The sequence below is a fragment of the Aquabacterium sp. genome (genome assembly GCF_036273115.1).
Classification (GTDB): Bacteria; Pseudomonadota; Gammaproteobacteria; order Burkholderiales; family Burkholderiaceae_C; genus Aquabacterium.
In genome coordinates this window covers 55,601-113,271 of record NZ_DASUIN010000026.1, presented here as the reverse complement: position 1 = coordinate 113,271, position 57,671 = coordinate 55,601, and the positions used below count along the sequence as shown (strand labels likewise).

Sequence of the window (57,671 nt, the reverse complement as noted above, 5' to 3'; positions counted from 1 at the left end):
CTGACGCTCGATGACGCCGTTGCCACGCCCGGCTTCTTGCTTTACATGCCGGGCTCGACCACCCAGCAAATGGCGGTCGCCGTGCACCGCCCGGTCTACTCTCCGCCTCACTCAAGGGGCGCCAGCATCGAGGGCTCGAATACGCAGGGGGTGGTGTTCGTGGCCTTGCGGATGGACGACGCACTGTCCACCATGCTGGGTAGCTTGCCTCCGTACCTCGGGGCGTGCTTGCTGGAGCGAAACGACAGCGGCCTGAAGGCGATCGGCGGCAACCAGGGCTGCCACCAGGGACACTGGGGCCAGCATGCTGCTTACCGCAAAGCCGTTCCACTACAGTTCGCGGGTGCCAGCTGGCAGCTGGTGGTGTGGGCTCAACAACAGGTCCCCCTGGTCGGGCGCGGCACCACGTCGTGGTGGCTGACTGCAGGCGGCGTGATCGCGATGGCCGCGCTGTGCACGTTGTTGCTGGTGATCTCTGACCACACACGCAAGCTTGAAGCCGCCATGCAGGAGGCCGAAGCGCAGCGGCAGGCCGCGGAGGCGGCCAATGAGGCCAAGAGTGAATTCCTGTCCCGCATGAGCCATGAGTTGCGCACGCCACTCAATGCGGTGCTAGGGTTTGCCCAAGTCATGGACATCGACAAGCAAGCCCCCTTGCCTCCCGCTCAGCACCAGCGCCTGCATCAGATTCAACAAGCGGGCTGGCATTTGCTGGACATGATCGACGACGTGCTGGACATCTCGCGCATTGAGACCGGCACCTTGCGCCTGAACACTCAGCCTGTGGCCATTGGCAGCGCCGTGACACAAGTGTGTGATGAGATTCGCGCCCAGGCGGCCAATGTCGGCGTGGAGTTGAACTGGCCCGGCGATACACCTGCGAATTGGGGCGTGCAGGCCGACCCCACCCGCTTGCGCCAGATTCTGTACGCCCTGATCGACAACGGCATCACCTACAACCAGCGGCCGGGGTCGGTGACTGTGTCGGTGTCGTTTGAGCCTGAGACGCGCCATGGAAGCAGCTGGGTCCGTATCGCGGTGACCGACACCGGCATGGGCCTGTCATCGGAACAACTCGGCCTGCTGTTCCAACCCTTCAACCGGCTAGGACGGGAGAAGTTGATCCCGGACGGCACGGGCGTGAGTCTGACAATCAGCCGCCATCTGGCCAAACTGATGGGCGGTCAACTCGACGCACACAGCACCGAGGGCAAGGGGTCGACTTTCACGCTGTCTCTGCCAGGTGTGGTGTTGCCCAGCACCGCGGCGCTTGAGTCACTGCCACAGCCCGTGCCGCATGCGCCGGTGGGCACGCGCCACATGCTGTACGTGGAAGACAACCTGGCCAACAGTGAGGTGGTACGCGCTGCGCTGGAGGCCCACCCGTGGATACGCCTGACCATTGCGCCGACGATCGAACAAGGGCTGGCCGTTCTGCACAACCGCTTGCAAGGCCCTCGCCCCGATCTCATCCTGCTCGACGTGCACCTGCCAGACGCCTCCGGGCTGGAGTTCCTGCGCCTGGTCAAGGCCAACCCCGAAACCAGCAGCATTCCGGTGATCATGGTGTCCGCCGATGCCATGCCAGAGCAGATTGAAACCGCCCTGGCGGCGGGCGCAGCGTGCTACCTGACCAAGCCCGTACAGATCAACAGCCTGCTGCAACAGGTCAGCCAACTGCTTCAGCCCACAAGCACCTGAGCTGGCCCTGACTCGCTGGCCCTCGCTGTGCCCCCGAGGCGCTCCCAATGAGAGCCCACACGACGCCTCAGCGCGGTGCGTACTCGGGAACCAGTTCGTGCAGACGAGCCCGCAACGCAGCAGGTGTGGTGGCGGTTTCGTCGTGAGCCAAGGCCATCAGGCGGTCAATCCAATCAGCCGGTAACTCGCCGCGCAGTTGCGCCAGGCGCAAGCGGGGGTGCGGGGTGGGCAAGGTCGTGTCCGCGTCAGCCAGCAGCTCTTCGTAGAGCTTTTCCCCAGGGCGCAGGCCACTGAACACAATCGGAATATCGGCCTCGGTATGACCACTGAGCCGAATCAGCTCGCGAGCCAGATCGGCAATGCGCACCGATTTGCCCATGTCCATCACGAAGACCTGACCGGTTTCTGCCAAGGCCGCAGCCTGCAACACCAGTTGAGCTGCCTCGGGAATGGTCATGAAGTACCGGGTGATTTCAGGGTGCGTGACCGTGACAGGGCCGCCCTTGGCAATCTGCTCCTTGAACTTCGGAATGACGCTGCCGCTGGAGCCCAACACATTGCCAAAGCGCACGGCCATGAAACGGGTGGCCGGGGCTTTTGCGGCCCAGTGCGACACGACCATTTCGGCGGCACGCTTGGTGGCGCCCATCACATTGGTGGGGTTCACGGCCTTGTCGGTGGAAATGAGCACAAAGCGCTTGACGCCGCTTTCCGCCGCCGCCTGGGCCACCAGATAGGTGCCCAGGGTGTTATTGCGCAGGGCGATCCAGGCGTTTTCGTCTTCCATCAAAGGCACGTGCTTGTAGGCGGCCGCATGGAAAACCAGATCGGGTTGGTACTGCGTCATGACGCGACGCAAGGCCGCCAGGTCTTTGACATCGCCCACCAGGCGGACCAACTGCACATGAGGGAAACGCTCGCTGAGGTCTTGTTCCACCTGGTACAAGGCAAACTCGCTCAACTCGAAGAGCACCAGACGGCTGGGACCGAAGCGCGCGATTTGCCGGCACAACTCTGAACCGATCGAGCCACCAGCCCCGGTCACCATGACAATCTGACCGCTGATCAGGGTCGAGACCGCACTCTCGTCGAGCTTGACGGGCTCACGCCCCAGGACATCTTCGGGCTCGATGTCACGCACCCGGTCTACCCGTGCACGACCGTCACGTAACTCGTCTGAGGTGGGCACGGTCAACACCGGCAATCCGGTGGCGGAGGCCAGATCCAGCGCACGCTTGCGTTGGGCACCCGATGCTGAAGGCATGGCCAGCACCAGGTGGGTCACATCGTTGAGCACCTCGGAATCAGCCAGTTTATCGAGCCCACCCCACACCGTTACGCCGGAGATGCGCGTGCCATGCTTGCGTACATCGTCATCGAGCAAGCCCACCACGCTCCAACCGCGGTGCTGAATGCCCGCAATCAGCAGTTTGGCGGCCGCCCCGGCGCCCAGCACCAAGGCACGTTGACGACTGGCATCGCTGCCACGACGCTGACGGGCATGGTCATTGAGCAGTCGAATCGACATGCGCGCCAGCGTCATGGTGATCAAGGCAAAAACCGGATGCAGCGCCAGAACCGCACGGGGCACTTCAACCAACTGAGCCATCAACACCACCACGGCACTGGCCAGGCCGGCCCCCAGGCACACCCAGGCCAGGCGCACAATTTCAGAGAAGCTGGCATAGCGCCAACTGGCTCGCGGCACCCCCAAAGACCAGGACACCGCGCTGTACACCGCGATGACCCCAGCCAATACCAGGCTGTCGTAGCTGGGCCGCTCGTACAGCCACCGCTCCACCCCCATGCGGAACAAATAGGTGGTGTGCCAGGCCAGAGCAATCAGGCACGCGTCAGCCAGGAGCACGGCCCACTGGCGCTGCGGCCGCAGCCCATCAAGAAATCGGTTGAATGCGTTCCACATGATCGATGAGGGCAAAGGTCAGGGGCACACCAGCCCATGCGAGATGAGTTGACTGCGCTCCAGCACCCACAGGGTCTTGCGCTTGACCTGCACCGCAGCAGGCTGCCAGCCCAGTTCAGGAAACTGCTTGGCCGCATCGGGCGGCCCCACCACCATCAGGCGCGGGGTACGGCACAGCCAGACCCGCCACTGCTGCGGACGCAACAGCAGGCGCTGGGCAGCATCAGGGCGGAACTCACCGGCATCAAACAACTCCTTGCGATCGTTGTCATGCAGTGGCAGTTCGGGGCTGTCCCAGTCGGTCAAGGTGGGCACGGGCTCACGCAAGGCCAGGTAAAACGGCAGGTCGTAGGTGAATTCCTCGACATAGAGCAAGGGCACCCCTTCCTTGAGCAAAGCCGACACCGTTGGTGCCATGGGACGGGTCGACTGCTTGTCGTAATGCACCACCGCACCAATCAGCGCCACACAGACCGCAGCTGAAACGATGGCCGTGCCCAGCACGGCGCGCCCTGCGCCCCACCAACGCCCCTGCGAACGCTGCAAGGCGCCGTCTGCCAGCAGGTAGGCCAGCGGCGGCAAGGCCGGCAGCACATAGCCGGCCAGCTTGGAATTGGGCATGGAGAAAAAGCCCACGATGACCACCAGCCACACCACCATGAGCAGGCGAACCCCCGGCACGACCGGCTGCTCGCCAGGGCTCGGGGCTTTGCGCCCGAACCAGGACCACACCCATACCGGCCACCAAGGCAAGGTCAAACCGATGATGAGCGGCACATAGAACCACACCGGATGGGCATTGTTGAAGCCCGTCTGGGTGAAGCGCTGGAAGTGCTGGTAAACAAAGAAGTAATGAAAGAAGTCGGGATAGAGGTGCTGCATCGCCAGGAACCATGGGGCAGCGACAGCGGCAAACAGCAGCAAGCCGGGCACCGACAGCACCCACAGAATACGCCGCCAGCGCCCTGACAGCAGCAACCAGAACACCAGGACCCCACCAGGCAAGACCAGACCAATCAAGCCCTTGGCCAACAAGCCCAGGCCCGCCATGCCATACGCCGACCACAACGCAAGGCGATAAGGCTGCCCTTGCTCAGCAGACAACACAGCATGAGCAGCCAACACGATGGTGGTGGAAATGCACCCGGCCACGAGCATATCGAGGTTGGCGTACTGCCCGCCACCAAAGAAGAAGGGCTGGGTCAGCAGGGCAATGGACACCCAGCGAGCCTGGTTGGGCCCCACCCAGCGCTTCACAAACCACCACAGCGCCACCGCTCCCATCCAGGCACCCAGGATAGACGCCGCACGGGCGGCCACCAAGTTGAGCCCAAAGACCGACAAGGACGAAGCCGTCACCCAATAGAACAAGGGGGGCTTGTGAAAAAACGGCAGACCATTGAGCGTCGGGGTCAGCCAGTCGCCCGAGCGAATCATTTCCCACGCCACCCCGGCGTAGCGACCTTCGTCAGGCACAGCCAGAGGCCGCCAACCCGCGGTCAGCAGCAGCCATCCCAGCATCAACAGCGGCCACAGCCAGTTCGAACGCAAGCGAGTCACAGACACGTCCCCATCAGCACACAAAGCCGAGCAGTTTAACGAAGGGTGCCCGACAGGGGGGCGACCCGGACAGAGGCGGACACCAAGAGCGCGCCCCAGGCTGCGCCCGTGAGCACGCGATATTCCATTTCGCGAGAGGGACCGATCACATCCAGCCCCCCATCCACCGAGACGCCGGGTTTGGCCGGGTGGCACATGATCACATCACCTCGAGGCGCCGACTGGTTCAACCACCCGCGCCAACGTTGCAGGTAGGCCGACTCGTCAGCATCAAAGGGGTAGACCCCGAGCAAATGGGCTGAGGTGGGCAAGCCCAAGCGCTGCATGTGACGCGACAGAGCCGCTGAGCCCAGGGCTCCGATCACCTCGGCCTTGACAGCATCCCCCCAAAAGCGAGGCACCGGGCAAGCTCGCCAACCGGGCGCACGACAGCGCCGCACCCAGGGTCGTGCCCCCGCGGTCAACTTGTCGGCCAGCACGGCCGTCAAAGCCTCTCGAACCTGTGGCAACTGGTGTACGTGCTGGTGGCCGTCGATGAAATCGGGCTCAGCGCCCCACACCTCGACAAATCGGTCCCACTGCCGGGAGACTTCCCGACGCAGACACGCGGGGTCCAGGCGCCGAAGGTAGGCGGCTTGAATCAAGGCCCCCAGAGGGCGGGAAGGACAGGCTGCTTGAGCCAACGGGTCCAGGCACTCGGTGAAATTCAGGTGCAAGCCCACATCGGCCTGCCGCTCACCGTGCGCACCGATCGCATAGGCCGCGGCTTTCAAAGCGGACGCATCTTGCGACCAGGTTGCCCCATCTACCAGACAGCTGACGGCCGAGATGCGTCCGAGCGCCAGCAGGTCCAGCACCGCCGCATTGACGCCCGCGTGCAGACCGAAGTCGTCCACGCACACGGCCAGCAATCGGCTGGTTGAACTCATGCTCAGGCCCCGAGACGAGGTTGTTCGCTTGCTGACGCATCAGTGTCCTGCGCCAGACCTTGACCCAATGCACGACGCACCACGTACACCGGTCGGTTTTTGACCTCTTCGAAGATGCGGGCGATGTACTCGCCCAGAATGCCCAAGGAGATCAGCTGGATGCCCACGAAGAACAACAGGCAAACGATGATGGTGGTCCAGCCCGACACGGCGTTGCCGTGGAAGATGTAGTCTTGCGTCACAAAGGCCCCGTACCCGAAAGCCAGAACGGCCAGGACCAGGCCGACGATGCTGGCAAAGCGCAAGGGCCAGGTGGTGAAGGCAGTCAGGCCATCAATCGAAAATGCCAGCAAGCGCAGGGCGCTGTAGTTGGTGACCCCACTGGCGCGTTCGGCGGGCTCATAGGGAATGGCAACCGACTTGAAGCCCACCCAGGCATACAGGCCTTTCATGAACCGGTTGCGCTCGGGCAAGGCCTGCAAGGCATTGACCACAGCACGGTCCATCAAGCGGAAGTCACCTGCGTCCGGGGGCACCTGGAAACGCGACTTCGCATTCATCAAGCGGTAAAAGGCGCGTGTGCCCAACTGCTTGAACAAGGATTCGTCGTCGCGATTGGCTCGCAGGGCGTAAACCACATCAGCCCCGCTCTGCCAGTGCTGCACCATCTCAGCAATCAGTTTCGGCGGGTGCTGCATGTCCGCATCCATCAGCACCACGGTTTCGCCCACCGCCGCATCCAATCCGGCGGTGAGCGCAGCCTCCTTGCCGAAGTTGCGCGAAAACTCGATGGCGCGAAAACCTGGCCGCTTGGACCATTCCGACAGCACTTCCGAGGTGTCATCGCGGCTGCCGTCATTCACCAGGATCACTTCCCACTGGCGCGAACACTGCGACAGCTGTTCGGCCAGCAAGGGCAACAGCAGGCGCAGGTTGGCCGCCTCGTTATAGCAAGGGATGACGCAACTCAGCGTGGGCAGGGTGTGACGCGGAACAACAGCGAAATACGGTGTGGAAGCGGGCATGGCAATCCGGCAGGCGACGAAGGGAGCGGGCAGATTATCCTCTGAGGATGAGCCAAGACCGCCCCCTCCCCCCTCTGCCCAGCCTGCCGCTGGGGCGCTACCAACACCACAAAGGCGCCCAGTACGAAGTCATCGGCGTGGTGCGACACAGTGAAACCCTGAGCCCCTTGGTGCTCTACCGCCCGCTGGACGGCGATGGCACCCTGTGGGTTCGCCCCTTCGACATGTTCACGGAATGCGTCGAACGAGATGGCCAGCAGGTGCCGCGATTCCAAATGGTGAGATAAATCCCGGGTTATTGGGGGATTGTTCACACACAAAACAGGGATAAATGGCGCAATTGGGACCAGGTTTTGTTCTGATCCCTTGTGAGTCAAATCTGACGACAAACATGTCCCTGATTCCGATACAGAACCTGGCCAGCCAGCTGGAACCCGCGTGGGCCTTTCTTAGTGGTCACGAACGCCACTTCGAGCCCACCGAGGTGCAGCCGCCGCGCGCGGGCGAACGAGAGCACCGCGTGGTGCTGCCCGTGAAGCTGCTGGATGGGCAACGCCTGATTGCAGTGGCGGTGATCCTGGATCAGGACCAAGCGGAAGCCGTGGCCCGATTCATGTTCGGGCAGCCCGAAGGCGAAATCAACGAAGCGGATTTGCAGGATGCTTGCCTGGAAACCTGCAATGTGCTGGCCAGCAGTGTGATCAAGGGCTGCGAAAACCCGAATGTGATTGACATCGGGTTGCCGCTGGAAGTGTCAGCTGAAAAGTACTTGGACCTGCAGTCGCATGCGATTGCCCGGGTCACCCTGATGAGCGAGATTGACCAGGAGCACCGCATCGTGGTCACTGTGTTCGATGTGAATGATCAAAGCGTTTTGGAGTCTTGAATCATGAGTGCAACCCCCGACAACCGGCAGGATGCATACCGCTTCTTGATCGTCGATGACAGCCGAGCCATCCAGGCCATCGTGCGGCGCGTGGTGGAAAACTGCCAGTATCCCAACGCGGAGATCCGCGTCGCGGCCAATGGCGAGGAAGCCTTGCAGATTCTCGAGACCTTCAAGCCCCAGCTGGTGATCACGGACTGGCACATGCCCAAGGTCTCGGGACTGGAGTTGCTGCAGACCATGCGTCAATCGGGCCTTACCGACATCGAGGTGGGCTTCATCACGACCGAATCTTCAGAAGCCTTGCTCAATGAGGCGCGCACCAATGGCGCAGCCTTTGTGATCAACAAGCCCTTCCGCGATGACATCCTGATCAAGCACCTGCGCGAAACGGTGCCGCACCCTGGCGACGCACCCGTCGCGCCAGCGGAGGCCCCTGAGGCTGCGCCAGCCTCGGTGGCCGCCACGGTGGTCGACAGCCTTGCCCCCGCCGAAGACGGCCCACCTGAATTTCCAACCCCGGTCAAAGCAGCAGAGCCCCCCAAGCCGGCTGCCAGCGCGCCTGTGGCCCCACCCGCCCCGCCAGCGGCTCCCCCCGCTGCGGCCCCGGCTGTGGCTTCAACCGAACCCGCAGAACCACCCGCCGCCGCCAAGCCAGTGCCCCTGGCAGCCATTCCGCCCTTGATGAAGACGGAAGACTGCCAGAAGCTGGTGCATGCCACCCTGCAGGAAATTCCATTCCGCCTGATTCGGCACGACGATCTGCAGACCAAGGATCTGACGGCGAAAAACCTGATCGGCCTGTACGCCGGACCGAACAAGCCCATTGCCGCACTGTGCGTGGTCGACACCAATGCCCTGTGCATTCTGGGTGGTGGCGCAGGCAAGATGCCGCCCCACATCGTGCGCGCCGCGATGGCCGCCGGCGCCCCCAGCGAAGCCATGGTTCAAAACGCCACGCGCTTCATGCAGATGGCGGGCTCCATCCTGAACATGGACGGGGCCGCAGGCCCAGCCCCGCTGTCGCGCACCAGCCTCGTTCCTCAGAACTTCAAGAAGCTGGAAGAGTTGTTGCAGAAAAATTCCGGGCGTGCGCACTTCCGCATCTCCGTGCCCGGCTACGGCGAAGGCCGACTCTCATTCCTGGCAGTCTGATTGAGGAGCCCCTATGCAGCTTGAACAGATTGCGGTTCTGTTTGTCTTCATTGGCAACGCCGTTTCCATCCTGATGTTGGGCTTCATGCTGTTCAAGATCTCGAAGCAGACCGAAGCCACCCACAGCCTGCTGGTCAACGGCACACGCGATCTGCTGGAAGCAGGCAAGCGCCTGCGCGACTCGACCAAATCGACAGACCGCCTGGTCGATCGACTGTCGGACCTGAACCAGCAGCCCAGCAGCGCCCCACCCCCTGCAGCATCCGAGACGGAAGAGCATTTCCGCAAGCTCGAATCCATGCTGCAGGAGCTGAGTGGAAAGAAGCTGCCCGACCATGGCAAGTTTCTGGAAGACATTCGACAGGTGCTGGACTCCATCGGCAATCAATCCGGAACCGATTCGTTTGCCCAGTGGCGTGATGCCCACCAGCACAAGCTGGAGGCCGCCCAGACTCAGCGCACCCGCATGGCCGCGGAGATGGAAGCGCTCAAAGCACGCCTGGACGAATCACAAAAGGTGATAGCGGAACTACGCCGAGCCGTTCGCGTAGCCGAAACCGCCAACCAGTCGACCGAGGCGCTGCGAGTGAGTCTCGACCAGCAACAGCAGTTGCTGGCCCGAGCCAAGGAACGCGCCCAGGCCGCCGAGTCTCGGGCCGCCACCCTGAGCCGTGAAATCGAGTTGATGCAGGCCGAAGCCGGTCGGGCCGAATCCAAAGGAGATGGCGCCTCCGCTGCAGTGCGCCGGCAACTGGACGAGGTCACCCGCGAACGCGATGGCTTGAAAGGTCAACTCGAAAAGTTGCGCGAAACCATGCAGCGCACGCTGATCGAAAAAGACTTCATCGAAGAAAAGCTGCTGGACCTGGACGCGGCAGCACATGCCTCGGTGACCGCGGCAGCCCAAGCAGCCTCGTCACCACCGCAAGCGGGCGCTTGACCGAGGCACACTGCGGTCGATCGCTTTCGGATCAGGCGGTTGGATCGATCGACAGGGGCGCCTCCTGCACTGCGGCAGGCACCTCCAGCACCACATCACACAGGGCTCTGGCCACACAGGGCAAGACCCAGCCCTCGGCTCGCTCATCCGCGCTCACCCCGGGCCACTCCACGGTGTAAGTCACCTGCCCTTGTTTCAATCGGCACAAGCAGGTCCGACAGGTGCCGTTGAGGCAACTGCTGGGCAGGCGAATCCCGGCGCGGCGAGCAGCACGCCACAGTGGCACCCTCGCCGGGACCTCACACACCCACCCCTGCGGCTCTATGCGCAGCTGAAAAACGGCATCGGCATCCATACGCCGACAGCATAACGCCGCCCTTGTCAAGCGCGTTTTCGTTGCCCACCCCTCATTTGCGCGCCAACGAGAAAAAACCCGAAGTGATACGAACATCATGTTATCGGACACTTCGGCTCGTGTTCCCTGCAGTACCCCTCATCCAACATTCATCACGGGAGAAGACATGAGATCGTTTGCATTGGCCGCCGCCGCCTTGCTTTGCACGGCCACGGCGCAAGCCGGGTACTACACCTGGGAAACCGTCACCATGCCTGCGGCCAGCGGTGCCGCCTGCGGTGATGGCTCCCCCTACCGAATCTTTGTCAACCGCGCCCTGTTCACCAAGAAAACCGTGGTCATGTTCGAAGGCGGCGGCGCCTGCTGGAGCCAGGGCGTATGCGAAGGCGACGGCGGCATCCTGGGGGCATCGAATCCCAACGGCGTCCCCACCAATTACCTGACCGGTTTGACTCGTGCCTTCCTGGGCTATGTCACGCCCTTCACCTCGCGCATCAACCCGCTGGCCAGCGTGCAAACGCAGTCCTGGAACATCGTCTACGTGCCCTACTGCACGGGCGACGTGCACGTGGGCAACAAGGTCGCGGTGTACAGCGACAAGAACGCCAGCCAACCTCGCACCGAGTACCACCGCGGCGACCGCAACATCATCGCGGCAGCCAATTGGCTGGCGGCCAACATGTATCGCCCTGACGAACTGCTGGTGACTGGCTTCTCGGCTGGCGGCACCGGTTCGACCGCCCAATACGCGACCATTCGTAACGCGATGAACCCGAAGAAGTCATCGCTGCTCAACGACAGCGGCCCCTTCTTCAACGCCCCACGCAACGGCGACCCCAGCCAGCACCCGTCATCGCCCCTGCATGACAAGATTCGTGACGCCTGGGGCCTGGAAGCGGCTACCGGCTTCGTGCCACGATTGAAGTCGCAATTGGTCAACGGCGGATTGAATGTGGACAACTTCGGCAGCCTGACCCGCGCTTTGGCCAAACAATTCCCGAACGATCGATTCGGCTACACCACCTTCCAGCGCGATGGCGTGTACTCGATGTTCTCGTATGCCTACTTCTACGACAGCATCCGCAACGCACCCAACGACAAGGCTCGCTTTGACGTGGTCAACGGCATGTGGATGAAGGACGTGAACCAGTGGGTGACCGACATGAGCGACTTGCCCAATGTGGGGTACTACGTCGCGTACTGGCGTGGCTTGGCCGCCGCCCACACCATGACCGTGATGGACTTTGCCAATACCGGCATCGAAGAAGCCGGCCTGTCGTCGGTCAAGTCATTCATCAACAACACGCTGGACCGCTCCGCGCCCCCGATCAAGGCGTTCGAGCGTGACACCGTAGGCGACTACAAGCGCGGCAAGACTGACATCATCAACATCCTGGGCGAATGGGTCCGACCCTATCTGTCATTCCTGGCCGGTGGCCTGGATGACCCTTACAAGCCCTGATCCTGAACAGGCGTGTGGGTGGCTGAGCCCCAGCCACCCAACTGCGCCACGCCCAGCGACAGCTCTCGCTGGAAAATGGCCAAGGCCTGGGCCACACCGGCTTGCCCACCGGCTGCTACGCCGTACATCATGGGCCGGCCGGCAAACACGAAGTCAGCCCCCATGGCCAAGGCCTTGATCACGTCGCTGCCTCGGCGCACTCCGCCGTCCACCAGCAGCACCGTCTGAGGGCCCACCGCCTGACGAATGGCTGGCAAACAACTCAAAGCAGACGGGGCGCTGTCGAGCACACGGCCGCCGTGGTTCGACACCCACACTGCATCGGCTCCGACCTCCACCGCTCGACGCGCATCGTCTGCATGCAAGATGCCTTTGACAATGAACTTGCCCGCCCACAGCTCGCGCAGGCGAGCCAGGTCGCGCCAGGTTTGGGTGAAGGGAATCTGTGAGGTAAACAGATCTGCAATCTGCCGCGCCGAAGCCCCCTCGCCGGCATAGGGCGCCCAGCTTTCAAAGCGTGGCAAGCCCTGCTTCGCGAATCGGGCTAACCACGCCGGATGACACAAGGCATCGGCGATCGCGGACAGCGTCGGTTTGACCGGGGGCACAAATCCGTTGCGCACATCGCGCTCGCGGTTGCTGTGCACGGGCACGTCCACCGTGACCACCAGATGCTGCACGCCCGCGGCGGCCGCGCGCCGAACCAGGTCTTCCGTGATGCGTTGTTCACGTGACACGTAGAGTTGAAACCAGGTTTGATCGGGCGCAGCCTGAGCTGCCGCCTCAATCGAGGCGGTGCCAGCCCCTGACAACACAAAGGGCACACCGAATTGTTGGGCGGCCCGCGCCAGCATCAAATCCGCTCCATGACGCGCGAAGCCGGCCAGGCCGGTCGGGGCGATGCCCAAGGGCATGGCATACGTCTGCGTCCACAAGCTGCGTGACAAGGTCAGCGACGACACATCGACCAGATACCTCGGCATCAGTGTCACGCCGTCAAAGGCCTGTCGGTTGCGCACCAGGCAGGCTTCGTCGTCTACGCCGCCTTCGATGTAGTCCCAAACCAAACGGGGCAGATAGCGCTGGGCAAGCCGGGCCAGGCTGTCGATGTTGTGACAACCTTGAAGTGATGTCATCGCAAGTTACCGGTATGCCCCAGTGAGTAGCGCCCGGGCAGCGGCCACACGACCAGGCCATGGGGCTCCATGCCCACCTTGATCTTGCGCATGTCGCCATTGGTGGTGTCAATGCGATAGACGACATCGTCAAACCGCCCCGCCAGCCACAGCCACCGGCCATCGGCGCTGATGTTGCCCATATCAGGGCTGCCGCCGCCCGGAACGGGCCACTGCGACACCACTTTCTCGGTCGCGAAGTCGATCACCGACACGCTGCCCTTGCCGCGCTTGGGCCCATGAATCTTGTGTGAGCCACGGTTGGCCACGTACAGGCTCTTGCCATCTCGACTGGGGTACAGGCCATGCGCAGCCACCCCGGTGGGAATAAAGCCGACTTCCTGGAAAGTTTCGCCGTCCACGACATGCACGCCGTCGGCTTCCATGTCGGCCACGAAGAAGCGCTTGCCGTTGGGCGAGATGCGAATGTCTTGCGGCATGCCTTTGCGCGACGTGCAGATCTCGGACACATCGGGGCCGCCAATCACCGGCACATCCTTGAACCGTGTCTTGGGCATCTGCAAAACCAGATATCCCAACACGCTGCGATTCACCAGATCGATCTTGGCCAGGCTACCCTGGAACTCGCAGGTGAAAATGGCGTAGCGACCATCGATCGAAAAGTCAGCATGATTGATGCCACCGCATTGCGGCACTTCGATCGAGTACTGCATGGCCATGGTCTTCGGATCACGAAAATCAAGGCGATGGCGAGCTTCCGCCACCACGATGGCTGACTTGCCATCGGGCGTGAAATACAGGTTGTAGGGGTCATCCACATCCACAGCCCGACCGGGCTTGCCTGTGCGCGGGTCAATCGGGGTCAGGCTGCCCGTTTTCTTGCGCTCGGCATTGTTGGCCACCCACAGGGTCCGCAGGTCCCATGCGGGCACGATGTGCTGGGGCGAATCGCCCACCTTGAAACGGTCCACCACCTTCAGGGTTTCCGGGTCAATGACCGAGACGTCGTCTGAACGCAGATTGGGTACGTAAATGCGTGCGGGATCACCCTTCAGCGCCGGAGAGACCTTGCCTGGCGCCGTTTCGCTGTACAGGTTGTGCGGATCGAGGACCGGCGGCATGCCCGGCACGGTGGCCACCGCCACATTCGCTGATGCCGACGAGGCCGGCGCCACAGGTGCTGCAGCGCGCAAACCCAAGCGCGGCCACGCCAGCGCCACCACAGCCGCCACAGCGACCCCACTCAGCAGACGAACAGTCGGTTTCATGATCAAGATATCGGTTCGGAATCAAAAAGCTTCAACGCGCCGCTTCGGCAGCACGAATGGCCTGAACGGATGATTCCACAATCCGCTGCACCCCGATCTGCCCCAGATCAGCAGAGGCCCGCGCAGGATTGCCATACACCCCATCTGACGGGGTCCACTTGCGGCTTGCGGACAACAATGACACCCGTACCAGAGCCGGATCAACTGCCAGCGTCAGCGAGGTATCGGCCAAACCGGCGTGCGTGCCGATCTCGGCCTCGGCAAATCCAGCCGATTTCAAGTTGGCCACGTAGCGAGTCTGGGTCGCCTCGTAATACTCGCGCAAGGCCACGACACGCGCGCCCTTCAAACCAGCCCCAGGCCGGTTCAATCGGGCCGCCACACGTTCCTCACACTTCTGGTAGCCGCCATGGTCACCCAGGAACACCACGGTGCGAAACCCGTGCTGCACCAGGCTACGCACAGCGCCTTCGAGCACGCCCTCAAAAACCGGCTCTGGCACGCTCAAGGTGCCCGCAAACCGCATATGGGCCTGTGGAGGCGAGGCCGCGCCTTCAGGCACGTAGCTGATCACGGGTGCGACCACCGCATGGCCTAGGCTGCGGGCAATGCGGCCCGCCAGCGCATGCACGCGCACGTTGTGCTTGCCCAGCACCATATGCGGGCCATTCTGCTCGGTGCCACCGATTGGCACCAAGGCCACCGTGGCCCCACCGGCAATGCGGTCACGCAACTCGGGCGAGGTCATTTCTTCCAGGTACACCGTGGATGAGGCTTCACTCACCACACGCGCGTGTGCCGTGGGCATGAAGCCTGGCACCCAGCCTGCCGCCAGGCCCACAACCAGTGCCCCCACCGCGAACCTCGCCAGCGGACGCCGTCCTGCATTCAGTCCAGCCACAACGGGCTCCCCCAATCGAATCGAATGGGGGCAGTGTAATCAGGCCTGCATATCGAGCAAGGAACCCATCATGCGATCCTGGGTACGAATGACCCGCAGGTTGGCCAGGTACTGATAGCTCGCAATCTTGTGCGACACCATGTCATTGGCCAAGGCATCCCCTTCGGCGGCAGACTGACTCAGGGTCACCGTGACGCCCCCTAACGCCGCTTCCGCGGCTTGTGACACCTGCTGGCGTCGGAAGTTGGCCGTCTCGGCGTTGGCGATATTGTGGGCCGCAGCCCCCATGCGCATCGAAGCCGCATTGACGCCGGACATGGCAATGGCAGAAACAGAGCCCATGATGGATGACCTCCAGACAACACTCGCCACAACAGCGCCCTCAGTCCTACAATTTCTCTAAACAAAGAGGCCCGCTATGGACAATCAGAAAATCAAGCAAACCCTGGAACAACTGCACGCTGAGCTGGAAGCTGGACAACGCCCAGACCCCGAATTGCGTGCCATTTTGCAAACCCTGGCGCAAGACATTCATCGCGCACTGGAACAGCCTGCCACAGCCCCCACCGATGAGGGAAGCCTGGAAGACCGCGCACGCGACGTCTCCGCCAAATTTGCCGCACAACATCCCTACCTGGAAGCCACGCTGCGCGACCTGATGGACGGGCTGGGCAAGATCGGCATCTGATCTCTGCCACCGGCAGGCTCTCGCACCCTGTCGTCATTTGTCAATCATCAGCCGACTGAAATCGGCAAGATGCGCGCACTGACGAACACAACGAGAGCACTGCCATCATGCGACGCTGGAACGGCTGGGGTGACACCCACAACACCGAAGCACTCAAACCGGAAGCCCTGGCTTTCTTGCAAGACGCGATCGGCGCTGCCCCGCCAGCCCAAGACGCCAGTTGGGAACAGGCCCTGGCACAGGTCAAGCACCAGCCGACACGTCTGCCCACACACCCCCTGATCGACACGACAGACGAAGCACGTCTGCGCGCCAGCTTTGGTCAATCTGCGTGGGACTGGCTGCGCCTGCGATTCGGTCAGATCGGCCGAGTCACCGACGGCGTGGCACATCCCGAAACCGAACAAGATGTGCAGGCACTCCTGGCCTGGGCCAAGCAACATGGCGTGCATGTGCTGCCCTGCGGGGGGGCCACCAGCGTGGCGGGGCACCTGACACCCGTGGGAGACAAACCGGTTCTGACAATGAACCTGACCCGCATGATGCGTCTGGTCAGCCTCGACCCGGTTTCGCAGATCGCCACGTTCGAAGCGGGTGTGGCGGGGCCTGATCTCGAAGCCCAGCTACGCGCCCATGGCTTCACGCTGGGGCACTTCCCGCAAAGCTTTGAGCTGTCCACCCTGGGCGGCTGGATCGTGACCCGCTCGTCAGGGCAGCAATCGGCCCGCTACGGTCGCATCGAGGCCATGTTTGCCGGCGGCACCCTGGTCACGCCCGACACCACGGTGGTGCTGCCCACCTTCCCCGCTTCAGCCGCCGGCCCCGACATGCGCGAATGGATCATGGGCTCGGAGGGCCGCATGGGCGTGCTGACCGAAGCCAAGGTGCGGGTCACTCGCCTGCCCGAGCAGGAAGACTTCGTGGGCGTGTTCTTTCCCTCCTGGGAAGCTGCACAGACGGCGGTACGTGAACTGGCCCAGGCCAAGCTGGGTTTGTCGATGCTACGCCTGTCGAATGCCGTCGAAACCTTCACCACCCTGCGCATGGCAGGCCATGCCCGTGCCATTGGCTGGCTCGAACGCTACCTGGCGTTGCGCGGGGTAGGCGAAGGCAAGTGCCTGATGATGATGGGCCTGACTGGCAGCCGCGCACAAGTGCGGGCCATGCGCTCGCTGGCATTTGCCATCATCGCCGCGCACGGGGGCGTCTCGACAGGCACCTTGTTGGGCAAGAAGTGGGCTGCCAAACGCTTCCAGAACGTGTACCTGCGCAACAGCCTGTGGGAAGCCGGCTATGCGGTCGACACCATGGAAACGGCTTGTGATTGGCCACGCGTTACCCCCATGATGCAGGCCATGGAAGAAGCAGGCCGCCAGGCCTTGGCTCGCCATGGGGAAAAGACACACTGCTACACCCACCTGTCGCATGTGTACCCGCAAGGCTCGAGTGTGTACAGCACCTTCGTTTACCGCATTGGCTCCGATTACGGCAGCGCCCTGGCGCGCTGGCAGTCGCTCAAGCAAGCGGTGGGCGACGCCATCGCAACCCATGGCGGCACCATCACCCACCAGCACGGCGTTGGCAAAGACCACGCCCCCTGGTTTCAGCGTGAAAAGGGCCCCGCCAACCTCGCAGCCATTGGCGCCGTGATACGCGAATGGGATCAGGAAGGGGTGATGGCTCCGGGCAATTTGCTGGGTGATCTCTGATGAACACCCCCGTCGACATCCTGGTCATCGGCGGCGGCATCACCGGTGCGGGCATCGCACTGGAGGCTGCCCGGCGCGGCGCTCGGGTCCAACTGGTCGAGCAGCGCGACTTTGCCTGGGGCACCTCGTCCCGATCATCCAAACTGGTTCATGGCGGATTGCGCTACTTGCGTGAAGGCGCCATTGGGCTGACCCGTGAATCGGTACTCGAACGCCGCCAATTGCTGCGAGACGCCCCTGGGCTGGTCGAACCCCAACGCTTTCTGATGGGGCACTACCAAGGTCGGTCGCCCGGGCAGAGGCTGATGCGTCTGGGCCTGGCGGTATACGACCTGCTCGGCGGCGAACGCCATCGTCACGCGGTGGATGCCAGTGGCTACCTGCAACTGGCTCCGCACACCGATGCCAAGGGCTTGATCAGCGGCTCCGGCTACCTGGACGCCAAGACCGACGACGCCCGGCTGGTCTGGCGTGTGCTGCAAGAGGCCCGAGGCCATGGCGCCCAGGTCAGCAACTACACCCAGGTCGACAGCCTGATGGTGGAAAACGGTCGCGTCTGCGGCGCACACCTGCGGACGGAATCGGGCAACACATTCAGCCAAGCCGCCACCTGCGTCATCAACGCCACCGGGGCCTGGGCCGACGGACTGCGCCAACGACTCGGGCAGCCCCCCAAGTTGCGCCCGTTGCGCGGCAGCCACCTGCTGTTGCCGCTGTGGCGTCTGCCGGTGGCCCAGTCGATCAGCCTGTTTCACCCGCGAGACGGGCGACCTGTGTTTGCCTACCCCTGGGAAGGCATGGCCCTGGTGGGCACCACCGACATCGATCACCCCCACGACCTGAACCAGGAACCAGCCATCACCGAAGACGAGGTGATGTACCTGTTAGAGGCCGTACGACACACCTTCCCTCACCTCGATATTCAAGCCGAAGACATCGTGTCGACCTACGCGGGTGTGAGACCAGTGGTGTCCAGTGGTGCCGCGGACCCATCGAAGGAAACACGCGACCACATCGTGCTCAACGAGCAAGGCCTGATCACCGTGACGGGAGGCAAGCTCACCACCTTCCGCACCATCGCACTCGACACCTTGCGGCAGGCTGCACGAGCCCATCCGGCGTTGAAGCTGAACTGGCAAAACGAGCGCATCTTGTCCACCCCGACGGCGGGCCCCACTCTGTTGAAACTCGATGCCACAGAACAAGCCCGGCTCATCGGTCGCTATGGCGATCAAGCCAATGCCCTGTTGACCTCGGCTGCCCCTGATGAATGCAGGCCCATTGCGGGCACCCGCATCTGGTGGGCCGAACTGCGCTGGATTGCACAACATGAAGCGGTTCATCACCTGGACGACCTGCTGTTGCGTCGCACCCGACTGGGTCTGGTTCTGCCCCGCGGTGGTCAAGCCCTGCTCGGCCAGATGCGTGCCCTGATTCAACCCACACTGGGCTGGACCGATGTGCAATGGGAACAGGAATGCCTGCGCTATCAGGCTCTGATCGACCGCTGCTACAGCCTGCCAGCCTCCATGAAGAAGGGCACGCCATGAACCGGCAACCTGACGACCTGCTGCTGTCGATCGACTGTGGCACCCAGAGTGTGCGCGCGATCCTGTTTGACCTTCACGGCAATGTGGTGGCCAAGTCGCAAGTTCGGTTCGACGACTATCAGGTGCCGCAGCCGGGTTGGCTCGAACACGATGTCGACGGGTTCTGGCAAGCCACCGCCCAGGCCTGCCAGGGCTTGTGGCAAACCCACAGCGCCCTCAAGCCCGCACTGCGCGGGGTGTCGGTCACCACCCAACGCGGCACCATCATGCCGGTTGACGCCAACGGCCAGGCGCTCTACCCCGCCATCATCTGGCTGGATCAGCGTAATGCCACCCGCCTCCCCAAGATCAGCGCGCCTTGGCGAGCCGCATTTCGGGCCGTGGGGGCCAGTGACACCATTCGCTACTTCCAGCGTGAAGCCGATGCCAATTGGCTGGCCGAGTTTCGCCCTGACGTCTGGCAGAAAACACACAAATTCCTGCTGCTGTCAGGCTTGCTGAACCATCGGCTCACAGGCCGCTTTGTGGACTCGATTGGCTCGCAGGTGGGCTACATCCCCTTCGATTTCAAACGCCAGAGGTGGGCCGCGGGTTGGGACTGGAAATGGCAGGCCATGGCCATGGAGCCACGCCACCTGCCTGAGCTCTATCCGGTGGGCAGCCAACTGGGCCAGATCACGCGCCAAGCGGCCCAGGCCACAGGCATTCCCGAAGGCTTGCCCGTGATGGCCGCAGCAGCGGACAAAGCCTGCGAGGTGCTGGGTTCAGGCTGCCTGGGCCCGGAGATGGGGGGGCTGTCTTACGGCACCACGGCCACCATCAACATCAACTCCAGCCAGTACCTGGAGGCGCTGCCCCTGGTCCCGCCCTACCCCGCGGCCCTGCCCCATCACTTCAGCTGCGAGGTGCAGATCTTCCGCGGCTACTGGATGGTGCGCTGGTTCAAGGAACAGTTCGGCCACAACGAAATGCTGGCGGCCGAGCAAACCGGCATCCTGCCTGAGGCCTTATTCGACGAGATGGTGGCCACGGTACCTCCGGGCTCCATGGGGCTGATGCTGCAGCCATACTGGTCCCCCGGCATTCGCCACCCCGGGCCCGATGCCAAGGGGGCCATCGTCGGCTTTGGCGACATCCACACGCGGGCGCACCTCTACCGCGCCATTCTGGAAGGCCTGGCTTATGCCCTGCGCGATGGGCGCGAGCGCATCGAGAAAAAGACCCGCACGCCGATGAAGGAGTTGCGCGTATCCGGTGGTGGATCGCAATCGGATGCGGCCATGCAGCTGACCGCCGACATTTTCAACCTGCCCGCCTGCCGTCCGCACACTTACGAGACATCGGGTCTGGGTGCCGCCATCGACAGCGCTGTCGGCCTGGGCCTGTATGGCGATTTCGATGCCGCCATCCGCGCCATGACCCGTGTCGAGCGGGTGTTCGAGCCCATCGCCGCCCACGCAGGTTTGTATGACCAGCTCTACAACCGGGTCTACAAGCACATGTACGAACGCCTGGCGCCCCTGTACAGCGAAATCCAGTCGATCACCGGCTACCCCAAGCGCGACTAAGATGGGCCCATGGCCCGCTCGCACCGTCACCCGCTGCATGCCTTTTTTGCGCGCTTCCTGCGAAGCCGCGCCATCCATCGGCATTACCACCGCCGGTCGATGCTGGAAACGCTGGGCGGCACGCCCCACGAGCGTGCTGTCCCGGCCGATCAGGCTCAGGCATTGCGCCAGGCCGCGACCAGCTCGTCCGCTGCACTGCTGAGCCGACTGCACAGCAGCGAGCAAGGCCTGCCCGCCGAAATGGCTCGCCGCATCCTCAAGCGGGTCGGCCCCAATGAGATCGAACAGGAAGGCCCGCTGCCTTGGTGGCAACTGCTGTGGCACTGCTACCGCACCCCCTTTGATCTGCTGCTCAGTCTGCTGGCGCTGATTTCCTGGCTCACAGGCGATCTGCGCGCCACTGTGGTCATTGGCAGCATGGTGGCGCTGTCCGTGTCGCTGCGCTTTGTGCAGGAGCGCAAATCACACCGGGCGGCCGATCAACTCAAAGCACTGGTCAGCAACCGGGCCACGGTGCTGCGCCCGGGTCAGCCCGCACGCGAAACAGCGGTGCGCGAACTGGTGCCGGGAGATGTCGTTGCCCTGTCGGCAGGCGACATGATCCCGGCCGACTGCCGCATCTTGCAAGCCAAGGACCTGTTCGTAGCCCAGTCGGCCATGACGGGCGAGTCCCTGCCGGTTGAGAAATTCGCGCACGATGCCGATGCCCAGCTGCGCAATCCACTGGACCTCGACAACATCGTCTTCATGGGCACCAATGTGGTCTCGGGCACCGCCACCGCAGTGGTGGTGGCCACAGGGGCGCGCAGCTATTTCGGGGCCCTGGCTGAACGGCTCAACAGTGCGCAGCGCCCCCTCACCCAGTTTCAAGCCGGCGTGAATCAGGTAGCCTGGCTGCTGATTCGCTTCATGTTCGTGATGGTGCCATTGGTCTTCCTGCTCAATGGCGTCACCAAGGGCAATTGGCTGGAAGCCGGCTTGTTTGCCCTGTCGATTGCAGTGGGGCTGACGCCTGAAATGCTGCCCATGATCGTGACCTCGACCCTGGCCAAAGGCGCGGTGAAACTGGCCAGCCAGAAAGTGGTGGTCAAGCAGCTGGACGCCATTCAGAACTTCGGGGCCATGAATGTGCTGTGCACCGACAAGACCGGCACCCTCACCCAGGACAAGATAGCGCTGGCACGCCACACCGATGCCTGGGGCCAGACCTCGCGCGATGTGTTGGAGCTGGCCTACCTCAACAGCTACTACCAGACGGGCCTGAAGAACATGCTCGATGTGGCCGTGCTGGAACAGGTGCAACTGCACCACGACCTGGAAGTGGCCACCGCCTACGCCAAAGTCGACGAAGTGCCATTTGATTTTCAGCGGCGCCGCATGTCGGTCATCGTGATCGAGCACGACCGCCGCCACATGCTGATCTGCAAGGGCGCATTAGAAGAGGTCATGCGCGTGTGCACCCACGTGCGCCGAGACGGCACAGACCTGCCCTTGACCCCCGATCGCCTGGCCGAAATTCAGCGCATCACCCAGGACCTGAACCAGGAAGGGTTACGCGTGGTGGCGGTGGCCATCAAAGAGCAAAGCACCGAGCAGCAACGCTACAGCGTGGCCGATGAAAGCGACCTGACGCTGATGGGCTACGTGGCCTTTCTCGACCCACCCAAGGAAACCACCGCCACTGCCCTCCAGTCGCTGCATCAGCAAGGGGTGCAAGTCATGGTGCTGACAGGGGACAACGAATGGGTGACCCGCAAGGTGTGCCATGACGTCGGACTGCCCATCCACGGCCTGCTGCTGGGCGATGCACTGGAAGACCTGAGCGACGCAGCCCTCGGCGAAGCGCTGCAAACCCACAATGTGTTTGCCAAACTCACCCCCCAGCACAAGGAACGCCTGGTGCGGCAGTTGCGTGCCAGCGGCCATGTGGTGGGTTTCATGGGCGATGGCATCAACGATGCGCCCGCACTGCGGGCCGCCGACATCGGTATTTCAGTGGACACCGCGGTGGACATCGCCAAGGAAGCCGCCGACATCATCTTGCTGGAAAAGAGCCTGACCGTGTTGAGCACCGGCGTGGAGCAAGGGCGACGCACTTTTGCCAACATGCTCAAGTACATCAAGCTCACCGCCAGCTCGAATTTCGGCAACGTGCTGTCTGTGCTGGTGGCCAGTGTGGCGCTGCCCTTCCTGCCCATGCTGCCCATGCACCTGCTGATTCAGAATCTGCTGTACGACATCGCCCAGATCGGCATCCCCTTTGACCACGTCGACCCCGAACAACTCGCCCAGCCGCAGCGCTGGAACCCGCAAGACCTCAGCCGCTTCATGCTGCACTTTGGCCCCATCAGCTCGGTGTTTGACCTCAGCACCTTCGCCTTCCTTTGGTGGGGGCTGCAGGCCAATCGACCCGAGCAACAAACCTTGTTTCAATCAGGCTGGTTTCTCGTCGGCTTGTTGACCCAGATGCTGGTGGTGCATGTGGTGCGCACCCGGCGTCTGCCCTTTGTGCAAAGCCATGCTTCGACCATGCTGCTGACCATGACCGGACTCATGTCATGCATTGGCCTGGTCTTGACACAAGGCCCTTGGGCCAGCGCCTTCAAGCTCACGTCACTGCCGGCCGCGTACTTCCCGTTTCTGGGTGCCGTACTGCTGGCCTACCTGCTGCTGGCACAGGCCATGAAGACCTTCTACATTCGCCGCTACGGCTGGCAGTGAGGCCGGCGCCACGAGGCCGTCAAGCCGGGCGGGCTTGCGTGGCCATCAGCCCAGCCAGGAACAGATCCAGCCCAATGTCGATGATGGCTTCGGGCTTGCGCCCGCCCAGCAGTTCAGCCCGGTCCAGTTCAACCAGGCCATGCAGGTAGGCCCACAGATTCATCGCCAGGTCTTCAGCTTGCCAGGGGCCCTGCAAGCCATCGACCAGCGCCAGCATGGCCGCCCACAGTTGCTTGTGGCTGTCAGGCTCTTCGTTTTCGTCCTTGCAGTAGCGCATTTTCAAGGCGTACAAGGCAGGCTGCTGGCGCGCGAACTTCAGGTAGGTGCGCGCCACCGCACGAATCGCATCCAGGCCCACCTTCTGGCCCACGGCTTTTTGCATGGCCGTCAGCAGCACACGCCCAGCCTCGTCGGCCACAGCCACCTCCAGCTCGCCCTTGCTGGCGAAATAGCGGTACAGCGCATTGGGCGTGACGCCCAACTGGGCCGCCAGCGTGCGCATGGACAGCTGATCCAGCCCCTGCGCCTCGATCAGGCCGATCGCGGCTTCCAGAATGGTCTCTCGGCTGGTCTTCTTGGGGTAGGACATGCTGCGATGTTACCCGCTTGACGGACACAAAACAAAAGGTGTACGCTGTACACCATGCATACCTTCACCGTCAACGGCAAAGCCGTCCAACTTGATGTCGAAGACGACATGCCCCTGCTTTGGGCACTGCGCGACGAACTCGGCATGACTGGCACCAAATTCGGTTGCGGCATTGCCGCCTGCGGCGCCTGCACCGTCCACATTGATGGCGTGGCCACGCGTTCGTGCGTGATGCCCGTGGTGGCTGTAGCCGGTCGCAGCGTGCAAACCATCGAGTCGAAAGACGACCCGATTTTGCAACGCTTGCAAGCAGCGTGGGTCGCGCACCAGGTGCCGCAATGTGGTTATTGCCAGTCGGGCATGCTGATGGCCGCCACCGACCTGCTGCGTCGCAACCCCAAGCCGTCTGACGCCGACATCGACGACGCCATGACCAACATCTGCCGCTGTGGCACCTACCAGCGTGTGCGTGCGGCCATTCATGAAGCGGCCGGACAAGGCTCCACCCAAGGAGGCCGAGCATGAGTGACCTCATCAAACCGGTTCTGTCGCGCCGCCAGTTCCTCATTGCCGGCACCGCCGTAGGCGGTGGCTTGCTGGTGGGATGTGCCTCGCCCACGCCCGCCAATCGCCTGGGCTCTCCCACCGACTTCCCCGCAGCCCAAGGCGAAGTGGCGCTGAACGGTTGGGTGAAGATCGGCCCCGATGGCCGCATCACCGTGGCTGTGCCTCGTTCGGAAATGGGCCAAGGGGTGATGACCTCGCTGCCCATGCTGCTCGTGGAAGAACTCGATGCCCGCTGGGAGGACGTCAGCGTCGAACAGGCGCCGGTGGCCCGCATTTATGCCAACACCGCGCTGCTGCTCAACGTCATTCCCTTCGGCGTGGACGACGACAGCTGGGTGGCCCGAGTGGCCCGCTCGACCGTGCAGCGGCTGGGCTATGCCCTGTCGCTGCAGGTCACTGGCGGCTCCAGCAGCATTCGCGACGCTTGGGAGCCTTTGCGCCTGGCCGGAGCCACCGCACGCGCCATGCTCATTCAAGCCGCCGCCAAGCAGTGGCAGGTCAAGCCCCAGACCTGCGACGCCGACAATGGCCGGGTCATCCACACGGCCACCGGCCGCTCCTTGCGCTACGCCGAGCTGGCTGAAGCAGCTGCCAAGCTGGCCGTGCCGGACGACGTGCCCTTCAAAGACCCGGCGCGCTACAAACTCATCGGCAAACCCGTACGCCGGCTCGACATCCCAGCCAAGACCAATGGGCAGGCTCAGTTTGGCATCGATGTCAAGGTCGACGGCATGGCCTATGCCGCGCTGGCCCAACCCCCGGTTTTCGGTTCGCAAGTCAAGTCCTTTGACGACAGTGCCGCCCGCAGCATGCGGGGCGTGCTCAAGGTCGTTCAGATTCGCGACGGCGTGGCCGTGGTGGCCAACAGCTGGTGGCGTGCCAAGCAAGCCCTGGCGCAAGTCAAGATCGAATACACCCGCACCGAGCACGACCAGCTCAGCTCTGCCGACATTCGCAAGCAGTTCGAACGCGAGTTGCAGGAGCGCTCGGGCTTTGGCTTTGTCAGCAAAGGCAACGCAAGCCGCACCATCGAAGCCGCCCCCAAGCGGCTCGAAGCCACTTACTGGGCCCCCTATCTGGCGCACGCCGCCATGGAGCCGATCAACTGCGTGGCGCGCGTGAAAGACAAGAAGGTGGAAGTGTGGGTGTCCACCCAATCGCCCTCGCTGGCCAAATGGAAAGCGGCCCAGATTGCCGGGGTCGACATGGACGATGTGACCCTGCACGTGCCCTTGCTCGGGGGAGGCTTTGGACGCCGGCTGGAAATTGACATGGTCGAGCAAGCGGTTGAAATCGCCAAAGCTCTGGATGGCCAGGCGGTCAAGCTGGTGTGGACACGCGAAGACGACACCCAGCACGACATGTACCGCCCGGCTGCGCTGTCGCGATTCGAAGCCGCCCTCGACAAGGAAGGCCGCGTGACCGCGTGGTCGAACAAATTGGTCGCGCAGTCGATTGGTTACGACTCGGTCAAGCGCCTGTTGCCCTGGGCCGCAGCCGATACTCCTGACAAGAACCAGATCGAAGGCGCGTTTGACATCCCCTACGACTTCGAGCACATCTCGGTCCGCCAGGTACGCCCACAAACCCCCGTGCCCGTGGGCTCGTGGCGCAGCGTGGGTCACTCCTACAACGCGTTCTTCACCGAGAGCTTCGTCGACGAACTGGCCCACGCGGTGGGACAAGATCCATACCAATACCGCCGACAGTTGATCGCGCAGCACCCGCGGCATCGCATCGTGCTCGACCTGGCTGCGCAAAAGGCGGGCTGGGATCAACCCCTGCCCAAGGGCATGGCCCGCGGCATCGCCCTGCATGAGTCCTTCGGATCGATCTGTGCCCAGGTGGCCGAAGTCTCCATCGACAACGGTCAGGTCAAAGTGCACCGGGTGGTGTGCGCCATCGACTGCGGCATCGTGGTCAACCCGGACACGGTCGAAGCGCAGATGCAAAGCTCCATCGTGTTCGGGCTCAGCGCGGCCTTGTTCGGCGAAATCACCCTGTCGCAAGGCCGTGTCGAGCAAAGCAGCTTCCCCAGTTATGACATGGTTCGACTGGCACAGATGCCCAAGATCGAAACCCACATCGTTCGCAACACCCATGCCCCCGGTGGTGTGGGCGAGCCGGGCACCCCGCCCATCGCGCCGGCCGTGGCCAATGCCTTGTATGTGCTGACCCGTCAGCGCATTCGCAGCCTGCCGATTCGCCTGGGTTGAGCCATGCGCAGCAACGATCAGGAAGTCCTCCAGCAAGCCCTGCAGTGGCAGCGGCAAGGGCTGCGCTGTGTGCTGGTCACCGTGCTCAGCACCTACGGGGCCAGCCCGCGCCCACCGGGTGCGATGGCCGTCATCAGCGAAACGGGCCTGGTCGTGGGCTCCGTGTCGGGCGGCTGCGTGGAAGACGACTTGGTACACGAGGTGAGGCAAGGCATGTTCTGGGCCCCCCAAGCCCCTGCCGTGTCCTTGCGCACCTACGGCCGCGATGCTGCCGAACGCGAGCGCTATCGCCTGCCCTGCGGCAACGCCCTGAGACTGGCCATCGAAGCGAACTGGTCAGCCCGCGATCTGCAACAGGCGCTCGATGGCATGCAACAAGGGCTGTGCGTGCACAAGCAGCTCGCCTACGCCACGGGGCAAGCGCATTGGCACGCCCTCACGCCAGGTCAGGCCTCACCGCTTGACTTCGCCGACAGCCCTCAAGGGTTTGCGGTGGTTTTGGGCCCGCGCCATCGTTTGCTCATCATTGGCGCCACCGAGGTCAGCCGTTATCTGTGCCCCATTGCCCAATCGCTTGGCTATGCCATCACCGTGTGCGACCCGCGAGAGGAATACACCGGCAGCTGGTCTGATATGCATGTGACCCTGGTTCGCGACATGCCAGACGATGCCGTTCTGGCCTTCGCCTGCGACGAGCGCACCGCCGTCATCACGGTCACGCACGACCCCAAGCTCGATGACCTCGCGCTGATGGAAGCACTCAAGTCGCCCGCTTTCTATGTGGGCGCACTGGGCTCGACCTTGACCACCCGCAAACGCCAGGCTCGTTTGCTGGAGTTTGACGTCACCCCCGAGCAAGTGGCTCGACTGAAAGGCCCGGTGGGCCTGCCGATCGGCTCGCGCACCCCCGCAGAGATTGCTGTGTCCATTGCCGCCGAGCTGATTCAGGTCCGCAGCCTGATCGGCACCCCCGATTGGCGCCAGTCACGCCCCGACTGGATGCCGGCTTCGCAACCCAGCGCCTCGACCACGCCATGCTCGCTGGCCTGATTCTGGCCGCCGGTCAGGCGCGCCGCTTCGGTCAGGACAAGCGTGCCGCCTTGCTGCCCAATGGCCAGCCCATGTTGGCCCACGTATTGAGCCAGTACCGAGCCGCATGCCCGGCTCTGTGGGTGGTCACCCCCCCGGACGATGTTTTGGGCACGGCCCTGTGCGCCGCAGTCGGTGCCCTGCAGGTCGTCAACCCCGAGGCCACGCAGGGCCTGGGCTCCTCGCTGGCATGCGGCATTCGCGCCATTCAGGCCAGCCCTAAGGCCAGCCGATTCAAGGGCGTCATCATTGGTTTGGCCGACATGCCAGCAGTGGACACCGTCCTCATCGAACGCCTGACGCAAGCCATGCTGACAGACGGTGCCCGACGGCCCGTGGTGCCCGTGGTCTTCAGCGCCATGGGCCAGCCCCCACAGATGGGCCACCCTCGGCTGCTGCCTGCGCATGACTTCCCGAAACTGGCCACCCTATCGGGCGACAAAGGGGCCCAGGCCGTGGTGGACTGGTCCCAGGCCTTGCAGATCGAAGCCGATCCGACCGCGGTCTTGCAAGACATCGACACCCCCGATGACCTGGAACGCCTGAGGCACCGGTGACGGGAATGGCCTGAAAAGATCAATGAGCCAGGGTGAAGTCCACCCGCTGAGTCGCGCCCTTGTCGGCAATGCCTTCGGGGCTGAGCCTGGAGGCCACCAGGAACAGTCGGTCCACCGGCACATGGCCCTGCTCATCCAGGTATTTCTTCACCGCTAGCGCACGCGCATCGGCAATCGACTTGAACCACATTTCGTCAACCAAAGCGTGTCGCAGCATGAGCTGCTCCATCTCAGGCACGGGCAGTGACTTCGTCATGCCCAAAGCATTGCGGGGCTTGTCAAACGGCTCAGCCAGGTAGGCTCGCTCCAGATACTTTGGGTACTCGGCCGCCGACACGGTGATCTGCTCACTGTTGGCCGCCTGCCCTTGCTTGACCAGATCCGCCACCTTCTGGGCCTTGATGCGACTGGCCACATAGGCACGGCGTGCGCCGTCCTGCTCGGTGGCCGGGTCCACTCGACCCGAGATTTCGAGTTTCAAGGCTGGACGATCCAGCAAGACCTTCACCAAGGTGTCGAGCTTGGACTTGGCTTCAGGGGCCAGTTCCGTGCTGCCTGGAGCAAAGGCGACATAGCCCAGCTCGGCAGCATCACCACCAAAGGCCGAGGCCAGCAGGCTGAACGGTGCCGTCACGGCTTTTTCAACCAGATTCACCACCACGCGCCAGACAATGCCGCCAATGCTGAAATCGGGATCGGACAAGGTGCCCGAAATGGGCAGGTTCACATCCATCTCGCCCCTGCTGTTGGTCAGCAGGCCGATGGCAAACAGAATGGGCAACTTCACGGCATCGGGGCTGTCCACCTTGCCACCAAAGGTCAGCTGGTTCACATAGACCTGGTTCTGGGCATCGAGCTTGCCGTTGTCGATCAGGTACTTCAAGTCCACCGACAACTTGCCCTTGGTGATGGGGTAGCCGGCGTACTTGGCCGAGTAGGGCGTCAGGCGGGTCAGCTCGATGTCGGTGGCCCGGGCAGCCAGTTGCAGATACAGCTTCGGTGCCAGCGGGTTGACCTTGCCGCTGATGGACAAGGGACTGTCATGGTCGATGCGACCACGCAAGTTCAGGTCAGCGGGCTGACTGCGATCAGAAGCCAGGGCCGACACGGTTCCATCCAGATCTGTCAAGTTGGCCGCATAGTTGGGCTTGATGAAGTTGTCGGCAAAGTCGACCCGGCCATGCTTCATGACAATGCGCCCGATGGCGATGCGAGGCGATGGCCCCGAGGCGGCGGCTTTGGCAGATGGATTGGGGGGCGCGTTGGGATGGGCTTCGGCTGCGGCCTGCGCTTCCGCCGTGCGCAAAATGTCTTGCAGGTTCAAGCGCCCGGTGGGCTTGACGATGACGCGAGCAAAGAAGTCATCCAGCGAAATTTCCCCCACGCCCAGATCCAGCGGATGCACCTTGGGGCTGCGCTCCTGCCCCCCGTATTGCACCGCCAAGGCCTTGAAGCCCAAGGTTTTCCAGCGCAAGAAATCTTCTCCACCGGTTTTGTCCACGCTACGCAAACCGCGCACAGAGGCATCGCCTTCAAAACGGATGCGAGGCAAGACACCAGCCGGCAGCGACACCTCCAGGCGACCGTCGGTGAACAACTCCCCGCGCGTCAAGGCCACGTTCAACTGGTCCGCCACATAAGGCTGGGCGGCAGTCAACTCGATCCCATGCAGCCCCACATCCAAGACCGCAGACAAGGGTTTCGCGTCGCGCGGCAGGCTCACATGGCCCGCCAGACTCAGTTGGCCGCTCTGGTTATGCCGAGCCGTTAGCGTCACAGGCACAGGCTTGTCACCAAACTGGCCCTGCGCCATGCTGATGCCCGCTACGGCAAGCTCGATGTCGGTGATGTCTTGCGCGCGGGGCGCCTGGCGTGCAGGCACGGCCGCGTCCACCCAGTGAACCTCTCCATCGTGAATCTGGAACTGCGCCAGTTGCAAACGCAACTTCGAACTGGCGGCGTCTTGCGCGGCCGCCCCCTTCACTGCACTGGCAGCCGCACTGGCGGGTAATCGGGCGGGCGAAGCAGAGGATGCTGCCCCCTGTGCGGGCTGGGCCGCCTTCGGGGTGAGCGCCTCCAGCAAAGCCAATTGGCCATCGCGCTCGCGCTCGAGCCAGACACGAGGCTGATCCCAGGTGATTTGCTCGATGCTCCAGCGATTCAGCAAAGGCTCGCTGTCACCCAGTCGCACCGACAGCGCACGCCACTGCACCAGCGGATCTTCTTCCTCGTCGTGCAAGGCCAGGTCTTTCAAGGCCGCCTGTCCCTGCAGGTGCAGGCTCGATCCCTTGGCGTCTTGCCGGAAGGTCACCGCCAGACGCGCATCCAGGTCAGCTTTGTCCAGGCGAGCCGAGACCTTGAACGGGGCCAAGGACAGAAAGGACGCCAGGGGCAGGCCCCCCACTTCCACATTCAGAATGGCATCCCGACTGGCGGCAAACGGTCGCGTCTTGCCCGTCAATTTGAAGGGGGCGCCGTCGACCCGCGCACTCAGCGACGGTGTGGTGAACTGCTCGGCCACGTAAGGCAGATTGGAAATGAAGGGCAAGGCCAAGGCCAGATCGCGCACCTCGTGGCGGCTGCCGCTGACCCGGTCGTCCCAGGTCAGCACGCCTTGCGACAGCGCAATGTTGTTGACCGAAAACCGGGCCGGCTCGCCTGAAGAAGGTTGAGCTGGCCGAGCGGCCATCCGCGCCAGAATGTCGCTGTAGTTCCAGCGTTGGGGCGCCAGCCGCGCCAGATGGACCTGCGGCGCAGTGACCGACACCGACTCCACCACGGGCGCCAGGTGCCGCAGGGATGACAGAGACAACTGCACTCTGGCCTGCCCGACCTGCACAAAGGGCTGCCGACCATCGGCCTCGTAAATGGTCAGACCATCCAGACCCACACGCAATTGCAGGGGCTTGAACTCGACTCGCTCAAGCGTGACCCGGCGCCCCAGCGCCTGGCCCAGTTGCTCAACAGCGGTCTGGCGTAGCCACTCGGGGCCCCAGATATAGGCGCAGGCCACCGCCGTCACCACCGTTCCCACGGTGGCGAGCGCCGCCACGCGGCCCTTGGTCCACTTCACTTCCATCTCGGATACCGTTCATCAGGCTGATCGGCGCCGCAGGTGCTGGACCATGGCCGACACCAGTTTGCGCAGATCGTAAGGTTTACTCACATGCGCAACCATACCAGCAGCATCGCAAGCGGCCAGTGCGTCACCGAAGGCGTGCGCCGTCAGGCCAATGATGGGCAATGTCGCATCGATGCTCAGAATGCGCCGTGCGGCCTCGTAGCCATCCATGATCGGCATCTGCACATCCATGAGCACCAGGTCAAAGAAGCCCGCGCCCTTGGCTTCGACCAGGTCCACGGCCTCGCTGCCATCATGCACCATGGTGAACTCAGCGCCTTCCATGGTCAGAAGTTCGCCCAGCACGATCTGGTTGACTTCGCTGTCTTCGGCTGCCAGAACACGCACGCCTTGCAGGCTGCTCTCGTGACTCTCGCGGTGCATCACCGGCTTCAACGATGTCGGTGGCCGCGCCACGGCGAGACCTGAACCGGCCGCGTTCAACGGCAGCTTTACGGTGAAGCAGCTGCCCACCCCGACCTGACTGCTCACCTCGATGCGCCCGCCCATCAGCTCGACCAGGCGTTTGCTGATGCTCAAGCCCAGCCCGGTGCCCCCATAGCGCCGAGTGGTCGAGGAATCGGCCTGCTTGAACGGCACGAATGCCAAAGCCTGCTCTTGCGGACTCATGCCAATGCCCGTGTCGCGCACCTGCAAGATCACCGATTCGGGCCCTGGCTGGGCCTGGAGTCGCACCTCGCCGCGCTCGGTGAACTTGATGGCGTTCGACATCAAATTCAACAACACTTGCTCAATGCGGAGGGCATCCCCCTCGATCGATGTGGGCAGATCAGGGCTCAACTCCAGAACAAGACTCAAGCCCTTGTCATCTGCGCGACTGCGCACCATGTCGATGGCCTCGTGAAGCAAGGTGCTCAGCACCAGCGGACGGGACTCGATGGCGACCTGCCCTGCTTCCAGCTTGGAAATGTCGAGGATGTCATTGAGCACACCCAGCAGCAAGCGCCCCGAATCCAGAATGGTTTCAAACGTTTTCTGGGTGGGCTGCCCCGCGCTTTCCAGGTACCCCAGTTGGGCCAAGCCCAACACCCCGTTGAGCGGCGTGCGGATTTCGTGGCTCATGTTGGCCAGGAACTCACTCTTGACTCGCGCCAGGCGTTCGGCCTCTTCACGCGCCGCTTCGCGCTCGGCGGCCAAGGCTCGCTGCTCGGTCACATCGCGAATCACGGCCATCACTTCGTCTTTCCCCAAAGGCAGCAACCGTGCCTCGTAGACCTGCTCGCGCGCCGTCGCGCCCTCACCGATCAAGGCATAGTCAATGACCATCTGGCCTTGCGCATGCACCTGGGCCAGAGCCTGCGTCAGTCGCTCCGCGCCATCGGGCGGCAGCCCCAGCTGCAGCTTCATGCCGTTGCGGATGAGGCAGCGCGTCACAGGTGCGCCAACGCCGGCACGATGGTCAATCACCGTGCCATCCAGGGCCAGACGATAGTACTGATCGGGCAAGGCCTGGAACAGGCTATTGAACTCGGCCGTTCGCAAGCTGACAGCAGACTCGAGCCTTTCGTTGTGATACGTCAGGTTCTTCGTGGCTCGTTTCTGCAGGGTGATGTCAACGAACGATTCGAGCTGGAACACATCGTCAGCGAGGTTGATTCGGGTGGCAGACCAGACCACGTCACGCACCTCGCCCTGACGCGTCACCAGGGTCGTCTCAAGACGGTCAATGTCTTCCCCCCAGCGCAGGCGTTGAATGGCCTCGAGGCGCTCGTGCACGGCTTCGCCGGTCCAGATTTTGAGATCATCCACCCCGTGCCCAACGATTGCATCGCGGTCCAGGCCGATCAGACGTTGCCACGACTCGTTGACGTCGACCACGGTCTGATCGGCCAGACGGCACAGAATCATGCCAATGGGGCTGGTCAGGAACATCTGGGAAAAGCGCGCCTCGCTCTGTGCCAGTCGGGTCTGGGCCCTGGCTTGGGCCAAGGCCGCCTCACGCGCTTCCAGCGCCATGCAAACGGTGTCGGCCAAACGAAGAACCAGTTGCTGGACCTGCTCATCGAATACTGCCTGCTTGTCCGTGTACAGGTTGCACACGGCACGCACCGCGCCGCCCACTTTCAGGGGCAAGCAGGCCAGACTCTGAAACCCCGCGGCCACCGCCTTGTCATGCCATGGGGCCATCAATGGATCCACGCTCACATCGTCGCAATATTGCGGGGTGGCCGAATGGAAAGCTCTGGCCGTTGGCCCCCACTGCGACGGGTCGCCATCCAGCGGCAGAATCAGGTCATCGACATAGCCCGACTGTTCACCCGCCCAGCACACTGGCACGAGGCGTTTGCAATCGGCATCGGGTTCGGCAGCAAAGGCCAGCATGACGCCGCCGTGTCGCACCACCACATCGCACACGGCCTGATACAGGGCATGGGGTTCCAGCTTGCGAGCAGCGACCTCATTGACCTCCATCAGCACCTGATAGAGGCGATTGAACCGCGCCAGACGTTCTTCGTTGTCGCGGTGTTGGGTGATGTCTCGCGCCAACCCCAGCACGCCGATGATGCGGCCCTTCGCATCCCGCATCGGGGTCTTGACCGACTCGACTCGGGCCACATGGCCATCGCGGGCATAGGTCACCTGCCGCTCATCGACCAGGCTCTGCCCAGTTTCCATCACACGCTGATCAACCCGACGAAAGGCGCGCGCTTGCTCGGCATCGACAAAATCTTCGTCTCGCTTGCCCACAATTTCGGCCTCAGGCAAGCCGATGTAGTCCTCATAGCGGGCATTGCACAGCCGATAGACGCCTTGCTCGTCCTTGAGCCAGACAAGATCAGGCAAGGTGTTGACAAGGATGCGCAGGAACTGGCGTTCGTCTTGCAAAGCGGCGGTGCGCTGGTGGACCAGGCGGCGCAACAGCATGCCCCAGGTCATCATGCCCAGCACCAGCACCCCGCCTCCCACGCCGAAATAGATCAGATAGCGCCCCCACGGCAACCCGCTCATGCGGGTCCCCATCCATCGGTCACGCAACTCGGTCATTTCCGCGTCGGAAATGGCGTCAAAACCCGCCTCGACTTGCTCTAGCTGAACAGGATCGTTAGACCGATAGGCGCGATGCATCTGCCCGGTATAGAGGGCAAACGACTTGCGAAACCGATCATCGAGCCCGGCACGGTAAATCAGGTAATCGCCTGCGGGCTCGTCCATGCAGAACACCCTCATGTGTCCCGCTGCCGCGGCCCCAACCATGTCCTGATAGCTGTCATAACGTCCGTCGACCAGCACGCCCTGGCCGCGCAAGACTTCGCCGCAGGCATCGCCGGCTTTGACCCCGACCAGCACCCCTTGCAGGGTGTTGACACTGCTGATCCCACCAATGTCCTGATCGGTGTAGATCTGCACCGATACGTCCTGGTAAGGCTTGGAAAAACGAAAGATCCGGTCTCGCTCAGGGGTGCGAAAGACGGTGTCGATGACATCGCCCGTCCCCGCATCAAAGAGTTGCTGCGCCTTGGCCCAGTCCGTGGCCAGGATGTGAGCACGGCGGCCCGTCTTCTTTTCCCACAATCGCCACAGGTCGACGGTCAGCCCGGTCAGCTCGCCTTTGGCGTCGCGGAAGATGAAAGGCGGGTAGTTGTCGTCGGCCACAACGGTGATGTCGTGTGGCGGCGGAGCAGCATGTGCCGTAGCCCACATCAAGGTGGCCGCCAGGCACATGCGCCAGAAACGAAGGGAGGGGCTCAACGCTGGAACTTCCTGCTGGATCGCAAACCAGCTTTCTACCCCAGACGCCCCCCTCACAAAAGAGGGAAAGCCGCTAGTTCCCTCGAGCCATTCAGGCTGGCAAGGCCGGATAGTCGGTGTAACCGTGTGGACCCACACCACCGTACAAAGGCGCATCGGCAAACAGCGGTGCCAACGGGGCGTTCTCACGGAAGCGGCGTGGCAGATCAGGGTTCGAGATCATCAAGCGCCCAAACGACACCAACTGACCACGCCCTTCCTGCAGAGCCGCCTCGGCCATTTCCTTGGTGTAGCCGTTGTTCACCATCCAGACCCCGTCGTACAGACGACGCAGGGCTTCGTAGTCGAACGGGGCGTTGTCACGCGGCCCCCCTGTGGCGCCTTCCACCACGTGGATGTACACGGGCTTGATCTTGTTGAGTTCACGCACCACGTACTCGAACAGCGGCTGCGGCTGGCTTTCGCTTGAATCGTTGACGGGCGACACAGGCGAAATGCGGATGCCGACGCGGTCTGCGCCGATCTCTTCGGTCACAGCCTGCATCACTTCCAGCAGGAAGCGGGCGCGGTTTTCAATGCTGCCGCCATACTGGTCGGTGCGGTGGTTGGAACCGTCGCGCAGGAAGGCGTCAATCAGATAACCGTGAGCGCCGTGAATTTCCACGCCATCAAAGCCCGCCTCGATGGCGTTGCGCGCCGCGGTACGGAAGTCATGGACGATGCCGGCAATTTCAGCCGTTTCCAGGGCACGCGGCACCGATGTGTCGGTGTAGCCCACGCCAGGGATGTAGGTCTTGGCTTTGGCGGCAATGGCCGAAGGAGCCACGGGTGCCTTCTCATCGGGCTGGAACGCGGTGTGCGACATGCGGCCGGTGTGCCACAACTGCACAAAGATGCGACCACCGCGTTGGTGCACGGCATCGGTTACTTTGCGCCAGCCGGCAACTTGCTCAGGGGTGTGCAAACCGGGCGTCGAGACATAGCCCTGCGCCTGTGCCGACACCTGCGTGGCTTCGGCCACGATCAGCCCCACAGAGGCGCGCTGCGCGTAGTACTCCACGGTCATGTCGCCAGGCACGTTGCCTTCGCCCGCGCGGTTGCGGGTCAACGGGGCCATGACCATGCGGTTGGCCAGTTCAATGCGGCCCAGTTTCAGGGGCTGGAACAGAGGGGAATTGGCTTCATTTGCCATGAGGGTTCTCCAGACAGTGAGCGGTTGGAAAGGATTCAGGGACGCAGAAAGTGATCCAGCATCAGCTGAACCGCGTCCTTGAGGGGTTGAGAGTTGTGTTCGATCTTCATGCGCAGCAAGGCGCCTTCCCAGACATCCCAGAAAAAGGCGGCCAGGTCGATGGCACTGCGGTCGGTTCTGATCTGCCCTTGCTGCTGCCCTAAGGCCATCAGGCCGGCCAGCAAGGTGCGCCACTCCTGCATGGCACTGCCCAGGACGGCACGGCAGGTGGGGCTGGACTCGGCCACCTCGGCCGCAAAATTGCCCACCAGACAGCCGGGTGTGGTGGCCTGCTCGTGGTGGCGAATGAAGCGCTCGAAGACATAGCGCATCACGCCCAAGGCATCGTCCTGGGCCTGACACGGGGCCTCGCTGACACAGTTGCCCCAGGCCTCATGCACCCAATCGGTGTATTGGCGGATGATGACCGCCGCAAAGGCTTCTTTGCTGTCGAAGTGGTTGTAAAACGACCCCTTGGGCACGCCGGCTTCGTCCGCAATCTGCTGAATGCCGGTGGCGTTGTAGCCCAACCGGGTGAACAGCAGGTAGCCGGCCTCGGTCAGGCGCTGGGGGATGTCGTTTTTGTCGGCGGTGCGTGGCATGCCGACATAATATGACCAGTCGTCTTAAACCATAAGACTGAAGGGGTTTTATCCCCACAGCACCCCGGCGGCGATGACCCATGGGAAGCCGACCGTCAAGGCCACGTTCACAGCCATGCCCGGCGGAACTGGCGAGGCAGGGGCTTGGGCGTGGCGCCAAAGATCGCGCCAAACGCGGCTCAGCCCCAGAAACAGGACAACCAACACGCTCCACCAGAACCCGCTCGGCCCGGGCATCTGGCCACCGACCAGCAAACCAGCCAGGACCAAACCTGCCATGCCCCACTGCAGCCCAATGACCTGCGTCGACACGCGCAAGCCCCAGACCATCGGGGCGGTTCGGCGCCCGACTTGCCGGTCCGCCTCGACATCAGGAAACTGATTGAGCAACAACAGGTTGTTCGTCAGGAAAAAGGGGATGGCGCTCAATGCGATCGCCTGCCACGACATCTGCCCCGTCAGGGCCACCAAGGTGCCCAGCACCATGACCGGGCCAAAGCCAAGCCCTGGCGCTACCAGGCACAGCGTGGGCATGCGTGTGATCCACGGCGTGTAGGACACCACCAAGGTCAGCCCCAACAAACCGATGGGCAGCAACAAAGGCAGTCGCTCAGGATGCACCCACATGAAGAGGCCGCCAATGAACACCGTCAAGGCGGCGGCAGCAGCGCCCATGAACAAGGCATATCTTGCCAATTGCGGATGGGCGGGCAAAGCGCCACTGCCCCCACTGAAGGGCGTGCGTTGCGTGAGGAGATCCAGGCCCGAGCGGAAGTCCACGTACTCGTTGAGCGCATTGACCGCCACGTGGGCGGCCACACCCCCGATCAAGGCCCCCAGGGCATCCAGCCAGAAAGTGTGGGCGGGCCCGGCCACCCGCCACGCCAGGGCCAGACCCAAGCCCACGCACGACAGGGCCAACAACAAAAAGGGCGGCCGAGCTGGAGCCAGCCGCGCTTGCAAGGAAATTGTCTGCATGCCCCGATTGTGGCGGGCGCTTACCAGTGATGCTGCAACTGCAAGGAAACCGAAATGCCGAACTCTTCGGTCTGCGGCTGCCTGACCACACCCACCAGTCGCCCAAGGCGCTTGAGTGGCACGGCTTCACTGCGATCGAAACACCGCTGTTCGACCACGCTGCTGATGCCCCACTGCCACCCAGGCAGCCCACTGGCCCCCGGGCCGCTGAGCCAGCCGGCCTGCACCTGCACGGCCCGATCCTGCACAGGCCGCAAGCGGGTCGGGGCATATCCCGGCATGTCCAGATCCAGAGCAGAACGAGCCCATGGGGCCCATGCTCCCGTCAACTGCGCCACCCCGGCGCCCATGGGCATGGCATAGCCTAGACGCCACCAGACCATGTCGCCATGCCAACGCTCGGTATACCCACTGGCACCACCGGGCACGTCAAGCAACTGGCGCTTGAGATGGCGACCTTGAGCCTCGACGCCCATCAGGAACCCAGTAGACCAGCGATACAGTCCGGCGAGCGACCATTGGCGCGAGCCCACCTGCACATCGGTTTGCGCAGCCGCGCCCGCGTTGTCCTGACCGTCGTAGTGGCGCAGCCCCGATACCCCTTGGGCGGCAACGGACCACTGCACACCCGCCCAGTGCGTTTGCAACTTCAGCTGCGCGCCCCGCAAGACGCCCTCTTCCCTCAGCAAGCGAGCGCCCTGCGCATCGAACTCGCGCCAGTGGCTGGCCTGCACCACTGGCGCAAACTCAAGAGCCCATCCAGACTGAGCCTGCACCATAGAGGGCGAAATCAGCGCCAGGGCTGCGCCAAGGCAGCCCACAGCGCTGGCTCGCCAACCAGGCAGCGACCCCAGGTTCACAAAGGCGCCGCACCGCCCAGGAACTCGTTCCAGGTCGTGGTGCTCGATTGCTCAGGCTTGCCGTCGCCATTGGCGTCGACAGCCAGAATGACCGAGGTACTGCTGGCGACCGTCACGGTCGCCGTCGAGCCGTTCGCACCACTGACGAGCATCGACCCCGCGCTCGGCGCCTCGGCTTCCCCGTCAAAGACCAGCGCCACCGGGGTGCTGATGTCAACTTGCTTGTTGCCCAGCTCACTGCTGACCAAGGAACCACCAAACGTCATGCGCGAACCCGCCGAGAAGCCACCGCTGGCAGCCTCGACCGAGAACTGGAAGTGGGTCCACGATTCGACCACGGCCGCACCAGCCGCTGAGGTCGAGAGTTTCAGCTCGGGCGCATTGATCATGAGCAGATCGGTGGTGGTGACCAACAACATGTTGCCGTCAATGGTGCCCTTGAAATCAGCCTGCTCGACCTTCAAGGAGGTGAAGGCCAGCTTCGCAGCACGTCCTTCGGCATTACCCGAAACGTTCTGAACCGTCATGACGAATTTGCCGTCGTACTTGCCCGACCCATCCACGGCCTGACAGGCTCGGAAATCGGCCTGGAACACATCGCCACCATCCACCACGTCGTTCTTGTTGGTGTCGGTGTAGACCACCGTACCCGAACCGGACGCGCAGGGAATCGACTGTTCCACGCCCAGCAACGAGCGATCCATTGCGGGAGTGGCGCGAACTTGCTCGATCACGGCCTGAACCCAGCTCATCCAGTTGCCGGTGCGCGCTTGCACACCCACCAACGAGGCGGCGCCACTGGGCTGCGTGGCCTGCATGGTGGCCGCACCAGACGTGCTGATCACGTCCTTGTAATTGCCCTCGTTGATCGCGAATCGTTGCAGGGATGAAGGCTGGGCAGGGCCACTGTTGTCGCCGCCACCACCACCGCCGCAGGCTGTCAAGGCGGCCGCCGACACGACCGTGAAGGCCAGAGCTTGAACGCGAGACGCGCGCAGGATGTGAATGGGGTTCATGTGATTTCCTCTCTGTTTGATATTGGCTTGGGTTCCGGGACGGCCCGGGGTCGGATGGTATCGTTCACATGTCAGCAAACTGTGACGCCGAGCCCCCACTGAAGGGGGAATCGGCCAAACGGTCGATCCCAAACAGACTCCCCCACCCACCATGAGTTCAAACACCACCGCCTCCTCCGCCATTCGTTTCGACAACCGTGTGGCCATCGTCACCGGAGCTGGGGCCGGTCTGGGACGCGCGCACGCGCTTGCACTGGCAGCGCGCGGCGCCAAAGTGGTGGTCAATGACATGGGCGACCCGCAAGCCGTGGTCGATGAAATCGTCGCTGCAGGGGGCCAGGCCATCGGCTTTGCCGGGTCGGTCACCGATGCAGCCGCCATGCAGCGCATGGCCGACGAAACCGTGGCGCGTTGGGGCCGCATCGACATCCTCGTCAACAACGCGGGTATCTTGCGAGACAAGAGCTTCTCGAAAATGTCGCTGGATGACTTCCGTCTGGTGGTCGATGTTCACCTGATGGGTGCGGTCAACTGCACCAAAGCCGTCTGGGACACCATGAAGACACAGCAGTTCGGGCGCATCGTCTTCACCACCTCTTCGTCGGGCCTGTTTGGCAACTTTGGTCAAGCCAACTATGGGGCGGCCAAGATGGCGCTGGTGGGCCTGATGCAAACCCTGTCACTGGAAGGCGAGAAAACCAACGTCCGGGTCAACTGTCTGGCGCCGACTGCCGCCACCCAGATGACCGAGGGCATTCTGACGCCCGAAGTGCTGGCCCAATTTCAGCCCGAACGCGTCACACCCGGCTTGCTGATGCTGGTGTGCGACGACGCACCCAGCCGCACCATTCTGTGCGCCGGCGCTGGCACATTTGCTGCCGCTCATGTGACCTTGACGGAAGGCCTGTACCTGGGCGCGCGACCGGATGCAGCCGAAGTGCTGTTGCAGGAACTCGATCAGGTCACCGACCGACACGGGGAGGTGGTGCCAGCCTACGGCATGTTGCAGTCGCAACGCGAACTGAGCAACGCCTCTCAGGGCCGCTGAGGCCTCACTCAGGCCATCTGTGAAATGACACAGTTGCGACCCGCTGCCTTGGCTTGATACAGCAAGGCATCGGCCGATGCATAGATGTCTTCGGCGCGTGCCAAGGTGGAGTCGGGCAAAACCCACAGCAAGCCAAAGCTACACGTGATGACCCCCTGGGCCGATTTGTCATGCTCGATGCCAAGCGCCTCGATGTCGGCTCGAATGCGCTCGACAAACTCCTGCGTGCGCTCCCACGGCTCGTTGACGTTCAAGATCAAGGCGAACTCTTCGCCCCCTAAGCGGAAGAACTGATCACCCGCGCGCTGCAGGTTCTGCTTGACCGTCTGAGCGACCTGCTGCAACACGCGATCGCCCGCCAGATGCCCGTAACGGTCGTTGTAGCGCTTGAACTCGTCGATGTCAGCCATGCACAGCACCAAAGGGCAATGGTGCCGCTTGTGCCGCGCCACTTCGGCCTGTAGCGCAGTATTGAAATGGCGTCGGTTGTAGGCGCCCGTCAGCTCATCGGTGATGGCCATCGCTGCCAGCCGTTGGTTGGCCGATTCAAGCGCCCGAGTGCGCCGCTGCACCAGGTTCTCCAACTCAGTGGTGAGCGCCTCCTGCGCGGCCAGAGCCTGGCGCTCGGCCGCCAGTTTCTCCGCGCGCAGGGTGTTCATGCGGTCGGCCAGACCAAAGGCGAGCAACAACACCTCCAGCGCCGAGCCGATCTGCAGGAAGTTTTCCGTCAGGATGTTCGAGGGCACCACACCCAGGACACGGGTGTAGTAAAGGACCACGCCCACGGCCAGCATGAAAAAGGCCATGATGAAGTACCGTGCCGGCCGGTACCCACCCACCGCCAGCCACGAACCGATGATCAGGGCCAGCACAATCTGAACCACGCCAAAAGGAATGCTCAAGGCAAACGACAAGGCATAGCGGTCCCACAATGCCGGTGTCACACAGATGACGCTGCCAGCAATCGATGCCAGGATGGCGCGATGCATGAACCGGGGCGCCCGCCGCGCGGTTTGCAGATACGAGACCATGAACGCACCGAACATGGCATAGCAAGCCGCCGCTGCCATGGGCAAGATCTGATTGTTGAAATCAGGTGAATCGGGCCAGAGGTATTGGAAGGCGTAGCCTCGGAAGGCAAAACTCCAGAACAGAAAGGCCGACACGTAGCCGCAATACCAGGCGAAGGAGCGCTGGCGGGTCGAGATGAACAGAAACAGGTGGTACAGCAGAACCGTGATCAGGGTGCCGTAGTACAGGCCAAATGCCAAGGTCTCTGATTGCACCGATTGCACATGGGCATCGGGCTGCCACAGCTTGAACATGGTGGCTTCTTGCAACCCATCATGGCTTCCCAGTCGCACATAGATGTCAAGCGTCTGGTTGGGCGCAAAGTCGACATGGAAGGTCGGTACGCGGCTGTGGACGGGGCGGTTTTCAAACGGACGCCGATCGCCGGTCTGGACGCTCTGCAAGACTGTGCCGTCCGACCTGACCACATAAAAGTCAATTTCATCCTGCAGGGCCGACGCCACCTCCAGAATGCGCCGCGCCGGTAAATCTCCACGGTAATGCACACGCATGCGCACCCACCATGTGGAGCGAGAAAAACCCAGGTTGTAGCTGTCGCCGTGATACGCCGACCAGTCACGGTCGCGCTGAATGACGTCGGCGAGCGTCAAGGAGCCCGTGGCGTCTTCGAGCAATTGGCTGTTCATGCCCAGATTGATCTGGCGCTCAGCCCCACCGACGGCAACCTCGATCGGCACGGCACGTGCCCCCATGGAGGCGCCGAGCAGGAAAAACAAGGCGATGGCCCACCATCGCGCCAGTCTGGGTACAAGCCTGTCCACGGAGATCATCGGCAAATCATAAGCCGACGCTCAACTCTGGCGGCGGTATTCGCCGGGAGATTTTCCCGTCCAGCGCTTGAATGCGTGATGAAAACTGGTCTGGTTGGCAAAACCGAGTCGCAAGGCAATTTCAATGAGCGGCAAACCCGAGTCACGCAGATAAGACTCGGCCTGGCTCTGGCGCACCCGATCTACCACGGTACGAAAATTCATACCCGAGGCTTCCAACCGATTCTGGAGGGTGCGGGGCGACATGTTCAGCTCGGAAGCCAGGGCCGCCAGCGTGACCTCGCCCTGCTGCAACTGCCCTTTGAGCAGACGCTCCAGGCGATGCAGGAAGCTGCCCAAGCGGCTCGACAAGCGGTCGAGCTGGGCCTGAGCCTGCTGCTGGAGGATGCGGTTGACCAGGGGCTCTTGCTGAGTGACCGTGAGTTTGAGGTAGTCACGATCTCCCCGCAAGGCGTTGCGCGGCTGGTTGAAGCGCAGTTCGCCGCCAAAGAAGGCCCAATGCTGGTCGATGGCAGGTGGCGGGGGTTGCATCAGGTCTACATGGAACCGGATGTCGTCACGCCCTGTCAACCAACGCGCATACCAGACCCAGGAGCCCAGCGTCAGAAGCGTCAAGCGATTCGAACGCGTCGGCGTCATCTGACGCACCTCGAGCACAAAGTGCGTGCCTTCCACATAGGCCTCGACGGTTTCGATGTCGTTGAGCAAGTGATGAAAGCGAGCCACCACGCCCCCCACATCGCGCAAGGTGCCACTGGTCATCGCGAGAAAGCCCATCAGGCCGGCATGCCGAGGCTTGAGCTCGGCCGAGAGGGTCAGCGCCAGAAGCGGGTCTTGCAACTGGGCTTCGGCGGCCGCCATCAGGGCCTCCCACTCACGCACCTCGCAGCGCGCACTGCTGTCCAGACTCGACAATTCACGCAGGCGATCAGCACTGGGGCAAATCGCCTCGGGGGCAATGGCCTGCTGTTGCAGGAACTCGAGCAAAGCGCGCACGTAGCCCACGCTGACGGTATAGCCGTCAGACGGATCGTGGGCAAAATCAGTGCACTGCATAGGAGTCGGTCAAGATCGCGAAATCGTATCGGGCGCAATCAGGTCTGTCTGTTCAGACAAACGATGATTCGGCTGTCAGCGCGCAGCCCTGAGCTCAGGGCAACTGAGCCAGCTGCTTCTGGTCGGCCATGCGCTCGTACGACTCAGCCCGGATCTGTTCGCCAGCGGAGAAGCTGGCTTTCATCAAGGCATGAATGCGCTCCTGCTTGATCGCGTCGGCCAGGCTGGCATCGGCCTGAATGGCTGAGCGGGCCTGGAGATAAGCCTGAATGCGGGCCTGCCAGGCCTGGTTTTCTCGGTCGAGCGCCTCCAGGCGGTCCGCCGCCTCGGGCCCAACCAGGTTTTCACGGACCGTGCGCAACTCGGCCACCGAGCCCGCACGCTGACGCCATTCCTGCGTGACCGCCTCCAGGCTTTGCGCCACTTCAGTCGCGTCGAGGCTGCTTTGCAGATCGGCTGGCAATGCCTGCCTCAAGGCCTTGAGCTTTTCCGTCTTTTGCACCGGGGTCAGCCCGCGATCGTTGAACACGGCGATCTTGTCTACCGTGTATTGGTCATACAACTGCTCCAGCCCGAAGAAGGCCTGCACCACATCGGGTGTGAAGCTGCCCGCGCGCAGTCGATTCAGCAAAGCCAATCGCTCGACGGGCTCCATGGACGCTCCCCCACGCGACTGCGAAGCCACCCCATCGAGCCGCTGCAGATAGCCCAGATAGGCATCGAGCAAAGCCAGAGCCTGCTGCGCTGCCGGCGGTCGCAGACGGTTTTTCACATAGGCTCGGATACGGGCATCGATCACCGCGTCGGCTTGTTCGCCACGGCTCGACAGAAAATAGTCGAACACATCGCGTACACCGCGCTCGATGATCAGAGCCCCCTGCGCATCCTCGCGCAGTTCACCCGCCACTTCGGTGCCGGCCAAGGAGCGCGGCAAGCCCTCCAGACCGGTTTTGAAAGTCGGAACGGGAGCCTCGGTGGCATTGACGCCCACCGAGGGTGACATCCAGCTCGACATGCCTTCGGGCTTGTCGAGCAGCTGGTTGACATCGGCGATCGGGCGATTGAGATAAGCCCAACCGAGCCACCCGGCGATCAACAACGTCGCCCCACCCAACAGCATGCGGGGCCAGCGGCTGTGCTGGGCGTTCATCATCACCCGACCGACTGCCATCTTCAGACTCCTGCCAGCTTCAGGCGGTTGGCGTGTTGACGATACAGTGGCACCGGATCGAAGAACCCACGAATGCCCAAGGCCTGATTCACGGCGTCGAAGTGGTTCATGTTGTAGTCGTCACGAATGACGGTACCCAGGTGCTGAGCGCACTTCCCCACCAAGCCGTCGTTGGCCGAACCCAGGAAGGCCACCGATGTCGCGCCCACAAACAGATCAAGCGGATCGAGCGGATTGGTCAACACCGAAGCGCCGCCCCACGAGTAGTAGCGCACACCATTGACCACGCCTGCACCCTGGCCGCAAGCCGTGCTGGGCACGCCAGCTGGGTACTTCTTGTTGTACGCATTCATGGCGGGGGTGGTCAGCGAGTTCAGCATGGCGTAGGAGTCTTGCGGCAGGCTGGGGTTGCCCGACAGATAGGCTTCGATCTTGCCCAGACCATTGACCAGCGCCGCCACCACAGCCGTACCGGATGGGCCCAGGATGTTGGTCAGGCCGGCCACCACGTCGGCCACGGGCGTGCCTGCGTTGACACCGTCGACCGTGGTTACCGAAGCCACCTTGTCGGGCATGATGGCTGCGACATAGCGAATCGAGTGTGCACCATGGCTATGCCCCATGAGGTTGTACTTGGCGGCACCAGAAATGGCCATGATTTGCTTGAAATCATTGAGGAACTGCTCGTTGCGCACATCGCTGGAGTTCATGGCCGACATGGATGTGGTGTAGACCTTGGCACCGTTGTTGCGCAGATCGGTGGTGATGCCATACCAGTAGTCGATGGGGCCGATCTTGTCGAAGCCGGCGGCGCCGTGCGCCATCACAAAGGGGTACTTGGTTGCAGCATAAGTGCCTGCAGCCTGAACCGAACCACCAGCCAGGGCCACAGCCGAAGCGATCACCAGAGTCTTGAGGGATGTCATGTCTTGTCCTGTTGCTTGTCGAATGAGAGGCTCGCTGCACCTTGAGCCTGAATCAGGTGCCTGGTCATTGTTGAAAATGCCCTTCGAAATTTCTTGCGCGAGCATGCAAACCGATTGCTTGCGCATGCAAAGCCAGGGTTAACGCGAAGCGTTTGGCGCCCCTTCGTCTACGGGGTAGTACTGATCTTCAGACGATTGACACCTGATCGCCCTACACTGCTGTCCTTTAGCTTTGAACCCACCATGGCAAACGGACTTTTCACCAGCCTGCCGGGCCTGGCCATTCGCCCGGACCCGAATGAACCCAATCCACTTGTGCTGTATCACGGCAAGTGCCCCGATGGTTTTGCGGCCGCCATGGCGGCCTGGCGCTTTTTTGGCGGCCGGGGCGAGTACCTGGGTCTGAGCCACAGCAAGGGCACCACGCTGGCCGATCTGCCTGAACTGGCTGGCCGCGCGGTCTACATCCTCGACTTTTCGTTTGACACCGAGTTGATGTCGGCCCTGGACGAGCAGGCTCGCCAATTGGTGATGCTGGACCACCACCAGAGCGCCGCCGACAAGCTCAACGGTTTCCGCTGCCGCTGTGGTGCTGTGCACTTCGACATGAGTCAGTCTGGTGCCATGCTGGCCTGGAAATTTTTCTTCCCCGAGCAGGAAGCCCCGGCCCTGGTGCGCTATGTGCAAGACCGTGATCTGTGGACCTGGGCCTACCCGGAGAGCCCGGCCTTCCTGGCCGCGCTGGACATGGAGCCCAACGAATTTCCACGCTGGTCTGAAATTGCCGATTTCACCCCGGCCCAGATTGCCGAGTTCAGCGAACGCGGCAAGGCCATGAACGAGAAGTTCCTGTCACTGGCGAAAGACATTGCGGACAGTGCCGCGCCGATCACCTTCAACGGACAGAGCGGGCTGATGGTGAACTGCCCCGGTGTGTTCACCAGTGAAGTGGGCAACATTCTGGCGGCGCAGTGCGGCAGCTTCGCTCTGCTGTGGACGGTGTCGAAAGACAACATCGTTAAGGTCAGCTTGCGCGCCGTGCGCACGTTCAATGCCATCCCTCTGGCTGAAGCCATGGGCGGCGGCGGGCACCCTCAGGCCTGCGGCTTCCGCATGGGCGTTGACCGTTTGGGTGAATTGCTCACGGGCCAGTTCAACGCGACGCCTGCTGCCTGAGCTTCTTCTGCCACTGAGCCAGCTCAGCGCTGCTGCGTTCATCTGATTGAACCGAGCGCGCCAGCTGGCTCAACCAAACGCGTTGCTCGGCCGTCCAGCGCTGCGGCGTGACAGTTTCAAAATGCACATGCAGCGGCCCAGGCCGCCCCTGCCGATTGGGATAGCCCAAGCCATCCAGGACCTGATCGAGGCCATCTGACAGACGAAGACGCACCCGATGCCCATCCAAGGTGGGCACTTCGACCGGGTCACCCAACCACAGGCTGAACACATCGATGGGCACGGTGCACGCCAGCTCCTGACGTTCGTTCCAACTGAAAATGGGGTGAGGCCGAATGTGGACCTGCACATCGATGTCGCCCGCCTCATGGCCACACCGTTGCCCCTGAGCACGTAACTTCACGATCTGTCCATCTGCCACACCGGCAGGCAACCTGACTTCGAAGTGGTAGGTCCGTACGCTCGCCTCCAGGCCTGAACCATCACATGCTGGACAGACTTTTCGAGCCTGCCCATCGCCCATGCAATGCATGCAACGCGTCCAGCGACCGGACGCAGATCGAATGCGCCCCTCACCATCACAGTGTGAGCAATGGGCATTGGGCGAAACCAGACGCCCGACACCCAGACACTCGCCACACAGATCCTGGACCACCCCCTTCAGAACATGGGTGCAACCAGCGGCTGCATCTTCCAGATCGACATGGGCCTGCGATCGAATGACCTGAGGCGAGACGACGCCATCGGCCTGCCAGCGGGGCGCGCCCCAATCGCGCTCCCACCAGGCTCGCTTGCGCCGGGCAGGCGGCTCGTCGGCGTCGGGTGGCGGCTCTGCCTGTGACTCGGGTGGGGCCTTTCGATGAGTTTCTTGCGTGCCAGACTCTCCGGTGCTGAGCCAATCGCACAGCTGCCGGTACGCCGCATTGATGCGCTGCATGCGCCACACCGCCTGCGGGTCATCGTTGCGATCAGGGTGCCAGCGCGCCGCCAGACGACGATAAGCCTTCTTGATCTCGGCCAGACTGGCCCCCACGCTGACGCCCAACTCTTCGTGTGGATCGTCGTCGAACGCGTCAGCGGTACTCATGCGCAATCAGCCCTTCAGGATGGATCAGGCGCCGAAGGCCTGCCCCACATTCAGCAAAGCCAGCACACCCATGATGGCAAAGATGATCGCGGCAACGGTGTGCACAATCTTAAGCGACACCTTGCGAACCAACCAATCGCCGACAAAAACGGCAGGCACGTCAGCGATCATCATGCCCAGCGTGGTGCCAGCGACCACATGGATCAGATCCTGATAGCGAGCCGCCAGCGCCACCGTCACCAATTGAGTCTTATCGCCCATCTCCGCCAGAAAGAAGGCAATCGCTGTGGTGCCAAACACGCCCAGCACATGCTTGCCAGTCTCGAGGTCGTCTTCGATTTCGTCAGGAATCAGGGTCCAGACTGCCATCCCGAGGAAAGACACCCCGACGATCCAGCGCAGCCAGTTCGGCCCCAAGGCGCTGGCGATCCAGTTGCCCACCGCGCCGGCGAAGGCGTGGTTAGCCAGCGTGGCCACCAAGATGCCCAGAATGATGGGCACCGGACGCTTGAACCGGGTTGCAAGCAGCAAGGCCAGCAACTGGGTCTTGTCACCCATTTCCCCCAGGGCCACCACCCCGGTCGAGATCAGAAAAGATTCCACGCTTGACTCCACAAAATACACATCAGCGGGCGCGTGCGATCAACCGCAACGACACCTCTACCCCATCGCCAAAACCAAAGCGGAGGGTTTCCTCAACAGGGCACGCGATTGTGCCTGCATACGAACCCGTGATGACCGGAACACCGGCGGCCAGCCCGATTCCGCATTGGCTCAGATGATTGACCAGCCACACCAGGGGGGCCAGTGGATCCTGATCGGGATGCACGCCATCCAGTTGCTGCCATGACGTGTGCTCGCTGCACCAGCGCACGCGCATGTGACTGCTGCCCAGCGCCTGCGGCAAAGGGACTTCTGGCCCGATCCACAAACCTTGATTGACCAAGCCATCGGCCAGCTTGTCGGCAAAGGTGAGAGGGGCCGACGCCTCATAGCGGCTGTCAATCAATTCCAGTGCCACATGGGCTCGTCCCAGGGCCGACTCGACCTCGGCACGCCCGTAGGGTTGCACACGAGAAGGCAGATCGTGCCGCAGCACAAAAGCCAACTCGGGCTCCACCCGACACCGCCCCTCGTGAGCCCACACCGGGCACACGGGCTCGTTGTGAACGGTACTGGCATAGATGGGCGCTGCCACCAGTCGATCAGGTGCCGGGGTCCCGCATTTCCAGGCGCCTACCGCATCGCCCAACTCGTTCATTTGGCTGGCGACCGCCTGCTGGATGGCCCAGGCCTCATCCAGGGTCTGCGGCCGACATGCGGCCGCAAGCACAGGGCCTTGTGTACCGGCCAGGCGGCGCTGGCTCAGAATTGCGGCCGCTGAGGCGATCTCTTGTGGAGACAGGGGCATGAGAACCTCTTGATCAAGATGGAGAAGACAGCGGCGTGCGAACCCCGAGATGGCGCCGCAGATCCTGCAGCAAGGTTCGCGCAGCCAAGGACAACGGGCGGTCTTTGCGCCAGACCAGATGCCACATGCGTCGAATCGGGAACCCCGCTACGGGCAACACCGTCACGCCGGTGCCAGACAAATCGGCCGACAAGGTATGCCGCGACAGCACAGCCAGGCCTAGCCCTGCCCGCACCGCGTGCTTGATGGCTTCGTTGCTCCCCAAAGCCATGCGCGGGCTCCACTGTACGCCGTGCTCGGCGAGGAACTGCTCGGTAGCCAGGCGGGTTCCGGACCCGGCCTCGCGCACCAACAGCGGCTGGTCGACCAACTGAGACAGCTTCAGGCGCTTGCGTTGCGTCAGCGGATGAGCGGCGGGGGCAATCACCACCAGCGGGTTTTCAAGAAAGGGCCAGCGGTTGAGCGGCAAATGCGTTGGCGGCAACATCATGGCGGCGAGTTCGTCTTCACCGCGCTCCAGTCGGGCGACCACGGCATCTCGGTTCTGCACGGTCAGCTCGATGTCAATGCCCGGATGCTCGCGCGCGAAGGGGCCCAGCAGATCAGGCAGAAAGTATTCGGTGGTGGTCACGGCTGCGATGCGAAGCCGACCGCGCTTGAGTCCCTGCAGTTCTGCCGTCTGATCTTCGAAGCGCTGCCACACCGCAAACAGATCTCGCACCGTTTGCAGCAACACCTCGCCATGCTGAGTGAGGATGAGCCCGCGCCCCAGCGGCTCGAACAAGGGCACGCCCACTGCCTCGGTCAACTCCTTGAGCTGCATCGACACGGTGGATTGCGCCAGGTGCAAGGCCTTGGCCGCCCGCCCGACGCCGCCCAGGCGAGCGACCGCCTCGAAGCTGCGCAGCTGGATCAGTGTGGCACGAGGCACGCGATCCAAGCCAATGGGGGCGGGCAACTCATTCATCAATTTATTTGATCAATTACATCAGAACATATCACTTTACAGCATGCAATTTCAAAGCCAAAGTCTCGCCCTGTGTGCTTGTCTGGTTGTGTTGCATGTCGTTCCAAGCGTTTCTCGATCCCGCGATTCTGTTTTTTGTCTTTGGCATGGCCGCCGGCCTCATGCGCTCGAACCTGGAAATTCCAGCACCGATCTCCCGCTTCCTCTCCCTCTATCTGCTGATGGCCCTGGGCCTCAAGGGCGGCTTCGCGCTGGCCAAGTCCGGTCTGACGCAGGAAGTCAGCGCCACGCTCGGGCTGGCCTTGCTGCTGGCCTTGCTGGTGCCACTGCTGGCTTACTGGGTGCTCCGTCGCCTGGTCAGCGCGTTTGATGCGGCCGCGATTGCTGCCACCTACGGCTCGGTCAGTGCGGTGACCTTCATCACCGCAACCCAGTATCTCGACAACCGGGGCATTCCGTTTGGAGGCCACATGGCCGCGGCCATGGCTTTGATGGAATCTCCGGCCATCCTCATTGCGATCTTGTTGTCGAACTGGATTCGCCAGCAAGCCGCACCGCAGCAGGCGCCCGCCACCACCGGGCTGGCTCATGGCCCCGCCACGCGCCCCTCGCTGCGCCATGTGTTGCATGAGTCTCTGACCGATGGCGCACAACTGTTGCTGCTGGGTGCCATGGTCATCGGCATCATCAGTGGCGCGGCCGGCCAGAAGGCCATGCAGCCCTTCGCAGGCGACCTCTTCAAAGGCATGCTGGCGTTTTTCCTGCTCGACATGGGCTTGCTCGCCGCCCGCAATATGGGTGGCCTCAAAGGCCAGTCGCCCTGGCTGTTGCTCTATGCCCTGGGCGCGCCATTGATTCACGCCACGCTGGCCTTGGGCTTGGCCTGCCTGATCGGCGCGTCAACCGGCAACACCATCTTGCTGATGACGCTGGCCGCCAGCGCCTCCTACATTGCCGTACCAGCGGTGGTGCGTCACGCTATTCCCGAAGCCAACCCCACGCTGTACTTCAGCTTGTCGTTGGGGCTGACCTTCCCCTTCAACATCCTGCTGGGTATTGGGCTCTACACCCAGGTGGCGCAACGGGTGCTGGGTTAAGGCCCACGCCCCACCGCAGGGGGGCCATTGCTCAGGCTTCAGAGGCTTTGGGGGACAGCGCTTCCCTGTACCCCCACCCGCACAACCGACAACCCAATCAGGCGACCCTGACAAGCGAATTACGTCACACCTGAACCGCTTCAGTTTTTGTTCCTTGCTTCAGATCAATTGGCGCTGAAATGCACCAAAGAAGCGCATTTTTCACGGTGAGACGGTCCATCCAGCGGACTTCGAGACGATATCCCCAGCACGTTCGAATTTTGCCTGGGAGTCTACGTGTTCAAAAATTTGAAGATCTCGCAGCGCCTGTCTCTGGGCTTTGGTTTGCTGGTCGTGCTGCTGCTGGCAGTGGCTTATCTGGGCCTGTCTGGCATGGCCCGGATGAATCACGAAATGAACCTCATGGTCAAAGACCGCTACGCCAAGGTGGTCCTGGCCACACGCATTGATCAGGAGGTCAACCACATTGCACGCTACATGCGCAATGCCATCCTCAGCGAAACACAGGAACAAGCCAAAGAGGAAGAAGACCGCATCCTGGAAGCACGCAAGCGAATTGGCGAAAGTCTCACCGCCATCGAACCCCTGATCAAGCTCGAAAAAGGCAAAGCCATCTTGCAGAGCATCAAGGACACGCGTTCGGCCTTCATCGCCGGACAGAACCGCGTGCTTCAACTGGTGCATGAAGGCAAGCGGCAAGAGGCTGGCCGCTACCTGCTGACCGAACTGCAGCCGGTGTTGAAGGCCTATAACGCCAATGTGCAAAGCCTGGTCGATTTCCAGGGCGAGCTCATGACCCAAGCCAGCGAAGACGCGCAAACCCATTACGATGCCGCCCGCCAGACCATGATGGGGCTGACCTTGTGCGCCATCATGCTGGCCATTGGCACGGCCTTCTGGGTCATTCTCAGCATCACCCGCCCGCTCAGCCAGGCCGTCACGGTGGCCAACCGTCTGGCTGATGGAGACCTGGGTGTCGAGGTGGTGGTCCACAGCACCGACGAGACCGGCCAAATGCTGCAGGCCATGCGCAACATGGTTCACAAATTGTCGGCCATCGTGTCCGAGGTGAACATGAACGCCCAGTCGCTGGCCAACGCCTCCGAAGAGGTCAGTGCCACAGCGCAGGGCCTGTCTCAGGCCGCAAGCGAGCAGGCCTCGGGCGTGGAAGAGTGTGGCGCGTCCATGGAAGAAATGGCGGCCTCGATCGAGCAGAACTCGCAGAACGCCCGCCTGACCGAGAACATGGCCAATCAGGCCGCCACTGACTCGATCGAAGGGGGCGAAGCTGTCAAGGCGACCGTGGACGCCATGAAGCAGATTGCCAACAAGATCGGCATCATCGACGACATTGCCTACCAGACCAATTTGCTCGCACTCAATGCCGCCATTGAAGCTGCCCGAGCAGGCGAGCACGGCATGGGCTTCGCCGTGGTGGCTGAAGAGGTTCGCAAACTGGCCGAACGCAGCCAGGAAGCAGCCCAGGAAATCGGCGAGGTGGCCAAGAGCAGCGTGCAGCAGGCCGAGCGCGCCGGTGAATTGCTTGATCGCATGGTGCCGAGCATTCGCCGCACGGCCCAGCTGATTCAGGAAATTGCCACCGCATCGGAAGAGCAATCGTCAGGCGTCGGACAGATCAATTCCGCTGTGTCCCATCTGGGTGAAACCACGCAACAGAATGCTTCGAGCTCAGAAGAGTTGGCTGCCACAGCCGAAGAGCTGAGCGGCCAGGCTGAGCAGTTGCAGCAAGCCATGACCTTCTTCAAGCTCAGCACCGGTCGGGCGCATGGCACGCTGGCCTCGACTCCGGCCAGCAAGCCACGCGATCTGCGTCGGTCCCATGCGCTGGCGACGCAGGCTGGCACGGCCTGATGCTGCCGTGATGCGGCATTGATGCCGGCTTCATGACCCCGGGGGTAGACTAGTCTCTCCCCCTTGCGATCCATCGGAGCCCCACATCATGCGCATCCTTCTGGCTGAAGACGACCCGCTTCTCGGTGACGGTCTGAAAGCGGGTTTGCGCCAACTGGGTTTTCAGGTCGACTGGGTGCGCGACGGGGTGGCCGCCGATCGCGAACTGCGCAGTCATGACTATGCGGCAGCGGTTCTGGACCTCGGGCTCCCACGTCTGGACGGCATGGATGTGCTGGCCAAAGTGCGAGCTGCAGGTCACACCCTGCCCATCATTGTGCTGACCGCACGCGATGCGATCTCGGAACGGGTGCGTGGCCTCGACCTGGGTGCCGACGACTACCTGCTCAAACCCATAGACCTGCAAGAGCTGGGTGCACGCCTGCGAGCCCAGATCAGACGAGCCCACGGGCAGCCTCAGGAACAGCTGCGAATTCAGAACCTGAGCCTGGATGCTGCCGCTCGAACCGTGACCCTGGATGGCGCCCCGGTGACGCTATCGCCTCGCGAATTCGATTTGCTGCACACCCTCATGCTGAGCGCCGGACGGGTCCTGTCACGCGAACAGATCGAGCAACAACTCTACAGCTGGGGGCAGGAAGTCGACAGCAACGCCGTCGAAGTACACATTCACCACCTGCGCAAGAAGCTGGGCAGCCAACGCATTCAAACCATTCGGGGCGTCGGATACATGCTGATGCGCGAAGCGAGCACATCCACATGAGGCCACTGCGTTCCTTACAAGGCCGGTTGCTGGCCCTGCTGCTGACCTTGGTCAGCGGGGTGTGGCTGGTCGCGGCAGCCACGGCCTGGTTCGATGCCAGACACGAACTCGATGAGTTGCTCGATGGCCACCTGGCGCAGGCAGCGGCCTTGCTGGTGGCCCAGCAGGCCAGCGAATTCGACGACGACACGCACCTCGACGCCCCCACCCTGCACCGCTACGCCCCCAAGGTGGCGTTTCAGATCTTCCACGAAGGCAAGTCGGTTGCGCATTCGGCCAATGCCCCCAGTCAGCCGTTCCTTGCCCAGCCCCGGTCAGCGTCCCCCGGCTTCAAAACCGTGGTCGTCGATGGCGTGGCCTGGCGTGTGTTTGCCACGTCGGGGCGTGAGCGCGACGTTCAAGTGTTTGTGGGCGAGCAGATCGCTTCCCGCTCGGCCATTTTGAAGGCTTGGCTGTACAGCACCCTGTGGCCCATGCTGCTGGCCCTGCCCGTGCTGGCCGTGGCCATCTGGTGGGCCGTTCGACAAGGCGTTCGCCCCCTGCACCGCTTGGGCGCCATCCTGACGCAGCGACCTGCCTTGTCGCTGGCCCCAGTTGAACTGGCGCAAGCACCCACCGAAATGGATCCGCTGCTGGCGGCCCTCAACGACTTGCTGCGGCGCATGGGGGAGATGATGCAATCGGAACGCCGCTTCACGGCAGACGCTGCACACGAGTTGCGCACACCCATTGCGGCCATTCGAGCCCAAGCCGAAGTGGCCTTGAATGAACCCGAGGAAAGCGCACGACAACACGCCCTGCAAGCCACCCTGGCGGGCTGTGACCGCGCGAGCCGGCTCATCGAACAACTGCTGACCTTGGCACGACTGGAAAGCGGAGAAGCCCCGCCATTGACCTCGATCGATCTGCGAGAGGTGGTGCGCCACAGTCTGGCCGACCTGGCCACTCAGGCCATTGCAAAGCAGCAGACCCTTGAACTCGATGCCGATGCCAGCGCGCGAGTCGAAGGCGACGCCACCTTGCTGGGCGTGCTGGTGCGCAACCTGATTGACAACGCCATTCGCTATAGCCCCCAAGGCGCGCAGATCCACGTGTCGCTGACCCACCAAGGCCAGACCGTGAGCCTGTCTGTGCAAGACAGTGGACCAGGCATGAGCGAAGCCGATCGCGGCCGTGCCGGCGAACGCTTCTTTCGCGTCGCCGGCACCGGGGAAACAGGCAGCGGACTGGGTTGGTCGATCGTGCAGCGCATTGCGAGGGTGCATGGCGCCAGCGTCAGTCTCAGCCCTTCACCTCAGTTGGGCGGCTTGCAAGTCATCGTGAACTGGCCGGCTCAATCGTCGTCATCGTCATGATGATGGCGGCGGCCGGTGGACTGATGTCCGGCCCCTGTTGAAGACTCACGCCACTCGATCCGATCCAGCGGCCCACTGGCGTTCGGGGCCGATTGCCATTGGGTCCACCAGAAGGCCAGAACAGCCACCAGCAACAGGGCACCCAACCAGGCGCGGTTGCGCGGCACCAGATCGGGCCCCGCGCCCGGCACCTTGCCGGTCACCATCATGCGCAAGGGGTTGTGCGATCGCACCCAGGCACCAACCGCCACCACGGCCAGGTGCAGCAACACCAGCATCAGCAGAGCCTCACCGGCCGCTTCATGCAGGTCTTCGAGCGCATCGCCCCACCACTCCTGGTCCAAGGCATGTCCACTCAATGGCGCCAGCACACTGAGCGCCAACACCGCCAGCAGCACCAACGTCTGCAGCGCCGACTGCAAGGGTGGCAGGCGCACCGTGCCATTGGCCAAAGCCACGATGGCCTGCTTGCCGGCCTCCCAGCGCGCACGCCAGGCTTGCCAGCGCGCCGGGCGCGGTCCCATCAGGAACCAGACCAGGCGAAAGCCCATCAGTCCCAGCATGGTGTAGCCCAAGGTCATGTGAACCAGGCGCCAACGTTCGCTTTCCGCGCTGGCATAGGCTCCCACGAAGGACAGGGCCAGCAGCCAGTGAAAGGCTCGGGTAGGCGCATCAATCGTGCGTCGCGACGGCGAGGGGGCCGACTCAACGTGGGATACGGACACGGTGTTCATTGAAATCTCCTTGCTCGGCGCCTGCGTGGCAGGCGACACAGTTGGCCGCACTGCGAACCGACGCGCGCTGCCAGACTGAGGGGGGCAGTTCATCGTGCTCATGCACGAACCAACTGGATCGAGTGATACGGTCTTGTGGCGGACGCGCCCGGCCCGAACTGGGCGCAGCGTTGTCGGTCAGCCAGGTCGATACCTTCTTGACCGTGTCAGGGTCGAGCGAAGCATCGGTGCCGAAATGGCGAGGCAAGCCCTGCATCAGACCTTGCCAGGAAGCGGCAGGCAACAGCCCGGGCGGATAAGCCATGTGACAGGCCGAGCACTCCTGCTGGTAGGCCGCCAGCATGGGCACTCGGGTTTTGCCTCGTTGGGAGCGCTCGCCTTCGTCGTCGTGAGCCCAGGCCCCAGACAAGGCGAGCCAAGGCAAGGCCAAGGCCATCACCCAGGCGCCACGCCACCAGCGTCGAGCAGATGGGTTTCGAGCGTTTGAAATCGAATCAGACATGGTGCCTCCGAGGTCTTTCAGCGCAAGGCATTGAGCCAAGCCAGCACATCGGCCTTCTCCTGGGCGCTGCACTCACGGTCGAGCACATCGCCACAGTTGCGCCGAAACCATTTCTCGACCTTGCGCGAATCGGTGAAGCGCTGTGGGTTGGCGGCCGGAGCCAGGGGCGCGATGACCTTGCCCGTCGAGGCATGGCGGCCATCCTGGGTTGGCTGCTGACCATGGCAGGAAGCACAACTCCACTGCCCGCCATGTCGGCTGGTGAAAAATTGCTGGCCCCTGGTCGCGTTGCCCGGGGCGCCTGCCTGCTGAGCATAGTCGGCCAGGAAACTTTGCGGGGTGTCAGCCAGGGCCAAGCCCGTTGCCAGCATGGCAAGCGAACCCCAGACCATGGATCGGGCAGCAGTCAGGACCCGGCGGTGAATCAATGTGGGCTTCATGTGAACCTCCATGGATCACATCGTGCCAACCGCACCTTAAACCTGCCTTAAGGCAACGCCTCGGGCAACGCGCCGGCTGACGCACCCACCACAGCACGTCAACACACCACCCCAGCAAGCCCCTCGCGTTGCACTCGGCGCAACAGGCCCGCCGGCGACAGCGCCCCGCTCATAGACAAAGCCCGCCAA

The 57,671-nt window shown here is 62.8% G+C and carries 49 protein-coding genes (1 of these 49 cut by a window edge); 21 read left to right on the top strand and 28 right to left on the bottom strand.

The window, feature by feature from the left end; genetic code table 11:
• On the top strand, positions 1–1,701 hold the 3' portion of the coding sequence (locus tag VFW72_RS11675; RefSeq protein WP_329674473.1) for a CHASE domain-containing protein. Its footprint begins 1,101 nt before the window's first position; the window shows 1,701 of its 2,802 coding nt (coding positions 1,102–2,802); its start codon lies beyond the left edge, outside the window; it ends in the stop codon at positions 1,699–1,701.
• 67 nt (positions 1,702–1,768) lie between these two features.
• Here VFW72_RS11675 and VFW72_RS11670 read toward each other — a convergent pair whose 3' ends face one another.
• Genes VFW72_RS11670 through VFW72_RS11655 form a run of 4 tightly spaced genes read right to left on the bottom strand, consistent with a single transcriptional unit; the run spans position 1,769 to position 7,139 of the window.
• On the bottom strand, positions 1,769–3,625 hold the full coding sequence (locus tag VFW72_RS11670) for a nucleoside-diphosphate sugar epimerase/dehydratase (protein WP_329674472.1): 1,857 nt from the start codon (positions 3,623–3,625) through the stop codon (positions 1,769–1,771).
• An 18-nt stretch (positions 3,626–3,643) separates the two neighbouring features.
• The gene (locus VFW72_RS11665) at positions 3,644–5,191 is read right to left on the bottom strand and encodes a glycosyltransferase family 39 protein (protein ID WP_329674471.1); all 1,548 of its coding nucleotides are present in this window, start codon (positions 5,189–5,191) and stop codon (positions 3,644–3,646) included.
• Positions 5,192–5,220: 29 nt separating this feature from the next.
• Positions 5,221–6,114 (bottom strand): ChbG/HpnK family deacetylase, encoded by an 894-nt coding sequence (locus VFW72_RS11660; protein ID WP_329674470.1) that lies wholly within the window; start codon positions 6,112–6,114, stop codon positions 5,221–5,223.
• Positions 6,115–6,116: 2 nt separating this feature from the next.
• Entirely contained in the window at positions 6,117–7,139 is a 1,023-nt protein-coding gene (locus tag VFW72_RS11655) for a glycosyltransferase family 2 protein (RefSeq protein ID WP_329674469.1), read from the bottom strand.
• A gap of 47 nt (positions 7,140–7,186) precedes the next feature.
• Here VFW72_RS11655 and VFW72_RS11650 point away from each other — a divergent pair, with 47 nt between their 5' ends.
• The 4 genes from VFW72_RS11650 (at position 7,187) to VFW72_RS11635 (ending at position 10,120) form a co-directional block, all read left to right on the top strand.
• The gene (locus VFW72_RS11650) at positions 7,187–7,426 is read left to right on the top strand and encodes a DUF1653 domain-containing protein (protein ID WP_329674468.1); all 240 of its coding nucleotides are present in this window, start codon (positions 7,187–7,189) and stop codon (positions 7,424–7,426) included.
• Between the two features lie 104 nt (positions 7,427–7,530).
• Positions 7,531–8,025, top strand: coding sequence for a hypothetical protein (locus VFW72_RS11645; protein ID WP_329674467.1), 495 nt, complete (start codon positions 7,531–7,533; stop codon positions 8,023–8,025).
• 3 nt (positions 8,026–8,028) lie between these two features.
• Positions 8,029–9,180 (top strand): response regulator, encoded by a 1,152-nt coding sequence (locus VFW72_RS11640; protein ID WP_329674466.1) that lies wholly within the window; start codon positions 8,029–8,031, stop codon positions 9,178–9,180.
• A 13-nt stretch (positions 9,181–9,193) separates the two neighbouring features.
• The gene (locus VFW72_RS11635; RefSeq protein ID WP_329674465.1) at positions 9,194–10,120 is read left to right on the top strand and encodes a hypothetical protein; all 927 of its coding nucleotides are present in this window, start codon (positions 9,194–9,196) and stop codon (positions 10,118–10,120) included.
• A 31-nt stretch (positions 10,121–10,151) separates the two neighbouring features.
• On the opposite strand, the gene VFW72_RS11630 is transcribed toward VFW72_RS11635, so the two are convergent.
• A complete protein-coding gene (locus VFW72_RS11630; protein WP_329674464.1) occupies positions 10,152–10,475 on the bottom strand; it encodes a 2Fe-2S iron-sulfur cluster-binding protein in 324 nt (107 codons plus the stop codon).
• Between the two features lie 166 nt (positions 10,476–10,641).
• Here VFW72_RS11630 and VFW72_RS11625 point away from each other — a divergent pair, with 166 nt between their 5' ends.
• Positions 10,642–11,937, top strand: a complete 1,296-nt coding sequence (locus tag VFW72_RS11625) for a pectin acetylesterase-family hydrolase (RefSeq protein ID WP_329674463.1) — start codon at positions 10,642–10,644, stop codon at positions 11,935–11,937.
• Here VFW72_RS11625 and VFW72_RS11620 read toward each other — a convergent pair.
• From VFW72_RS11620 to VFW72_RS11605, 4 genes are read right to left on the bottom strand one after another with little or no spacing between them, the layout of a single operon-like run.
• On the bottom strand, positions 11,925–13,073 hold the full coding sequence (locus VFW72_RS11620) for an alpha-hydroxy acid oxidase (protein WP_329674462.1): 1,149 nt from the start codon (positions 13,071–13,073) through the stop codon (positions 11,925–11,927). The genes VFW72_RS11625 and VFW72_RS11620 overlap by 13 nt on opposite strands.
• Positions 13,070–14,341, bottom strand: coding sequence for a YncE family protein (locus tag VFW72_RS11615; protein WP_329674461.1), 1,272 nt, complete (start codon positions 14,339–14,341; stop codon positions 13,070–13,072). The genes VFW72_RS11620 and VFW72_RS11615 overlap by 4 nt, the downstream gene beginning before the upstream one ends.
• Positions 14,342–14,372: 31 nt before the next feature.
• Complete coding sequence (locus tag VFW72_RS11610; protein ID WP_329674460.1) at positions 14,373–15,242, bottom strand: creatininase family protein; 870 nt, start codon at positions 15,240–15,242, stop codon at positions 14,373–14,375.
• Positions 15,243–15,281: 39 nt separating this feature from the next.
• Positions 15,282–15,584, bottom strand: coding sequence for a flagellar basal body rod protein (locus VFW72_RS11605; RefSeq protein ID WP_329674459.1), 303 nt, complete (start codon positions 15,582–15,584; stop codon positions 15,282–15,284).
• Between the two features lie 76 nt (positions 15,585–15,660).
• Here VFW72_RS11605 and VFW72_RS11600 point away from each other — a divergent pair, with 76 nt between their 5' ends.
• From VFW72_RS11600 to mgtA, 5 genes are all read left to right on the top strand, one after another.
• A complete protein-coding gene (locus VFW72_RS11600; RefSeq protein ID WP_329674458.1) occupies positions 15,661–15,930 on the top strand; it encodes a DUF4404 family protein in 270 nt (89 codons plus the stop codon).
• Positions 15,931–16,037: 107 nt separating this feature from the next.
• The gene (locus VFW72_RS11595; RefSeq protein WP_329674457.1) at positions 16,038–17,639 is read left to right on the top strand and encodes an FAD-binding oxidoreductase; all 1,602 of its coding nucleotides are present in this window, start codon (positions 16,038–16,040) and stop codon (positions 17,637–17,639) included.
• Entirely contained in the window at positions 17,639–19,189 is a 1,551-nt protein-coding gene (locus tag VFW72_RS11590) for a glycerol-3-phosphate dehydrogenase/oxidase (protein ID WP_329674456.1), read from the top strand. Before VFW72_RS11595 ends, VFW72_RS11590 begins: the two co-directional genes overlap by 1 nt.
• The gene (locus tag VFW72_RS11585; protein WP_329674455.1) at positions 19,186–20,757 is read left to right on the top strand and encodes an FGGY-family carbohydrate kinase; all 1,572 of its coding nucleotides are present in this window, start codon (positions 19,186–19,188) and stop codon (positions 20,755–20,757) included. The genes VFW72_RS11590 and VFW72_RS11585 overlap by 4 nt, the downstream gene beginning before the upstream one ends.
• A gap of 9 nt (positions 20,758–20,766) precedes the next feature.
• The gene (gene mgtA / locus VFW72_RS11580; RefSeq protein ID WP_329674454.1) at positions 20,767–23,478 is read left to right on the top strand and encodes a magnesium-translocating P-type ATPase; all 2,712 of its coding nucleotides are present in this window, start codon (positions 20,767–20,769) and stop codon (positions 23,476–23,478) included.
• Positions 23,479–23,497: 19 nt separating this feature from the next.
• On the opposite strand, the gene VFW72_RS11575 is transcribed toward mgtA, so the two are convergent.
• Positions 23,498–24,067, bottom strand: coding sequence for a TetR/AcrR family transcriptional regulator (locus VFW72_RS11575; RefSeq protein ID WP_329674453.1), 570 nt, complete (start codon positions 24,065–24,067; stop codon positions 23,498–23,500).
• A 54-nt stretch (positions 24,068–24,121) separates the two neighbouring features.
• Between VFW72_RS11575 and VFW72_RS11570 the strand changes: the two genes are divergently transcribed.
• The 4 genes from VFW72_RS11570 to VFW72_RS11555 are packed head-to-tail and all read left to right on the top strand — an operon-like array spanning position 24,122 to position 28,496.
• Entirely contained in the window at positions 24,122–24,592 is a 471-nt protein-coding gene (locus tag VFW72_RS11570; RefSeq protein ID WP_329674452.1) for a (2Fe-2S)-binding protein, read from the top strand.
• A complete protein-coding gene (locus VFW72_RS11565; RefSeq protein WP_329674451.1) occupies positions 24,589–26,850 on the top strand; it encodes a xanthine dehydrogenase family protein molybdopterin-binding subunit in 2,262 nt (753 codons plus the stop codon). Before VFW72_RS11570 ends, VFW72_RS11565 begins: the two co-directional genes overlap by 4 nt.
• A 3-nt stretch (positions 26,851–26,853) precedes the next feature.
• Positions 26,854–27,900 carry an XdhC family protein gene (locus tag VFW72_RS11560; protein ID WP_329674450.1) on the top strand — a complete coding sequence of 349 codons (1,047 nt, stop codon included), beginning with the start codon at positions 26,854–26,856 and terminating at the stop codon, positions 27,898–27,900.
• Positions 27,885–28,496: a nucleotidyltransferase family protein gene (locus VFW72_RS11555; protein ID WP_329674449.1), complete on the top strand. Its 612-nt coding sequence runs from the start codon at positions 27,885–27,887 to the stop codon at positions 28,494–28,496. The genes VFW72_RS11560 and VFW72_RS11555 overlap by 16 nt, the downstream gene beginning before the upstream one ends.
• A 19-nt stretch (positions 28,497–28,515) precedes the next feature.
• Here the strand turns inward: VFW72_RS11555 and VFW72_RS11550 are convergent, their stop codons facing one another.
• The 7 genes from VFW72_RS11550 to VFW72_RS11520 all read right to left on the bottom strand — a co-directional run bounded on the left by VFW72_RS11550 (position 28,516) and on the right by VFW72_RS11520 (position 40,015).
• On the bottom strand, positions 28,516–31,575 hold the full coding sequence (locus tag VFW72_RS11550; RefSeq protein WP_329674448.1) for a DUF748 domain-containing protein: 3,060 nt from the start codon (positions 31,573–31,575) through the stop codon (positions 28,516–28,518).
• Between the two features lie 15 nt (positions 31,576–31,590).
• Positions 31,591–35,328, bottom strand: a complete 3,738-nt coding sequence (locus VFW72_RS11545) for a PAS domain-containing protein (protein WP_329674447.1) — start codon at positions 35,326–35,328, stop codon at positions 31,591–31,593.
• A 91-nt stretch (positions 35,329–35,419) separates the two neighbouring features.
• Positions 35,420–36,520: an alkene reductase gene (locus VFW72_RS11540; RefSeq protein ID WP_329674446.1), complete on the bottom strand. Its 1,101-nt coding sequence runs from the start codon at positions 36,518–36,520 to the stop codon at positions 35,420–35,422.
• 35 nt (positions 36,521–36,555) lie between these two features.
• Positions 36,556–37,161: a TetR/AcrR family transcriptional regulator gene (locus tag VFW72_RS11535; protein WP_329674445.1), complete on the bottom strand. Its 606-nt coding sequence runs from the start codon at positions 37,159–37,161 to the stop codon at positions 36,556–36,558.
• A 48-nt stretch (positions 37,162–37,209) separates the two neighbouring features.
• Positions 37,210–38,139 carry a prenyltransferase gene (locus VFW72_RS11530; protein ID WP_329674444.1) on the bottom strand — a complete coding sequence of 310 codons (930 nt, stop codon included), beginning with the start codon at positions 38,137–38,139 and terminating at the stop codon, positions 37,210–37,212.
• A gap of 20 nt (positions 38,140–38,159) precedes the next feature.
• Positions 38,160–38,999 (bottom strand): hypothetical protein, encoded by an 840-nt coding sequence (locus VFW72_RS11525; RefSeq protein ID WP_329674443.1) that lies wholly within the window; start codon positions 38,997–38,999, stop codon positions 38,160–38,162.
• Positions 38,996–40,015 (bottom strand): hypothetical protein, encoded by a 1,020-nt coding sequence (locus tag VFW72_RS11520; RefSeq protein WP_329674442.1) that lies wholly within the window; start codon positions 40,013–40,015, stop codon positions 38,996–38,998. Before VFW72_RS11520 ends, VFW72_RS11525 begins: the two co-directional genes overlap by 4 nt.
• Before the next feature lie 151 nt (positions 40,016–40,166).
• Here VFW72_RS11520 and VFW72_RS11515 point away from each other — a divergent pair, with 151 nt between their 5' ends.
• Positions 40,167–41,063: an SDR family NAD(P)-dependent oxidoreductase gene (locus VFW72_RS11515; protein WP_329674441.1), complete on the top strand. Its 897-nt coding sequence runs from the start codon at positions 40,167–40,169 to the stop codon at positions 41,061–41,063.
• An 8-nt stretch (positions 41,064–41,071) separates the two neighbouring features.
• On the opposite strand, the gene VFW72_RS11510 is transcribed toward VFW72_RS11515, so the two are convergent.
• The 4 genes from VFW72_RS11510 to VFW72_RS11495 all read right to left on the bottom strand — a co-directional run bounded on the left by VFW72_RS11510 (position 41,072) and on the right by VFW72_RS11495 (position 46,078).
• Positions 41,072–42,925 (bottom strand): sensor domain-containing diguanylate cyclase, encoded by a 1,854-nt coding sequence (locus tag VFW72_RS11510; RefSeq protein WP_329674440.1) that lies wholly within the window; start codon positions 42,923–42,925, stop codon positions 41,072–41,074.
• Positions 42,926–42,946: 21 nt separating this feature from the next.
• A complete protein-coding gene (locus VFW72_RS11505) occupies positions 42,947–43,981 on the bottom strand; it encodes an AraC family transcriptional regulator (protein WP_329674439.1) in 1,035 nt (344 codons plus the stop codon).
• Between the two features lie 94 nt (positions 43,982–44,075).
• A complete protein-coding gene (locus VFW72_RS11500) occupies positions 44,076–45,152 on the bottom strand; it encodes a lipase secretion chaperone (protein WP_329674438.1) in 1,077 nt (358 codons plus the stop codon).
• A 2-nt stretch (positions 45,153–45,154) separates the two neighbouring features.
• A complete protein-coding gene (locus tag VFW72_RS11495) occupies positions 45,155–46,078 on the bottom strand; it encodes a triacylglycerol lipase (RefSeq protein ID WP_329674437.1) in 924 nt (307 codons plus the stop codon).
• A gap of 243 nt (positions 46,079–46,321) precedes the next feature.
• Between VFW72_RS11495 and VFW72_RS11490 the strand changes: the two genes are divergently transcribed.
• On the top strand, positions 46,322–47,254 hold the full coding sequence (locus VFW72_RS11490; protein ID WP_329674436.1) for a DHH family phosphoesterase: 933 nt from the start codon (positions 46,322–46,324) through the stop codon (positions 47,252–47,254).
• Here VFW72_RS11490 and VFW72_RS11485 read toward each other — a convergent pair.
• The 4 genes from VFW72_RS11485 to VFW72_RS11470 are packed head-to-tail and all read right to left on the bottom strand — an operon-like array spanning position 47,232 to position 50,719.
• Entirely contained in the window at positions 47,232–48,341 is a 1,110-nt protein-coding gene (locus VFW72_RS11485; RefSeq protein WP_329674435.1) for a DnaJ C-terminal domain-containing protein, read from the bottom strand. The genes VFW72_RS11490 and VFW72_RS11485 overlap by 23 nt on opposite strands.
• A gap of 24 nt (positions 48,342–48,365) precedes the next feature.
• Entirely contained in the window at positions 48,366–48,944 is a 579-nt protein-coding gene (locus tag VFW72_RS11480) for a TMEM165/GDT1 family protein (protein WP_329674434.1), read from the bottom strand.
• 22 nt (positions 48,945–48,966) lie between these two features.
• Positions 48,967–49,752 carry a hypothetical protein gene (locus tag VFW72_RS11475; RefSeq protein ID WP_329674433.1) on the bottom strand — a complete coding sequence of 262 codons (786 nt, stop codon included), beginning with the start codon at positions 49,750–49,752 and terminating at the stop codon, positions 48,967–48,969.
• Between the two features lie 13 nt (positions 49,753–49,765).
• A complete protein-coding gene (locus VFW72_RS11470; protein WP_329674432.1) occupies positions 49,766–50,719 on the bottom strand; it encodes a LysR family transcriptional regulator in 954 nt (317 codons plus the stop codon).
• A gap of 95 nt (positions 50,720–50,814) precedes the next feature.
• Here VFW72_RS11470 and VFW72_RS11465 point away from each other — a divergent pair, with 95 nt between their 5' ends.
• The 4 genes from VFW72_RS11465 to VFW72_RS11450 all read left to right on the top strand — a co-directional run bounded on the left by VFW72_RS11465 (position 50,815) and on the right by VFW72_RS11450 (position 55,806).
• Complete coding sequence (locus tag VFW72_RS11465) at positions 50,815–51,816, top strand: sodium-dependent bicarbonate transport family permease (RefSeq protein ID WP_329674431.1); 1,002 nt, start codon at positions 50,815–50,817, stop codon at positions 51,814–51,816.
• A 276-nt stretch (positions 51,817–52,092) separates the two neighbouring features.
• Entirely contained in the window at positions 52,093–53,688 is a 1,596-nt protein-coding gene (locus VFW72_RS11460; protein ID WP_329674430.1) for a methyl-accepting chemotaxis protein, read from the top strand.
• An 88-nt stretch (positions 53,689–53,776) separates the two neighbouring features.
• Positions 53,777–54,451: a winged helix-turn-helix domain-containing protein gene (locus VFW72_RS11455; protein WP_329674429.1), complete on the top strand. Its 675-nt coding sequence runs from the start codon at positions 53,777–53,779 to the stop codon at positions 54,449–54,451.
• Entirely contained in the window at positions 54,448–55,806 is a 1,359-nt protein-coding gene (locus VFW72_RS11450) for an ATP-binding protein (protein WP_329674428.1), read from the top strand. Before VFW72_RS11455 ends, VFW72_RS11450 begins: the two co-directional genes overlap by 4 nt.
• On the opposite strand, the gene VFW72_RS11445 is transcribed toward VFW72_RS11450, so the two are convergent.
• The 3 genes from VFW72_RS11445 to VFW72_RS11435 are packed head-to-tail and all read right to left on the bottom strand — an operon-like array spanning position 55,785 to position 57,413.
• A complete protein-coding gene (locus VFW72_RS11445) occupies positions 55,785–56,540 on the bottom strand; it encodes a cytochrome b/b6 domain-containing protein (protein ID WP_329674427.1) in 756 nt (251 codons plus the stop codon). The genes VFW72_RS11450 and VFW72_RS11445 overlap by 22 nt on opposite strands.
• Positions 56,512–57,042, bottom strand: coding sequence for a diheme cytochrome c (locus tag VFW72_RS11440; protein WP_329674426.1), 531 nt, complete (start codon positions 57,040–57,042; stop codon positions 56,512–56,514). The genes VFW72_RS11445 and VFW72_RS11440 overlap by 29 nt, the downstream gene beginning before the upstream one ends.
• A gap of 17 nt (positions 57,043–57,059) precedes the next feature.
• The gene (locus VFW72_RS11435; RefSeq protein ID WP_329674482.1) at positions 57,060–57,413 is read right to left on the bottom strand and encodes a DUF1924 domain-containing protein; all 354 of its coding nucleotides are present in this window, start codon (positions 57,411–57,413) and stop codon (positions 57,060–57,062) included.
• Positions 57,414–57,671 lie beyond the last annotated feature (258 nt).

What these genes read in the sequence shown, in the direction of transcription:
- VFW72_RS11550 (WP_329674448.1), bottom strand. Translation starts at nt 31,575, where the DNA reads ATGGAAGTGAAGTGGACCAAGGGCCGCGTGGCGGCGCTCGCCACCGTG.
- VFW72_RS11495 (WP_329674437.1), bottom strand. Translation starts at nt 46,078, where the DNA reads ATGACATCCCTCAAGACTCTGGTGATCGCTTCGGCTGTGGCCCTGGCT.
- VFW72_RS11450 (WP_329674428.1), top strand. Translation starts at nt 54,448, where the DNA reads ATGAGGCCACTGCGTTCCTTACAAGGCCGGTTGCTGGCCCTGCTGCTG.
- VFW72_RS11515 (WP_329674441.1), top strand. Translation starts at nt 40,167, where the DNA reads ATGAGTTCAAACACCACCGCCTCCTCCGCCATTCGTTTCGACAACCGT.
- VFW72_RS11660 (WP_329674470.1), bottom strand. Translation starts at nt 6,114, where the DNA reads ATGAGTTCAACCAGCCGATTGCTGGCCGTGTGCGTGGACGACTTCGGT.
- VFW72_RS11540 (WP_329674446.1), bottom strand. Translation starts at nt 36,520, where the DNA reads ATGGCAAATGAAGCCAATTCCCCTCTGTTCCAGCCCCTGAAACTGGGC.
- VFW72_RS11625 (WP_329674463.1), top strand. Translation starts at nt 10,642, where the DNA reads ATGAGATCGTTTGCATTGGCCGCCGCCGCCTTGCTTTGCACGGCCACG.
- VFW72_RS11630 (WP_329674464.1), bottom strand. Translation starts at nt 10,475, where the DNA reads ATGGATGCCGATGCCGTTTTTCAGCTGCGCATAGAGCCGCAGGGGTGG.
- VFW72_RS11455 (WP_329674429.1), top strand. Translation starts at nt 53,777, where the DNA reads ATGCGCATCCTTCTGGCTGAAGACGACCCGCTTCTCGGTGACGGTCTG.
- VFW72_RS11440 (WP_329674426.1), bottom strand. Translation starts at nt 57,042, where the DNA reads ATGTCTGATTCGATTTCAAACGCTCGAAACCCATCTGCTCGACGCTGG.
- VFW72_RS11505 (WP_329674439.1), bottom strand. Translation starts at nt 43,981, where the DNA reads ATGCAGTGCACTGATTTTGCCCACGATCCGTCTGACGGCTATACCGTC.
- VFW72_RS11530 (WP_329674444.1), bottom strand. Translation starts at nt 38,139, where the DNA reads ATGCAGACAATTTCCTTGCAAGCGCGGCTGGCTCCAGCTCGGCCGCCC.
- VFW72_RS11595 (WP_329674457.1), top strand. Translation starts at nt 16,038, where the DNA reads ATGCGACGCTGGAACGGCTGGGGTGACACCCACAACACCGAAGCACTC.
- VFW72_RS11435 (WP_329674482.1), bottom strand. Translation starts at nt 57,413, where the DNA reads ATGCTGGCAACGGGCTTGGCCCTGGCTGACACCCCGCAAAGTTTCCTG.
- VFW72_RS11650 (WP_329674468.1), top strand. Translation starts at nt 7,187, where the DNA reads ATGAGCCAAGACCGCCCCCTCCCCCCTCTGCCCAGCCTGCCGCTGGGG.
- VFW72_RS11555 (WP_329674449.1), top strand. Translation starts at nt 27,885, where the DNA reads ATGCTCGCTGGCCTGATTCTGGCCGCCGGTCAGGCGCGCCGCTTCGGT.
- VFW72_RS11560 (WP_329674450.1), top strand. Translation starts at nt 26,854, where the DNA reads ATGCGCAGCAACGATCAGGAAGTCCTCCAGCAAGCCCTGCAGTGGCAG.
- VFW72_RS11500 (WP_329674438.1), bottom strand. Translation starts at nt 45,152, where the DNA reads ATGGCAGTCGGTCGGGTGATGATGAACGCCCAGCACAGCCGCTGGCCC.
- VFW72_RS11615 (WP_329674461.1), bottom strand. Translation starts at nt 14,341, where the DNA reads ATGAAACCGACTGTTCGTCTGCTGAGTGGGGTCGCTGTGGCGGCTGTG.
- VFW72_RS11465 (WP_329674431.1), top strand. Translation starts at nt 50,815, where the DNA reads ATGTCGTTCCAAGCGTTTCTCGATCCCGCGATTCTGTTTTTTGTCTTT.
- VFW72_RS11535 (WP_329674445.1), bottom strand. Translation starts at nt 37,161, where the DNA reads ATGCCACGCACCGCCGACAAAAACGACATCCCCCAGCGCCTGACCGAG.
- VFW72_RS11570 (WP_329674452.1), top strand. Translation starts at nt 24,122, where the DNA reads ATGCATACCTTCACCGTCAACGGCAAAGCCGTCCAACTTGATGTCGAA.
- VFW72_RS11470 (WP_329674432.1), bottom strand. Translation starts at nt 50,719, where the DNA reads ATGAATGAGTTGCCCGCCCCCATTGGCTTGGATCGCGTGCCTCGTGCC.
- VFW72_RS11510 (WP_329674440.1), bottom strand. Translation starts at nt 42,925, where the DNA reads ATGATCTCCGTGGACAGGCTTGTACCCAGACTGGCGCGATGGTGGGCC.
- VFW72_RS11655 (WP_329674469.1), bottom strand. Translation starts at nt 7,139, where the DNA reads ATGCCCGCTTCCACACCGTATTTCGCTGTTGTTCCGCGTCACACCCTG.
- VFW72_RS11485 (WP_329674435.1), bottom strand. Translation starts at nt 48,341, where the DNA reads ATGAGTACCGCTGACGCGTTCGACGACGATCCACACGAAGAGTTGGGC.
- VFW72_RS11565 (WP_329674451.1), top strand. Translation starts at nt 24,589, where the DNA reads ATGAGTGACCTCATCAAACCGGTTCTGTCGCGCCGCCAGTTCCTCATT.
- VFW72_RS11620 (WP_329674462.1), bottom strand. Translation starts at nt 13,073, where the DNA reads ATGACATCACTTCAAGGTTGTCACAACATCGACAGCCTGGCCCGGCTT.
- VFW72_RS11645 (WP_329674467.1), top strand. Translation starts at nt 7,531, where the DNA reads ATGTCCCTGATTCCGATACAGAACCTGGCCAGCCAGCTGGAACCCGCG.
- VFW72_RS11575 (WP_329674453.1), bottom strand. Translation starts at nt 24,067, where the DNA reads ATGTCCTACCCCAAGAAGACCAGCCGAGAGACCATTCTGGAAGCCGCG.
- mgtA (WP_329674454.1), top strand. Translation starts at nt 20,767, where the DNA reads ATGGCCCGCTCGCACCGTCACCCGCTGCATGCCTTTTTTGCGCGCTTC.
- VFW72_RS11605 (WP_329674459.1), bottom strand. Translation starts at nt 15,584, where the DNA reads ATGGGCTCTGTTTCTGCCATTGCCATGTCCGGCGTCAATGCGGCTTCG.
- VFW72_RS11445 (WP_329674427.1), bottom strand. Translation starts at nt 56,540, where the DNA reads ATGAACACCGTGTCCGTATCCCACGTTGAGTCGGCCCCCTCGCCGTCG.
- VFW72_RS11490 (WP_329674436.1), top strand. Translation starts at nt 46,322, where the DNA reads ATGGCAAACGGACTTTTCACCAGCCTGCCGGGCCTGGCCATTCGCCCG.
- VFW72_RS11475 (WP_329674433.1), bottom strand. Translation starts at nt 49,752, where the DNA reads ATGCCCCTGTCTCCACAAGAGATCGCCTCAGCGGCCGCAATTCTGAGC.
- VFW72_RS11520 (WP_329674442.1), bottom strand. Translation starts at nt 40,015, where the DNA reads ATGAACCCCATTCACATCCTGCGCGCGTCTCGCGTTCAAGCTCTGGCC.
- VFW72_RS11670 (WP_329674472.1), bottom strand. Translation starts at nt 3,625, where the DNA reads ATGTGGAACGCATTCAACCGATTTCTTGATGGGCTGCGGCCGCAGCGC.
- VFW72_RS11600 (WP_329674458.1), top strand. Translation starts at nt 15,661, where the DNA reads ATGGACAATCAGAAAATCAAGCAAACCCTGGAACAACTGCACGCTGAG.
- VFW72_RS11640 (WP_329674466.1), top strand. Translation starts at nt 8,029, where the DNA reads ATGAGTGCAACCCCCGACAACCGGCAGGATGCATACCGCTTCTTGATC.
- VFW72_RS11635 (WP_329674465.1), top strand. Translation starts at nt 9,194, where the DNA reads ATGCAGCTTGAACAGATTGCGGTTCTGTTTGTCTTCATTGGCAACGCC.
- VFW72_RS11590 (WP_329674456.1), top strand. Translation starts at nt 17,639, where the DNA reads ATGAACACCCCCGTCGACATCCTGGTCATCGGCGGCGGCATCACCGGT.
- VFW72_RS11585 (WP_329674455.1), top strand. Translation starts at nt 19,186, where the DNA reads ATGAACCGGCAACCTGACGACCTGCTGCTGTCGATCGACTGTGGCACC.